Below are 56,157 nucleotides of genomic sequence, written 5' to 3'. Positions count from 1 at the left end.
CGCTTTGGGATGGATGGTTGTTTTGTGAGTCAGGAGCTGACTGACTTCAAGCACCTGCACACCCCTCTCCTGTAGCAGCTGTCGAGCCTTGGCGAGGCTGCGTGCTTATGTGTTCTTTTATCGCAGCCTCGCCAAGGCTCGACAGCTGCTACAGGGGAAAGGTGTTGGTGGTGAATTCTGGACAGCGTAATGGCTACTTAGTAGCATCCGCGGCATACGGATCTCTCTCGTGCACGTCGATCGACGTGGGTCTAAAAAGGAATCGAAATGCATAAGTTCACCCATGCCGATAAAACCGTTGCGTTCACTGTCTTGAGCGGTGAAGTGGTGGGCAGCGAAAAGCTCAGCGAGACCCGTGTGACCACCACGGGCGGCGTTCATGTGAATGGGAAGGACGGGGATCTCACGCCGGTGCGTGTCAGCTCGGTGTCCATCATCAATCATGAGTTCTGGGTCAAGACCCCGGACGGCGTCGAGCACGATGTGAAGCTGCGCGGCGTGGACATTCCGTTGCGTACCGGCCAGGAAATCTCGTTGATCAGTGCCGTGAAAAAGGACGGTTCGCCCCTGCACACCATCCTGCTGAACCACACGGCGTCCAAACGCTGGATCCTGCGTGATGCGAGCGTGCTCAATACCGAGCTGGAGTTGACGCCCTTCAACTGGAAGACCGTGCTGATCGTGTCGGGATTGTGCGTGGCCGGTATTGCCACCGCCGGGCTCGGCCTCCTGGCGGCGGGGGGGTATCTTTGCTTTGCGTTGTACCAGGGCTCCCAGCGCAAGAAACTGCTGGTCAGCGACCTGAACGCCTACCTCTCGAAACTGGACAATCTGGCGGCCAGCCGTACTCCGACGCCAAGCGTTGTTCAAGTCGAAGAACCCGCCCAGGCTGAACTCTCCTTTCAGCTCGAAAGCCCTGCACCGGCGCAAACTTCGGTCGAGCCTGAAAGCCCTGAGCTGAACAGGGACAGCGTGCGCAGGGCGCTATCGCGTAATCTCTGAACGACCTGCCAGGCCTGATGGTTCGGGCACAGCCTCAGCCTCGCATTGGCAGCGGAATACAGAGCGTTCCCGCGGCATTTCGACGACAGAGGACTCGCTCCCACAGGGAGAGGGCGCTCACAAAAAAAAGCCCCGCAAAAAGCGGGGCTCAAAGGGTGCAGCAGTCATCCTTTAGGGCGCTTGTCCATCACATGACAAGCCTTCCCCTCAGACCGCTTGATCGAATGCATCGGCTGCAAGACAATCCGCGAACTGATCCCGATATACGTCTTGATATGCCGACTCAACTCGGCACACACCGCCTTCTGCTGGTCATCCCCCAAATGCTGATGCTCAGCCTTGAGCTCGACATGCACATCCACGCTGTCCAGATTTCCGTTGCGATACAGATGAATCTCATAACACTCCGCAAGCTGTTTGATTTTCAGCACCTGTTCCTCGATCTGCGTCGGAAACACGTTAACCCCACGAATAATCAACATGTCATCACTGCGCCCGGTGATCTTGTCGATCCGCCGCATCGGCCGCGCCGTACCCGGCAACAGGCGCGTCAAGTCACGGGTGCGATAGCGAATCATCGGCAGGGCTTCCTTGCTTAGCGAGGTAAACACCAGCTCACCCATCTGCCCGTCCGGCAGCACTTCACCGGTGACCGGATCGATGATTTCCGGGTAGAAGTGGTCTTCCCAGATCGTCGGCCCGTCCTTGGTCTCGGCGCATTCCATAGCCACGCCAGGCCCCATGATTTCCGAGAGGCCGTAGATGTCGAGGGCGGTAATGCCCAGACGGTTCTCGATGGCGCTGCGCAGCTCGGCTGTCCACGGCTCGGCGCCGAAGATGCCCAGGCGCAGGGCCAGTTTGTGCGGATCAATGCCCTGGCGCTCGATTTCATCGGCAATGTTGAGCATGTATGACGGCGTGACCATGATGATGTCCGGCTGGAAATCCTTGATCAGCTGCACCTGCTTCTCAGTCTGGCCACCAGACATCGGAATCACCGTGCAGCCCAGGCGTTCAGCGCCGTAATGCGCACCGAGGCCACCGGTAAACAGGCCGTAGCCATAGGAAATATGCACTTTGTCGCCACGCCGGCCACCCGCTGCGCGGATCGAGCGCGCGACGACGTTGGCCCAGGTGTCGATGTCGTTCTGCGTGTAACCCACGACCGTCGGTTTGCCGGTGGTGCCGCTGGAGGCGTGCAGGCGCACCACGTCGTGCATTGGTACGGCGAACATGCCGTACGGGTAGTTATCGCGCAGGTCGGTTTTGGTGGTGAACGGAAATTTCGCCAGGTCTTCCAGGGACTTGATGTCGTCCGGGTGCACGCCCAACGCGTCGAAGCGTTGGCGATACAGCGGCACATTGTTGTAGGCGTGATTAAGGCTCCAGCGCAGACGTTCCAGCTGATGCTGGCGCAGTTCGTCGATGCTGGCGGTTTCCATCGGGTCCAGCACGGGATCAAGCACGGCTTTGGCAATTGGCATGTTCATGACTTCACTCGAATTATTTTTGTGTTTCGGCCCTTCTACACAAGGGCTTTGAGTGCATGCCCCAAGGATACCTCTCGGCTCCCCGGGAATCGCGGTTCTTTAGTCGGACAAACGCTCGATGATCAGCGCGATGCCCTGGCCGACGCCGATGCACATGGTGCACAAGGCGTAGCGACCCTCACGTTCTTCCAGTTCATGCAGGGCGGTGGTCACCAATCGTGCGCCGCTCATGCCCAACGGATGACCGAGGGCAATCGCGCCGCCATTGGGGTTGACCCGCGCATCGGTGTCGCTCAGGCCCAATTCGCGCAGTACCGCCAGACCTTGCGCGGCAAAGGCTTCGTTGAGTTCGATCACGTCCATGTCGGCGAGGCTCAGGTTGGCCAGCTCCAGGACCTTGCGCGTTGCCGGCACCGGGCCGATGCCCATGATCCGCGGCTCGACCCCGGCAGTGGCCATCGCCACGACCCGCCCGCGGGCCTTCAGGCCATGGCGTTTTGCGACTTCCGGGCTGGCCAGTAACAGCGCACAAGCCCCGTCATTGACCCCGGATGCGTTGCCGGCGGTGACGCTGCCACCTTCGCGAAACGGCGTGCCGAGTTTCTGCAGCTGTTCAAGCGTGGTGTCGCCGCGTGGGTGCTCGTCATGCTCGACGACTTTGGCCGGGCCTTTGCGCTGGGGAATTTCAACCGCGACGATTTCCTTGGCCAGACGCCCGCTGGCCTGGGCCGCGCTGGCACGTTGCTGGCTGCGTAGGGCAAAGGCGTCCTGGTCGGCGCGGGAGATGTCGAACTGCTCGGCGACGTTCTCGGCGGTCTCCGGCATGGAGTCGATGCCGTAGGCTTTTTTCATCAGCGGATTGACGAAACGCCAGCCGATGGTGGTGTCGTAGACCTGCGCATCGCGAGAAAACGCCTGCTCAGCCTTGCCCATCACCAGCGGCGCGCGGGACATCGACTCGACGCCACCGACCAGCATCAAGCCGGCCTCGCCACAACGAATCGCCCGCGCTGCGGTGCCAATGGCATCCAGCCCGGAACCGCACAAACGGTTGAGCGTGGTGCCGGGCACGCTGACCGGCAACCCGGCCAGCAGCGCCGACATGCGCGCGACGTTGCGGTTGTCCTCGCCGGCCTGGTTGGCACAGCCGTAGATCACGTCATCCACGGTATTCCAGTCGACTTGCGGGTGACGGCGCAGCAATTCGCGCAGCGGCACCGCGCCGAGGTCGTCGGCGCGCATGCTGCTCAAGGCGCCGGCGTAGCGGCCGATCGGGGTCCGCACGGCGTCGATGATCAAGGCATCATTCATTCGGGTTCTCCTGCGCGAGCACAGCGCCGCGCACTTTGTAGGATTTGCCATGGAACAGCGCGATCAGCTGGCCCAGTTGGTTTTCAATGCGTACGTCGTAGTTGCCGGTGCGACCGGAACGGCTTTGCTCGGTGCAGTCGGCATTCAAGGTGTCGCCCAGGCGCGCCGGAGCGATGTAGTCGATGCTGCAACCAATGGCCACGGTGGCTTCGTTGTAGCTGTTGCAGGCCAGGGCAAACGCCGAGTCGGCGAGGGCGAACAGGTAGCCGCCGTGGCACGTGCCGTGGCCCTGGATCATGTCGGCGCGCACGCTCATGCCGACGCGGGCGCAACCTGGCGCGGCGGAGAGCAGGCGCATGCCCATCGCCTGGCTGGCGGTGTCACGCTTGAACAACGCTTGCGCGCAGTCGCTGGCCAGGTTCATGGCTTCATGGTTGGTCATGAAAATTCCTCCCTTCAGCGACCCGGCGGCGCAACAGCAGCGACGGCCGATAACGTTCTTCGCCGTAACTCGCTTGCAGGTTTTCCAGCACCGTAAGGATGCGCGAAAGGCCAATGGCATCGGCCCAGGCCAGCGGGCCTTGCGGGTAATTGACCCCGGCACGCATCGCCAGATCGATGTCGGAGGCCGAGGCCACGCCTTGCAGCACGGCGTCGGCGGCTTCGTTGGCGAGCATGGCGACGGTGCGCAGCACCGCGAGGGCGGGGCTGTCGCTGAGCGCGCTGACCGAGAACCCGGCCCGTTGTAGCAACGCGACGCCGTGTTCGAGGGCGACGAGGTCGATGTCTGCCGCGTAGCTGATGGCAAGACGGCTGGCCTTGCCGTAGTCGAATGCCAGGTCGAGCAGGATCAGGTTGCGCAGGCCATCTTCCCTGGCACGCTGACAGGCCATGCGCCCGTCACTCAACGCCAGCACCGCGTCGCCGACCCGCAGCAGACCCTGACCGTCGCGCTGAACGATCTCGATATTGTGTTCGCGCAGGCGTGGAATCAATGCGTTGGCGATACCCAGATCACCTTCTACCACGCAGGTTTCAACGGCGTGTTCGCTGCTGATGGACATTGGTTGCGGACGTTCGGTGCATTCGGCGTAGCGATAGAAGCCATGACCACTTTTCCGGCCCAGACGCCCGGCATCCACCAGTTCTTTCTGGATCAGCGAAGGCAGGAAGCGGGTGTCGCCGTAATAGGCGTCGAACACCGAGCAGGTGACGGCGTAGTTGACGTCGTGGCCGATCAAATCGGTCAGTTCAAACGCGCCCATCGCAAAACCACCGGCCTCGCGCATCAGTGCATCGAGCGTCGGGCAATCTGCCGCGCCTTCCTGGAGCAAACGCAAGCTCTCGGCGTAGAACGGCCGGGCCACGCGGTTGACGATAAAGCCTGGCGTCGAGCGGGTGTGCACCGGTTTTTTGCCCCAGGCCTTGGCGGTGTCGTACAGGCATTCAGCCAATGCTGGATCGCTGGCCAGGCCAGTAACAATTTCCACCAGCGCCATGATTGGTGCCGGGTTGAAGAAGTGCAGGCCGAGCAAGCGTTGCGGGTGGTTCAACTGCGCCGCGATGCTGGTGATCGACAACGACGAGGTGTTGCTCGCCAGAATGCAGTGCTCACCGCAGATGCCTTCCAACTGGCGGAATAGGGCGCGTTTGACCTCAAGGTTCTCGACGATGGCTTCGATGATCAGCTCGCAATCGGCCAGTGCTTCGATGGCTTCCACGGCCTGAAGGCGGGCGATGGTCGCCATCCGCGCCTCGGCGCAGAGCTTGCCTTTCTCGACCCTTTTGCCTAATTGCCGATCAATCCCATCGATGGCCTGAGCCGCAGCGCCCGGACGATTGTCCAGCAACAGCACCGGATGGCCGGCCTGCGCCGCGACCTGCGCAATGCCGGCACCCATGGCCCCGGCGCCGATCACCGCGATGCGCGCGTTGGAATTCAGTGCTGTCATGGCTCAGCGCCCCTTGAAGCTTGGGCTGCGTTTTTCCATGAAGGCGCTGACGCCTTCACGGTAATCTTCGCTGCGCCCGGCCAGGCGCTGCAGGTCTTTTTCCAGCTCCAGCTGTTCGTCAAATGTGTTGCTCAGGCTGGCGTTCAGGCTGCGCTTGATCAGCGCCAGGCCGTAAGTCGGTTGGGTGGCCAGATGGCGCGCGAGCGTCAGGGCTTCATTGCGCAACTCGGCGTCGTCCACCACGCGGTAAATCAACCCCCATTGTTCGGCTTGCTCGGCGCTCAGGCGATTACCGAGCAAGGCGAGGGCCTTGGCGCGAGCCATGCCGACCAGACGCGGCAAGGTCCAGGTGCCGCCGGAGTCGGGGATCAAGCCGATTTTGCAGAAGGCCTGAATGAAGCTCGCCGAGCGCGCCGCCAGCACCAGATCGCAGGCCAGTGGAATATTGGCGCCAGCCCCGGCCGCCACGCCGTTGACCGCACAGATCACCGGCAGCGGCAGGTCGCGCAACTGGCGAATCAGCGGGTTGTAGAACTTCTCGATCGATTCGCCCAAGTCCGGCACGGCGCTGCCCGGCGCGACATTGCGGTCGCTGAGGTCTTGCCCGGCGCAGAAGCCGCGACCTTCACCGGTCAGCAGCAATACGCGCACGTCCGGGTTCTGCCGGACCTGTTTCAGCGCTTCCTTCACTTCGCCATGCATCTGCGCGTTGAAGCTGTTGAGCTGGTCCGGGCGATTGAGGCTAAGCAGGGCGACGCCGGCCTCGATGGAAAACAGGATGTGTTCGAAGTTCATGGTCATGGCGCTCTCTGAGAAGTCGTTCGAAGGGTTATTGCCCGGTGAAGGTCGGCGTGCGTTTTTCCTGAAAGGCCCGGATGCCTTCGTCGCGATCTTGGGTACCGGCCAGCACAGTGAAGGCGTGGCGCTCGAAACGCAGGCCGCTGGCCAGGTCGGTGTCCATCGCCTTGAGCAGTGCTTCCTTGGCCAGGCGCACCGCCAACGGCGCTTTGCCGGCAATGCTGCGGGCGATGTGCAGGGCGCGTTCAACGGTGAATTCCGGCTGGGTCACTTCGCTGACCAGCCCGGCACGCTGGCCCTGGCGGGCGTCGATCGGCTCGCCGGTCAGAACCATTTGCATGGCCATGGATTTGCCGACGGCGCGCAGCAGACGTTGGGTGCCACCGGCACCGGGCATGATCCCGAGGTTGATTTCCGGCTGACCGAAGCGAGCGTCTTCCCCGGCGATGATGATGTCCGCATGCATCGCCAATTCGCAGCCACCGCCGAGGGCAAAGCCGTTGACGGCGGCGATCAGCGGTTTGTTGAAGCGGGTGATGGTCTGCCACGACGCCTGGCGCGGGTCGTCGAGGATGCCGACCAGATTGCGCTCGGCCATTTCCTTGATGTCCGCTCCTGCGGCGAAGGCTTTGCGGCTACCGGTCAGCACCACGACGCGGGTGGCGGGATCGGCTTGCGCGGCGTTCAGTTCATCCGCCAGTTCGCCGAGCAATTGGGTGGTCAGGGCGTTCAGCGCTTGCGGGCGCTGCAAGGTAATCAGACGGACACCCGGCTCGATGAACTCGACAGCAAGGGTTAGAGGCATGGCGGATGCCCTCACGGTGCACGCTCGGCTGTGATGCCGGCTCATTATTGGATCGGCGCGGTGGGCCGGTTTTGCCTGAGTATACCTACAACGTGATACGCAAATACAACAGTAAAATTGATTTAATGTGTCCTAATTGCAATTGTTTGGTTTTAAGGCTTTGACCGGGACTGTCCTCGTTAGGCGCTTTTTGTGCCGTTTTTATTGGGTTTTGTCGTAGTTTTTAGTCTCGCGGAAAAGGGGCGCTCGACGGGATTCATAAGTGATACGGTTTTTCTGCTTTGTGCTAACAAATACGATGTGATACAAAATGACCCTGTATCGGCATCGCTTTGTGAATGCCCTATAAAGGGAACGCCCCATGACCTGCTACAGCCTTGCTGGCTTGACCCCGGTGGTTGATCCCACTGCCTACGTTCATCCGTCCGCCGTGCTGATCGGCGACGTGATCATCGGCCCCCATTGCTACGTCGGGCCATTGGCGAGTTTGCGTGGGGACTTCGGGCGGATCGTGCTGGAAGAGGGCGCCAACCTGCAGGACACCTGCGTGATGCACGGTTTCCCCGACAGCGACACCGTGGTCGAACGCAACGGCCACATCGGGCATGGCGCGGTATTGCACGGTTGCCGGGTCGGCGCCGATGCATTGGTGGGGATGAATGCGGTGGTGATGGACAACGCGCGCATCGGTGCACGTTCATTCGTCTCGGCGGCCGCGTTCGTCAAAGCCGGATTCGATTGTCCGGAGCAGTCCCTGGTGATGGGTGCACCGGCCAGTGTCAAACGCAGCCTCAGCGATGAAGAAGTGGCGTGGAAGCAGGCGGGTACCCGCGAGTATCAGCAACTGGCCAGACGCTGCCTTGAACAGATGCAAGTCTGCGAACCGCTGAGCCAGCCGGAACCTGATCGACCGCGCATCAGCGACAGCGGCCTTCGACCCAAAGGCAGCAGCCTGTGAACACAATCCCCTTGTGGGAGCGGGCTTGCTCGCGAAAGCGGTGTGTCATTTAGCATCAATTTCGACTGACACGACGCCTTCGCGAGCAAGCCCGCTCCCACAGGGGAATGCGATTAACCGATGGACTTTCGGTATATTCCTTTTCTTTTTTCAACCCGGTACGCCCATGTCGTCCCTGACACCTTTGAACCACCTGATTACCCGATTCCAGGAGCAGACGCCGATCCGCGCCAGCTCCCTGATCATCACGTTGTATGGCGATGCCATCGAACCCCATGGCGGCACGGTGTGGCTGGGCAGCCTGATTCAGTTGCTCGAGCCCATCGGCATCAACGAACGATTGATCCGTACCTCGATTTTCCGTCTGACCAAAGAAGGCTGGCTGACCGCCGAGAAAGTCGGGCGCCGCAGCTACTACAGCCTGACCGGCACCGGTCGTCGACGGTTCGACAAGGCTTTCAAGCGGGTCTACAGCTCCACCGTGCCAGCGTGGGATGGTTCGTGGAGCCTGGTGATGCTGACGCAACTGACCCAGGACAAGCGCAAACAAGTGCGCGAAGAGCTGGAATGGCAAGGTTTTGGTGCAATCTCGCCGGCGGTGCTGGCCTGTCCGCGCAGTGACCGTGCCGACCTCAACGCGACCTTGCTCGACCTCGGTGCCCAGGAAGACACCATCGTCTTCGAAACCACCGCGCAAGACGTACTGGCCTCCAAGGCCCTGCGTCTGCAGGTGCGCGAGAGCTGGAACATTGAAGAGTTGGCGACCCATTACAGCGAGTTCATCCAACTGTTCCGACCGCTCTGGCAAGCGCTTCGCGAGCAGGAGAACCTGCAACCGTCCGACTGTTTCCTGGCACGGGTTCTGCTTATTCATGAGTATCGCAAGCTGCTGTTGCGCGACCCGCAATTGCCGGACGAATTGTTGCCCGGTGACTGGGAAGGCCGTGCCGCCCGCCAGTTGTGCCGCAACATCTATCGATTGATCTACGCCAAGGCCGAGGAATGGCTGAACAGCGCACTGGAAACCGCCGACGGACCGTTGCCAGACGTGGGCGAGAGTTTTTATCGACGCTTTGGCGGGCTGAAATAACCCGTTATCGGTCAAGGAGCGGTGCTGTTCAGGAGAACTGTGGATTGGCGTAGATAATAAAAATAAGCCTGCGTGAGGCCAGACATGATTTCTTCTATTGCACAGCGCCGTGATGGCTTTGATCAGTGGATCCATCAGATCAACCAGATCTGTGGCGCCTTCGATGCGCAAACCCTGGGCGCCGGGTTTTCCGGGCAGATCCGCGAGCACCAGAGCGGCGCCCTTAAACTCAGTTTTGTCGACGCCTGCCAGGCGCGGCTGTACCGCACGCCGGCGCAAGTCGCGGCGGGCGAGGGCGGCAAATACTTTGCCGTGTTCCAGCTCGACGGCACGGCCGGCATGGCCCAGGGCGACAACAAGGTGTTGCTGTCTGCGGGTGACATCACGCTGATCGACGCCGCGCGCCCCAGTGACTTTACCTACAGTGAAAACTCCCGGCAGTTGTCGCTGATTCTGCCGTCGCACCTGGTGGAGCAAACCCTGCGTTTCAATCAGGTCAAGTGCGGACACCGGATCGCCGCGACGTCGCCGTTGGCGATGCTGTCGCACCGTCTGATCCTCGACGCCACACGCCAGGACAACCTCAGCCTGCAAGAAAGCGAGGCAACGCTGGGGGCGATTGTCAGTCTGCTGCGCCCGGCCATCAGCCAGGCTGAAGAGTGCAGTGATGTGCATGAGCGAGTGTTTCGCAAGACCCTGGATTGTATCGACGAGCACATTCGCTCGGAAGAGCTCTGCCCTGAATGGCTGGCACGGGAGGTCGGGATGTCGGTCCGCGGCCTCTATCGGATGTTCGCGAAGAAGGGCCTGGTGGTCGCACGCTACATCAAGAATCGTCGCCTGGATTTGTGTGCTGAATCCCTGCGCCAATCGGGCACCGAGCAGAAGCTGTCAGTGCTGGGTTATTCATGGGGTTTTTCAGATTCGAGCCACTTCTCCACAGCATTCAAAACCCGCTTCGGCATAGCACCCGGCGAGTACCGCAAAAAACATGCTTGAAGATCAAAAGATCGCAGCCTCGTTTCACTCGACAGCTCCTACAGGATTACGCGATCCCCTGTAGGAGCTGTCGAGTGAAACGAGGCTGCGATCTTTTGATGTTTACCCTTACTTCGGACTGTTGAGATTCAGCGTCGGCGTCTCGTCAAAGAAATTCCACGGCTTCAACAGCACATGCACCCACTCGGTTGGCATGATCGGCCACTCTTCAGCCCGTGCGATATGCGTAGTGCCGGTGGTCAACCACACCACATCGTCGGTGTTTTCAATCGACTGATTGTCCTGGCTGAACTGCCCCAGCCCCGAGTCTTTGTCCGAGCGGTTCGGGTATTTGCCCTCAGGGTATTTCTCCTGCGGGTTGTAGCGCGTCACCCACAGTTGCTTGTCCATGAAACTCAAACGGTGATAGAGCCATTCGTCTTTGGCGAAATTGGCGCCCTTGGCCACCGGGTGCGTGCCGCCGGCATATGGAATCAGTTGATAGGAAACCGGGTTGCCGACTTTGTTTTCCTTGCTGAAGTTGGTCAGCAGGCGCACGGTCGACGGGTCGAATTTTTGCGCGGCTTGCTGTTCAGTGCCGACCACGTGTTGCTCGGTTTGCATCGTACTGGTGCGCGGCCCGCCACGGTCGTTCGGGGCAACCACCGGGTTCACTTCCACCAGTGAGTTGTTTTCACCGTCCACGTCCATGTCGAGGCGGAAGTTGTAGATGTGCTGGTGCGTGGTGCCGACGATGTTGTGGTCCAGCAACGTGCCGTAACGGGTGTCTTCCTTGGCCGTGGCCTCGTGCATGGTTTTCGATTTCACGCCCTTGACCGCTTCGATGCCGGTGGCGCCGGCGTCGATGCCGATGGTGCCGTTCTGCTGGAAGACCCAGTCGAAGATGTAGTCGTAGTTGCCGACGGTGCTGATCCAGCGCACCACCAGTTCACGGCGTTCGGTGCTGAGGTTGGGCTGACCCATTTCCTGGTGCTTGTATTCCGGGCCGGCGTAGCGTTCGAACACCGCCATGGCGCGGGGGATCGAGGTTGGCGCGCCGGTGTAGTCGGCAATCGTGGCATCCAGCAGCACGGCATTTTCCGGGGCGTCCTTGCCGCGGGCGATCGGCGAGGTCAAGGTGCCCATGCCGTAGTCGCCCGAGTCGAGGTAAGCCTTGAAGTACCAGCCGCCGTCGGGGTCGCCGTAGGGCACGATCATTCCGCCCAGCGAGCCTTCGTACATGATTTTGCGTTTCTTGCCCTTGTCGTCGTAGGTCACCGTGGACAGGATCGGCCCGACCCGCGAATCGAGGCGGACATGGAAGTCCCAGTTCTGCCAATGAATGCTGTTGCCGGTGATGGTGTAGTTTTTGCCTTCCGGCTCAATGATCTCCAGCGGTTTGACCGATGTTCCGTTGCGCCCGCGCCCGTCATACGGCGTGGGTTTCATCGGCACCGGGATCAACGCGTCGTCCTCGATCTTGATCAGCTTTTTCTGCTCAAGGTCGACAATCGCCACCAGGCCCTCGATGGGATGCGCCCAGTAATTGCCGTCTCCGGTGTTGAGGTAACTGACGATTTTCAGCAGCCGTTTGTCCTGTGCCAGACCGTCCTTGCCGTCGAAGTAACCGACTGTCAACGGCGTGGCCACGACCTTTTTCACATCGCTGATACCGCGCTTGGCCAGTGCCTGTGCGTATTCGGGGCTCGCTTCAACGGCCGATTGCACGGTGACGAAGTCGTCCAGCAACACCATGCCGTGGGCACCTTCGACGGGGTTCCACGACTTGAGTGTCTTGCTGTCGAGATCGACCAGCGCCTCGATCACATGCTTGCCGTCGAGTACCACGATGCTGGCCTGGCGCGGCTGGGTGACGTTCTGGCCGGTGTAGACGAAATTCCACACCTGATCCTTCGGCGGCTCGTTGACCGAGACTTCGGTGAAGCGAAAACCGGGTTTGTAGTGCTCCGATTGCTTGACGATGTCCACCGCGGTCTTGATTTCATCGGCGCTCAACGGATTGAGCGGGTTGGGGCGGGTCTCGACGACGAAGGTCTTGTCCAGGCCGGACTGGAACACCTGATTGATGAAGTCCTTGGCCATGAACGCGGTCTTGTCCTTGAACACCACCGGCACCGACAGCTCCATGCGTTTGCCGTTGAGCACGGCGACTTTGCTACCGGGTTTGACCTTGAGGTAGACACCGTCCTTGGCAATCACGAACAGGTCGGCGTAGTCGTCCCATTTGACCGTGGCACCGAACGCCTCGAGGGTCGATTGCAGCGGCACCATTTCCGCGGCCCCGCCATGGGCCTGGGCGTTGGGCATCCAGCATGGCAAGCCAAGGGTACCCAAAGTGATGGCCAGCGCGAGGCGGGCCAGCGGTTTTCTTTTAAACAGCAGCATGGGCTTGAACATTTCCGGGATCCTGGGGAAAGCAGGTGGGTGGCACACCTGCACTTTGCTACAACCAGCGGATGCCTGCTTTTTGATTTCTGCCAGAATGCTTTGGCTCTGTGCCTGAATCCGCTTTCGTCACCAGAGGCAGTAAAAGAGTGTCACGGCAGCGGCGACACTGAACGCTCCCAACGCTTTTACCTGCAAGGATTCGCTCGATCGCTGCATCGGCGAGGGCGAAAGCACTGCGCTGTCATCCTGGTAAGGCATGATTGCCCGGTAGGTGTATCGAAAGCCAATCAACAAAAACAGGACGATCAGGCCCAGGGTCAGCCCGCGATTAATAGCCGGCTTGACTAACGACGCAGGGTGTTCTTCTTCGCATGCGGGGCTATCGACTTCCACGACGGTGATTCGGCCGTAGTCCGAGTGAGGCTGCTTTTCGCCTCGAAGGATCGCTGCCTGTTGCTCCAGATCCAGCGCCTGATATTTCCAGAGCGTCGACGATCCTTCTCGGCAATAGGTGAACGTGATGGGGTTTGAGGCGGCAATAATGCACGCGTCGTTGATGCCGAGTTTTTTCAGGGTCTCGGCAGCCGGTCTTGTGAAGTCCAGATCAATGACGGGAATAATCCCGTTGGCACAGGCCGCAGTCGAAACCAACAGGCTCCCGGTAGCGCAGATATTTGAGATTTTCAAGGTTGGATGCCCCTTGTATTGCGTTGGTTTTTGTTTTTTTTTGGAGTGCAGCGGTATCCGGCCTGCTGATGTCTGGAATTCTAGTTGAACCTTGATGACCAGCTACGAATCAACCGACAAATTTGGCCTAAAAAATCTGCTTCCCGGTAATGCGGACGCGTGCGACTCCTTTCAGAGTGCATGGATGACCCGTAGCGGTTCGAAGAATCGGCTAGTCGCTCATGCCGTCTTCAATCGCAATGCCTTGTACGCGCATGGCCTTGATCAGCTCCGCCCGGGTGCCCGGCAGGTTGAGCATGGCTTTCTGGCGCAGCTGCGCCACTTCTTCCGCGCTGTACGGCTGATAGTTGGCCGGTGTGCTTTTACCCGCCAGCCCGTCTTCACGCATCAACCAGTTGAGCAGGTCCGCCAACTGCGCGTTGTTCAGCGCCGACTGCGACATGCCGGGCACCCGCACCAGAAACTCACGACCGCCGGGTACTTTCAGGAAGTTGCCGACAAACCCGGTCATGCGCGGCGTATCGGTGGCGGCAGAGCCCATGCCATTGCCCAAGTGGCAACCGGCGCATTGCAGTTGGTAGTTCACGCCGACGCTGTAGCCGGCCTGGGCAATGGGTGTTTGCAGCGCTTCGTTACCCGGTGCATGGCGCTGCGCCGGATCGGGAATGGCTCGGGCATGGGCGAGCGGGGCGCTCAGGGAGCAGACAAGACCGAGGAGCAGCAACTTACGCATGACAAAAGCACCTCTACGGTAAAATACTTTTATGTAGCAGCTGGCGAAGCCGGCGTCCGGCTGCGCAGCAGTCGTAAATCCAGAGCACGCGGTTTTTCAGGAAGACCGAGTACGCAGGGTTTACGACTGCTGCGCAGCCGGACGCAGGCTTCGCCAGCTGCTACAGGACCGCGTTTTGGCAAAAAAAGCCGCCGATTGCCTGGGCAACCGACGGCCAACGCGCGTTAGACGGCGACGCCGCGGATGATCGAAACGGTGCAGTGATAGATGTGCGACTTGGCGGCCAGGCACCAGTTCACATCGTTGTTGTTGAACGGGCGGTAGGCCGGTTCTTCACTGTCGTTACGGGTGCAAGCGCACTGGGCACAGCTTTGCTTACCGCAGCAGTCGTTATACGAAATGATGTAGTCCTTGCCGTCGGCCGGGTTGCGGCAGGTGCCGATCCAGGTCACTTGCGAGGCTTCGGTGCCCGGCGGGCAGGACGTCACCGAACCGCCGCAGCAGCTGCACAAGAAGCCGTCGATGGAACAGTAGCGCCAGTAATCGCAGGTGTTCGGATCACCGGGATCGCCAGCCTTCGGATTGTCGGCGGCCAGGGCCTTGCTGGTGCGGTCCAGCGGCAACAGCAGCGGCAGTGCGGCGCCGGCCACCATCAAAGAACCCATGCGTGCCAGCAATTTGCGGCGTGAGGTGGTGTCGGCCACTCGACGTGTCGAGCGCTCGAACAACAGATCCAGCAGTTTCATAAAAGTCTCCCTGCCTTAATCAGTGGCTATGGCCGTGGCTGTGGTCATGTTCGTGCGGCTGGCTGTTGAGGTATTCCTGCAACGTGGCCTTTTTCAGGTGCTCGACTTCGAACAGGCTGTCCAGGTGCTCACGGGAGTTGACCAGGCCTTTGGCGCGCAGGGTGCCGGTTTTGTCGATCAGGGCGGCGTACGGCAGCTTGCCGATCTGGTAGGTCATGCCCACTTCCGGGCCAACCACATAAGTGGCGTCGTCCAGTTTGTGTTCGCGGATCAGCTTTTGCTGGGCGTCCATGTCGCCGTCGCTGATGAACACCACGTCGAGGCGGTCGGCCTGTTCCTTGGCGATGGATTTGATCGCCGGCAACAGCGATTTGCAGATCGGGCAGGTCGGCGAGAGGAAGAACAGCAGTTGCGATTTTTCCCCGGCATAGCCGAAGTTAACCGGGCGACCATGGCGGTCGGAGGCAGTGACTTGCGGCGCGGCTTCATTGACCGCCACGCCTTTGTCCATCATCAACGCACCGGCTGGAGCGAGACGACCGTGCAACACACCAATCTGCCGGACCAGGCCCATGACGGCAAACGCCACGGCCACCAGCAGTACCCAGAGCAGAACGTTGGAAACGATTAAGCCTTCCATTGATCACCTACCAATCAGTTTGAGCAGAAGAGGGGAGTTCGCCAGCAAGCCATCGGCCGCGGCGTAGATCAGCAGCGCAACGGCGCTGGCGGCAACAGTGACGAAACCGTCGAAAAAACCAAGGTCACGAACAACCGGCGAGACGCTGGCCAGCAACGCCAGACCCACCAGTGCGCTGTTGCGCAACAGCAGTACCGGGCGCAGTGGTTGTGCCTGGTCGGGACCGGCACAGCCGCAGTCAATGTCGCGACGACCGCGCCACAGGTTGATGCCGATGGCGGCGGCGTACAGCGCAATCAAACCGGCCGCCGCCAACGCTGCCCAATACCGGCTGACCGGCACCAGCAGCGTAAAGGCGATCACCAGCTCTACCGCTGGAATCACACGGGCGACCGGGCGCACAAACGCCTGGGGCAACAGTTGGTAGTCCGCCAACTGTTTGGCAAAACGTGCCGGCGCGCGCACCTTGTGCGTCGCGGCACTGGCCAGCAACACCGCAGTGGCGAGGGCGCTGGCAATGATGAAGATCGGATCTAAGTGCATGGCCGAACCTCGCTTAGTAGCTCATGACCTGAGTCGCGGTTTTCGCGACTTTCGGCATGCTGCCGGTGAACGTGTTGGTCGTGAGGTCGAAGATCTGCAAACCGCCCGCGACGTCGGCACCCAGCAACAGCGGCTTGTCATCGCCGGTGGCCTGCATACTCCACACCGGCACCGGTGCTTCAAGGGTCGCTACTTTCTTGTGGGTTTTCAGATCAAACGCCCAGATCAGAGGGCTTGGGTCTTCCCACTTCATCGGTTCGTGAGCGTCGTGCATCAGCACGTACAAACGGTTCAGCTTCGGCGCGACGGCCATCAGCTGCCAACCACCCGGTGCCCAGCCGGCTTTCTTTTCCTCGTCGGTGGTCAACGACCACGACGGCAGGATTTTCGGTGCGTCGCCAGCAAAATCCACCGGGCGGACGGTGCCCGTGGTGGTGGTGAAGTAATAGGTGTCGCCGACGTTCACTGCGCGTTCGTTGAGCTTCTCGGCATTCGGGTCGAAGAACGGCGTGCGGCTGCGCGCGGTTTCCTGGCCCTGATCGTTGAGCGTGATCACCTGCAAGCTGCCGTCGCCGCATAGCGAGGCGAAGCGGCGGTTGCCGACCGGGTAGTTGAGCACACAGCCTGGGATCGCCAGTTCAGCGGCGACGGACTTGGCCTGAGTGTCGACCACGGTCACTGAGGTCGATGGCGTGAAGTTGTAGACGTAGACGAAACGGTCATCGCCGCTGGTCTTCAGGCCGTAGCGCTGGGTCAGGGATTCGGCGCGCTTGTTCGGAATCAACAGTTCCCAGGCCGGGGACAGGGTCGAACTGTCCCACGCGGTCAACACATCGGTGCGGGTGCCACGCGTGCCACGCGAGTAAAAGATGTCGGCGCTGTAGAGGGTTTTCTGATCATGGCTGAGGGTCGACGGCGCGGCAAAACCGGTCGGCACCATGCCGAGCACGCGTTTTTTATCGGGGTCGACCACGGTGACGCGGCCGGTCACGAAGCTTTCGAATTCGACGTCGACGATGAACGCGCGGTGAACTTCCGGCGGAAAGGCCAGGACGGTCTGGCCGATGGTGTCGGCTGGCAGGTCCGCACGGGCGCTGTTCAAGCCGAGTACAAGCAGGCTCAGACCTAGCGCTGACTGTACGTTGATCCTGTTGGTTCGCATTAGGGGAACTCCCTGAATTGTTATTCACGCAGATCGCGGGTGCTTGGGCAGATTTTTACAATTCGATTCTGCCTCGCCGTGAAAACGGGAGAATTGCTGTGGCTGCCAAGTGTTTGTGTGTCTGTGCCAGTCTTGGGGAACAGGCCGCACACACTGCAAAAAGCGATTCAAACGCAGACTAATCAACGTCGGCGATCGCGCACCTGTAGCAGCTGCCGAAGGCTGCGTTCGGCTGCGCAGCAGTCGTAAACCCGGCTTGCACGGTTCTTCTGACACACCGCGTGTTCTGGTTTTACGACTGCTGCGCAGCCGAACGCAGCCTTCGGCAGCTGCTACAGGTCAGCAGCGACTTTTAGATGGGATCTGCGAGGGGAAGGGAGAAGGTGAACACAGCGCCGCAAGGCTCCAGGTTTTGCGCCCAGATATCCCCGCGATGGCGGCCGATGATGTTTTTGCACAACGCCAGGCCAATGCCGTTACCGCTAACCTTGGAAGAGAAGAAACCATCGAACAGCTTGTCTTGCGCCAGCGCCCCAATGCCGCGACCGCAATCCTCAACCCGCACCAAGGCAACCTGCTCGCCAAGACAGGCCTGAATGCACAGCACGCGCCGTTCGGGAGGCAAGTCGCTCATTTCTTCGATTGCGTTAAAAGCCAGGTTGAGGATGACCTGGCCGATCAGCACTTTCTCGCAACTGATCAGCAGCGGCTCGGGGGTGGTGACGATCTCGACCTTGACCAGGCTCGGGTCGGCGCGCAGGCGGATGAAGTATTGGGTTTCGCGCAGCAGCTCGTTGAGGTCGATCAGTTCTGCGGATTGCTCGAGCTTGACCACGTATTCGCGCACGCTTTTGATGATCACCGACGCATGCTCGATTTGCCGCACCGCGTTCTGCAAACCCCAGGCGACGCCCTGATCCTGGGTTTGATCTTTGCCCAGGCGAATCACCGCGCCTTCGATGAAATTGCGCGTGGCCGCCAGCGGCTGACTCAGCTCATGGGCAATCGCCACAGCCATTTCGCCCATGGCGTTATAGCGCGCCAGGTATTCCAGCTTTTGCTCGCTAACACGCCGGGCTTCTTCGGCGCGCACCTGTTCGGTGACGTCGCGAAACAGCAGCAAGTGGCCGACCAGGTCGTCTTCGATTTCGATATAGCGGCACGTCGCATGGTGCCAGCGCCATTCGCCGTCACGCCGTTGCAGGTGATAGTGAACGCTGAACGGCGCGTGTTCCGGTTGCTCGCAGGACAACTGTTGCAACAGGCGCTGGCGTGAGGCCTCGTCGCACCAGTCGAGGAAGTTTTCGCCGATCAGCGGGTGATCCTCGCTGTTGAGCAGTTGCGCGGCGGACTCACTGATAAAGCGGATATCACCCTGCGGCCCCAGCACCGCAACGCCTTCGGCCAGGTCCTGCATAAAGGCCTTGAGGCGGCTTTCGAAACGCTTGAGGTCGCGCTTGACCTTGTCTTCCTTGGAGATGTCGCGGAACTGCACCATCAGCACATCGCGACCCTCCAGATGCACCAGCGTCGCCACCGCTTCCGAGAGAATTTCCACCCCTTGCTTGGAGCGATAACACCACTCGATGGCGCGCTGGCCGGTGCGCGCTGCGCCTTCCAGCCAACGCAAACCCACCGAGCGCCGGTATTGCGGCGCATCGCGGGTCATGTCCGGGGCTTTGAGCGGCGTCAGTTCTTCCAGGGTAAAACCCAGCGCCGCCAGGGCTGCGGCATTGGCCCACAGGATCTCCTTGCTGTGGGCGTCATGAAGAATGATGCACAACGGCATGGCTTCGATGAGGGCATAGAAATCGTTCGGTTTTGGCAGATACATCACGCAGCCCTTGGCGGCAGAGAGGTCGACTCCGGGTGAAGTCGAAGTATGGCGTTTTATACCGACATGCGCGCAGGGATGCGCTCAGAGGTAACCGGGGGCGGGCTAGGGGTTTTCTTTAGCCGGCGGGCTACACGCCCCAATAGTGGCGAGCGGATACGGTTTTTACACTGGACCTCAATGCACGGATAACCACGGCACGCCTCTGTAGGAGCCGGCTTGCTGGCGAATCAGGCGCCGCGGTGATTCAGACACACCGCGTAACGGCTATCGCCAGCAAGCCGGCTCCTACAGGGCTCGGCTTCTGATCAAGGTGTGTGGTTACCCATACCGGCTAATAACAAATAAACGGAGAGAAGCCCATGCTGCGTTCAGCTGTCGCGCAACAAGACCCGCTGCCAGGCGTCGATGACACCACCGTCCACAGCCAGAACTTTGAGCTAGTGCTGGAGGAAGTGCGCCAGCGTCGCGATGAATTCGACGCCGGCTCCCACGTGCCACGGGACATGATCGAGCGCTTCAAGCAGGTGGGCATCTACCGCGCCGCCACGCCCAAATGCTTCGGTGGTGACGCTCTGGCGCCGGCGCTTTTTCTGGAGATGATCGAACGCATCTCCGAAGCCGACGGTTCCGCCGGCTGGGTTGCCAGTTTCGGCAGTGCCGGCGTTTATCTCGCCGCGTTGCCGCCAGAAACCCTCGCTGAAATCTACGCCGACAGCCCGGACCTGGTGTTCGCCGGGGGCCTGTTCCCGTTGCAACCCGCCGAAGCCGTCGACGGTGGCTGGCAGGTCAGCGGCACCTGGAAATTCGCCAGCGGTTGCAAAGGTGCCGACCTGCTCGGCGTCGGTATCGGCGCGGCCGGTGGCAAGCCGCGCACAGCCGTCTTCCGCGCGGATCAGGTCGACATCATCGAGAACTGGGACGTGGTCGGCCTCAAAGGCACCGGCAGCCATGACCTGCGCGTCACTGACAAACACGTCGACGAGCGCTGGACCTTTATTCGCGGCGGGGCTTCAACCATCGACGAGCCGCTGTTCCGCTACCCGTCGATTGCCTACGCCGCGCAGGTGCTGGCGGTGGTCAACCTCGGCCTGGCCCGCGCGGCTCTCGATGAAGTCAGCCGCATGGCCGCCGGTAGCGGCATCACCGGCGCACCGAAAATGGCCGACCGCGCTTACGTGCGTATTGAAATCGCCAAGGCCGAAGCGCAACTGGCCGCCGCACGCGGTTTCTTCTACAGCGCGACCGAGCAAGTGTGGAACTCGATCCTCGCCGGCAACCCGGTCACCGTCGAACAGACCAGCCTGTTGCGCCTCTCTGCCATCCACGTGTCCCAGGCCGGAGCCGCGGTGGTGCAAAGCGCTTACAGCCTAGCCGGCACCACCGCGATTTACCTGCGCCATCCGCTGCAGCGTTACCTGCGCGACTCGATGGTGGTGACCCAGCACGCATTCCTCAGCGAAGGCCTGTACGACGGCGCCGGCTCGGTGTTCCTCGGCGTGCCGCCATTCCCTGGCTACATCTGAACCCTCTCTTCAAGGATCAACACCCATGTCCCAGACCACCCAAGAACCCCTGCGCGTCGTCTTTTGCATTGGCATCACACAAAACTTTTTCGACCTGCCCACCGGCGAAGGCTTGAGCGTGTGGAAAGGCTTCAGCCAGATGATGGGCTCGCTCGGCGCCATGCCCGGCATCACCGTGCTCGGGGCGATGGACGATGACCGGCTGATGGTCGGCCCGTCCACCACGTCGCCGTGGACCGTCTACATCATGGCCGACGTCGACTGCCATCAATCGGTGATCGACGCCTGCAACCTGTTCCGCACCACACCGGTGAACGAATACAGCCTGTGGCGCTACGCCAAGGTCGAAGCGCGCATCGGTCGTCCGTTGACCATCCCCGATGCGGCCAAGGTGTAAGCCATGAACGAGGCCTTGCTGCAACGTCTCGCGACGCTCGAAGGGGAGAGCCAGGTGCGGCGCTTGATGGCGCGCTACATGGACCTGTGCGATGTGCCGAGAGCACCGACCTATGTCCGTGAATTGGCTGAGTTGTTCAGTGAAGACGCGATCTGGGAAGGCGTCGACAGCCAGACTGCGCAGACCTTCGGCCAGCACCGCGGGCGTGATGCAGTGGCGGCGTTCGTCGGTGGGTACTTGCCGCCGTCGGATCACTTTCAGCTGAACCTGCATTACCTCACCAGCGAATCGATTGTGGTCGACGGCGGCACGGCCCGGGGGCAGTGGATCATGCAGCAGATTTCTACTTACGCCGATGGGCGCAGCGAGCTGTTCGGCACGCGCCTGAATATCGATTTTCGCTGCGTCGAAGATGCCTGGCTGATCGCGCATTTTCGCACGCAACGTTTGTTCAACACGGAGCTGAGCGCATGAGCACGTTTATCAGCGAATTTTTACTCGGTGGCAACGGCAAGCGAGTTGCGATCAAAGACTCGATCGACATCGCCGGCCATCCGACCCGCTCGGGCAGCCGCGCGTTTGCCGAGGCGGAACCAGCGAGCCGTAACGCCGATGTGGTGGACGCGATCCTCGACGCCGGCTGGCAAATCGTCGGCAAAACCAACCTGCATGAACTGGCCTTCGGCGTCACCGGCATCAACGACTGGACCGGCACGCCGATCAACCCGCAAGCCCCGGATCGCGTGCCGGGCGGTTCTTCCAGTGGTTCGGCCGCTGCAGTTGCGGCCGGGCTGGCGGACATCGCCATCGGCACCGACACCGGCGGTTCGGTGCGCGTGCCGGCGGCGTGCTGCGGCATTGCCGGGTTGAAGCCGACTTACGGGCGAGTCAGCCGGGTCGGCGCGCATCCGGCGGTGTCCAGCCTCGATTGCGTCGGACCGTTTGCGGCTGACATGGACGATTTGATCGCGGCGATGCAGGTGATTTGCCCTGGTTTCCAGGTGCAGGGTTTGCCTCCGAGCAACGCGTCAGTCGGTTTCCTCAACGTCGCCTGCGACCCGCACTTGCAAGCGAGCCTCGGCACCGCCGCCGATCGCGCAGGCTGGCGCCGCAGCAACCTGCACCTGAGTGAATTCGAAGCGGCCTTCGCCGCCGGCCTGACCGTGATTAATTGTGAAAACTGGGCCGCGTTTGGCCACCTCACCGGTCAAGGCCTGATCGGTGCGGACGTCGAGCAACGCCTGCTGGCTGCCAGCCGCACCAGCTTCGCCGAACTGGCGCAAGCGGAGAAAGTCCGCGCACGGTTCAGTCAGCAGGTGGACGCCGCGTTGGAAGAATTTGCGGTGCTGCTGTTGCCGACGATGCCGAGCCTGCCACCGACGCTGATCGAAGCGCGCAGCGCGAGCAAAGCCGTGGCCGGCATGACCCCGCTGGTTCGACCTTTCAACCTCAGCGGCCATCCGGCGCTGACGGTGCCGGTGGAACTGGATGGCGGCGGGCTGAAAGTCGGCCTGCAGATTGTTGGCCGTAAAGGTCAGGACGAAGTGGTCTGCGCCTTCGGTGCGCAACTGCAACACAGCATGCACCCCTAACAACAAGTCATAAAAAGCCATGAGGAGAACCGCATGAGCACTCATGAATACCGGCTGATCGCATCATCGAAAAGCCCCGACGAACTGGTCAGTCACGACCGCGTCGACGTCTCGCTGTACAACGACCCGGCGCTGTTCGAAGCCGAGCTGGACAAGATTTTCTACCGCACCTGGGTGTGGGTCGCCCACGAAAGCGAAGTGCGCAACAGCGGTGATTTCAAGACCGCGACCATCGGCCGTCGTCCGGTGATTGTGGTGCGCGACAAGAAGGGCAACATCAATGTCCTCGAAAACCGTTGCCGGCACCGTGGCGCCACCGTGTGCGAGAAGCCCAAGGGCAACGCCACCGGTTTCACCTGCCCGTACCACAGCTGGTCGTATGGCCTGGAGGGCAAGTTGCGCGCGCTGCCGTACCCGGACGGCTACGAAGGCATTCTCGAAAAGTCCGAACTGCCGCTCACCAGCCTGCGTGTCGAGAGCTACGCCGGCATGGTCTTCGCCAGCTACAACGACGAGATCGAACCGCTTGAAGATTTCCTCGGCGGTGCGAAACACTGGATGGACCTGTTCATGAAGCAGGGCGCCGGTTATCCGATCAAGACCCAGGGCGAACACAAGTTCAGCTTCAAGGGCAACTGGAAGATCCAGCTGGAAAACACCACCGACGGTTACCACTTCCCGATCGTGCACAAGTCGTTCATGTCGTCGGTGGATGAAGAAACCTCGGAAATGCTCTCGTTCATGACCGACGAACAGGCAGTCACCCATTCATTGGGCAACGGCCACAGCGTGATGGTGATGGTGCCCGAGCACGTCGACCTCGATCACGACGACGGCACTGAACAGTTACAGGAGCGCTTCGCCCATGTGACCGCCGAGCTGTCGAAAACCATGGAACCCGCGCAGGTACGCCGCATCGTGCGTTCGCTGCATGGCGCCGGTTTCAACCTGAACCTGTTCCCGAACGTCGCGATGTCGATGTCGTTCTTCCGCGTGCTGCGCCCGGTCTCGGTCACCGAAACCGAAATCCGCCACGTCGCCCTCGGCATGGACGGCGGCCCGGAGATCGCCAACCGCGAACGCATGCGCATTCACGAACACTTCCAGGGCCCGTTCGGTTTCGGCAGCCCGGACGACGCCGAGGCCTGGGACCGTGTGCAACGCGGCTCATACGCCGGCGTCGACGCGCCGATCCTGGTCAACCGCGGCCTCAATCGCGAAATCACCGCTGAAAACGGCGACAAGGTGTCCCACGCCACCGACGAGGGCGGCATGCGCGGTGCCTATGACATGTGGAAAAGGATGATGAGCCAATGAGCAATCACGACACCCTGAACGGTTTTTCCGGCCCGTTGGCCCAGGCCATCGAATTCATCTGGCGCGAAGCCGAACTGCTCGACCACAAGAACTACACCGAATGGGCGACCTTGTGGAGCGACAGCGGTTTGTACATCGTGCCGATCGACCCGGACACCGAAGACTTCGAGGCCACGCTGAACTACGCCTATGACGATGCGCGCATGCGGGATTTGCGCATCGAACGCCTGACCGCCGGCTATTCGCCGTCGGCGGTGGATGCGGCAAAAACCATCCGCAGCGTTTCGCGTTTTCGTTTGGTGGAAGCGGCGGGCGACCTGGTTGAAGTCAATTCTGCGCAGCTGCTGTACGCCTACAAACGCGGCGTGCACACGCCGTTCGTGGCCGACTTGAACCACCGCATTCGCTTCACCGACGGTGTGGCGAAGCTCGAACGCAAGGTCGTGCGCCTGATCAATTCCACCGACAGCCTGAGCGCGCTCGGCTTCCTGCTGTGAGGGATAACATCATGAATCGAGTAGCCCTGGTGACCGGCGCTTCGCGCGGTCTTGGCGAATGCATCGCCCGTCGCTTGCACGCGGCGGGGTATCGCGTGGGCCTGGCGGATGTGCGCCTCGACGGTGTGCAACGTCTGGCGGCTGAGCTGGATGGCAGCGGCGGAAGTGCCGTCGCCATCGAGCTGGATGTGCGTAACAAAGCGGATTTTGTCCGGGCCCGTGACCTGCTCGCCGAGCGTTGGGGCGGCACTGACATCCTGGTGAACAACGCCGGCCAGTCGAAAGTCGCGGCGCTGATGGACATCACCCCGGAAGAATTCGACGAGTCGATGGCGATCAATCTGCGCGGCACGTTTGTCGCGTGTCAGGTGTTCGGCGCGCATTTTGCCGAGCGCGGTTTTGGCCGCATCGTCAACATCGCATCGCTCGCCGGGCAGAACGGCGGCACCGCCACGGGCGCGCACTATGCGGCGGCCAAGGGTGGCGTGGCGACGCTGACCAAAGTCTTCGCTCGTGAACTGGCCCCCCAAGGGGTGACGGTCAACAGCATCTCGCCGGGGCCACTGGACTTGCCGATCGTGCGCGAAAGCGTAGCGCCGGAGCGTCTGGAACAGATATTGAAAATGATTCCGGCCGGTGAACTTGGGGATCCGGAGTACATCGCCGACAGCGTGTTGCTGTTGATCGCTGACAACGCGGCTTCGGTTACGGGCGCGTGCTGGGACATCAACGGCGGCCTGTTCATGCGCTGATATTCGCCGCGCCGCTACCTGTAGCAGCTGCCGAGCCTGCGAGGCTGCGTTCGGCTGCGCAGCAGTCGTGAAATCAGGCGATGCGGTCTTTAAGGAAGACCGCGCACTCAGGTTTTACGACTGCTGCGCAGCCGAACGCAGCCTCGCAAGCTCGACAGCTGCTACAGGCGAACGCAGCCTCGCAGGCTCGGCAGCTGCTACAGGGAGCGCTGGACGGCTCAACACACAAAATCAACCGAATTTCAGGTGATGCAATGATGAAAGTGAGGATCGAAAGGATCGTCGACGAAGCGCTGGATATCCGTTCCTTTCGCCTCGTGCGCAGTGACGGTCAACCACTCGACAGTTATGAACCGGGGGCGCATGTCGACCTGACCGGGCCGACCGGGGTGACCCGCCAGTATTCGCTGTGCAGCCCGCCGCAGGATCGCCGCGCGTATCTGGTGGCGGTGAAGAAAGAAGCGCAGTCGCGCGGAGGCTCGCTGGCGCTGCATGAACAAGTGGAAGAGGGCATGGAGCTGGAAATGGGTGCGCCGCGCAACCTGTTCCGCCTCGACCCGACGGCCGCCGAGCATGTGCTGTTCGCCGCCGGAATCGGTGTCACGCCGCTGTTGAGCATGGCCTATCGGCTGGCGGAAAGTGGCCAGCCGTATCGCTTGCACTACTTTGCCCGTTCGCCGGAGTACGCCGCATTTTCCGCTCTGTTGGCCAGCACCTTTGCCGATCATGTGCAGTTCCACTACGGCGTTGAGCCGGGTGATATGGACGCGGCATTGACGGACAGCCTGAGTCAGGCGGGCAGCGCTGCCCACGTCTACACCTGCGGCCCGGCGCCGTTCATGAACAAAGTGGTCGAAGTAGCGGCGCGCAGCCGTTCTGACGACGCCATTCACCTGGAACATTTTCAGGCCGATCCGGCCGCCAATGCCGGCCCGAGCGGCGGTTTTGAAGTCGAACTGGCCAGCTCTGGCGTGGTGCTGCAAGTGCCGGCGGATGCCAGTCTGGTCGACGTGTTGCAGGCCTACGGCTGCGACATAGACACCGAGTGCCGTGAAGGCATTTGCGGCACCTGTATCGTCGAGGTGCTGGACGGCGTGCCGGAGCATCGTGACAACTGTTTGTCGAACAAGGAGAAGGCAGGCAACAAGCAGATTTGCGCCTGCGTTTCGCGAGCGCTTTCCGCTCGTCTGGTATTGGACCTTTAACCCGCTAAACCCCTGGAAACATTGCGTGGGAGTCGATTAAATCGGCGCCCTACGACCGTCTAAGGAGGCGACGGTCACTGCACCTGTATTCATCGAACCGTTCGGCGAAACGGTCGAAAAATAACAATAAAACTGACGTGAGGCCTTGCGGTCATGATTACTTCTTCGGCAGTGCGCAACGATGCATTTGAAAGTTGGTTAAGCCAGGTCAATCAGGCCTGTGGGCGCTTCGATGCCCGCGCACTGGACGCGAATTTTTACGGCGAGCTGTCGGAGTTCCGCAGCGGCGCGATCAATCTGAGCGTGGTCGACATGGCGCACGTGCACCTGTATCGCACCAGCAAGGATGTGAGCACCAGCAGCGACGGCCATTACTACGCGGTGTTTCAACTGAACGGCAGTTCGCAACTTGAACAGGGTGACCACCGTGCCCAGCTGGGGTGCGGCGACATCGCCCTGATCGACGCCTGCCGCCCCAGTGACATGACCTACAACGACGACTCCCGGCAACTGTCGCTGATTTTGCCGCGTCAGGTGGTGGAGCGAGGTTCGCACTTTAACGCGGTCAACTGCGCCACACGCATCCCGGCCAACACGCCGTTGGCCGCGTTGGCCAACCGCATGGTCCTGGAAACCCGGCAGCAGCACAGTCTGGACATGCAGGAAAGCGAAGCGGTGCTCGACGCGCTGGTCAGTCTGCTCTTGCCGGGCATCAGCGCCCGGGACGTCAGCGTAGATGCCCACGAGCGGCAATTTCGCAAAACCATCGCCTACATCGACGAGCACATCGGTGCCGAGGAACTGTGCCCCGAGTTGATTGCTCGTGAGGTGGGGATTTCGGTGCGCGGGCTGTACCGGATGTTCTCCAAGCGCGGCCTGGTGGTGGCGCAATACATCAAGCACCGGCGCCTGGATTTTTGCGCCGAAAACCTGCGCCGCTCGGATGTCGAGCAGAAACTTTCTGCCCTGTGCTACGCCTGGGGCTTCTCGGATTCCAGCTACTTTTCGTCGGCGTTCAAGTCACGTTTCGGCGTGTCGCCGGGGGAGTATCGCAAGCGTTATAGCCACTGACCCACCGTCAATCTCAAACCCACCGCTCCCTGTAGGAGCTATCGAGTGAAACGAGGCTGCGATCTTTTGATCTTGATCTTTGGCGGATCTGAAATCGCTGAAGATCAAAAGATCGCAGCCTCGTTTCACTCGATAGCTCCTACAAGGAGCGGGGCATGGCGGGGATCAGTGCCTGGCAGGCTCTTCCACCGGCAAATGCAGCACTTCCCGCACCAGCATCGCAATGCTGCTCACGCCCATCTTTTCCTTGATCTTGGTCCGGTGCACGTCAACGGTTTTCACGCTGATGTTCAGCTCCCGGGCGATCACTTTGCTGGCCTTGCCATCGATCACCAGCATCAACACTTCCCGTTCCCGACTGGTCAGCAGCGCGAGCTTGCCTTGCAGGTTCTTGCGCTGCTGCTGATCGGCCTGGGCCTGCACGGAGGTCTTCAGCGCCGCCTGTATGCGGTCGATCATCTGCTGCGGGTTGTAGGGCTTCTCGACGAAGTCCAGCGCACCCTTTTTCATCGCCATGACCGACATCGGAATGTCGCCATGGGCCGAGACGAAAATGGTCGGCAAGGTGCTGCCACGCTGGTTGAGGATTTCCTGCAACTGAAAGCCGCTGGTCTCCGGCATGCGCACGTCCAGCACCAGGCAGGCCGGTTGCTTGGGATCGTACTGGCTCAGGAACTCTTCAGCGCCGGCAAAGCATTGCGCTTGCACGCTGACCGACTCCAGCAACCAGGCGAGCGAGGTGCGCAGGTCTTTGTCGTCATCGACGATGTAAACAATCGGTTTGCGGGTTTCCATCAGGGACTGCCACGGGATTTTCTCATTATTGTTTTCGCACGCGGGCACGCTGCGGCGGACGTTGGCGCCTATGTTGGCGCCTCAAAGCAGAATACCCATTGCAACGGGCCCTGACGATAAAGAAACCACCTAGTCGACTAGCGGAAAGCCCACCTCGCCATGGGGATCGTCAGAATGGTTGCGGGCCGCGCCGGGTCTTAGTCTTGTTCCATAACTTAGGGGCCGCGCAACGACGGTCCTCCTGAAGGAAGGGGCACCGACATGGCCGACCTGAGCCAGCAGCAAATCGACTTTCGCAACGCCATGGCGCAGCTGCCGGCGGCGGTGAACATCATCACCACCAACGGCCCCGGCGGACGCTGCGGTATCACCGCCAGCGCTGTCTGTTCGGTGACCGACTCGCCGCCGACCGTGCTGGTCTGCGTCAACCGCAACAGCGCCACCCACGACGTGTTCCGCACCAATGGCCACCTGTGCGTGAACGTGCTGTGCAGCGAACAGGAAGAGTTGGCCCGGCACTTTGCCGGCATGACTCAGGTGCCAATGGCCGAACGTTTTGCCTGGGACCTGTGGGACGACGGCGCGGCCGATGTGCCGGTGCTGCGCGATGCCCTGGTCCAGCTGGAAGGGCGGATTACCGAGTGCAAGGAAGTGGGATCGCACTCGGTGATGTTTGTCGAATTGTCGAAGGTGGGCGTGCGTGGGGCGGGGGATAGTCTGGTGTATTTCAATCGGTTATTTCATCGGGTTGAGCATGCTGGGGCGCATTGCTGAGTCTGGCAGGTAGACCGCGTTATCGTTCTTCGCGGGCAAGCCCGCTCCCACATTTAGACCGCGTTTTCCTGAACAACTCGGCCAACTGTGGGAGCGGCGGTGCGACGATTCGACTTGCTCGCGAAGGCGGTGCCCGCTCGGAGTAATGTTTAAAGGCGTTTAAGGTTACTTCCTGAAAGCTACAACGCCTTGCGCCATTGCCTACGACTACGCCAGAATCCGCCGGCTTGTGCGCTTTGGACGCCCTCGGTAACTTGATCCCGTCACTGATTCCCAGTGATCGGGTTTAGTAGCCCGAGGTTCATAGAGTGCATAGGCGTCTGTCAGAAAGGTATTTCCATACCTGTACCTGATGGTGGCTGTGCGTAGGGCGCCCTCGGGCGCGCCGGCTTTCTCTACGTTCCCCGGTCTACTAACCTGCGTACAGCCGCCACCCCTCGTATTAGTAGCGAGGCGTGGCTGCCCGAACAGGTAACGTATGAATATGTGCAAAGTGACTCCAAACCCGCCAGACACAGATCCGGCATCCCCCTACGAATCACTCGATTCCAAAAAGCTCCACGAAGCCGCCGAGCGCGCCCTCGATCACTACCTCAACCCCGACGCCCTCAAAACCCCGGTCGGCCGCAAACCGAGCACCATGTTCATGATCGCTCCGGACATCAAAGACGAAGACCTGCTGGCACACACCTGCGAATCACTGGCCTCGGCCAGCGTCATGACCAGCGATTTCGCCGCGCACCTGGAAGGGCCGCATCGGAACACGGCGATGGGTATTCAGCAGATCATCATGCAGGCGGAGTTGGCGGTGAACCGGATGATGGATAACGTCGAAGTGGCGAAGTAGTAACCGTAATACCGCGTCATCGTTCATCGCGAGTAAGCTCGCTCCCACATTAAACCGCGTCCGGCTGGACAACTCGGTCAACTGTGGGAGTGAGTCTGCTCGCGAAGACGATGTATGAGGCGACGCATCTTAGACACTTGTTAAAATAGGAGATCTAGATCGAGACTTTTAATTAAGCGTGTTACTAAAATCACTAGTGCTCTGGATGCACGCTTACAGCTGGACTAAGGAAGTCGATGTGATAGCCGGACGACCCATCACCAATAGCTAAATGAACTCCGTTGATGCCTTCATTCATTTGTGAATTGATTTTGTAATCAATATTTAAAGCAATAGCCTCGTTGACCCCGATTGCAAACTCCGTCAGCTTAAGCCCGCGGGAACCGGCCGCAAGATCCAGAAGCTTTACGTGGTCCTCGTTTTTTATTTGAAGTGAGGTGATAGTGTTGTCTTTGACTGATAAGAGTGCTCCTTCTTCCGATATTCGATCGCTCAGCCATTTAAGTGAGATTTTCAAACCCTCGGGGAGTGTCGAGTTGGTCTTTCTAAGTACGGTCAGAATTCCCGCGATTTTTAATGTTCCGGTAAAAGAAAACGGACAGGGCTCTTGTGGGTTCATGTGTGCGTAATGAACTTCAAAGAACTCTGCTACGGACTGAACAAAATCGTGGGATACGTCTTCAGCAAGTAGTGCGTAAGGCTGGGCGTGTGAAAAAATTGAGACTTGGGCGTCGGCGTCGTTACCAGACAGGAAAAATTTGTCATTTGAATTGAGCATATGTAACACAGAACGCTGCGTGCTCAAGGCATGTTCAAAATTGCTGCTCAGCAAAAGCTTCAAGCTATAGAGAGCATTAGCTACGGTGGGCTCGAACACTTGAGCCGCGCAGAATACACTTTTCTTGCTTTCTGTGTTTTTTGCTAGCTCGAACGTTTTTTTTGCAGCGTCGTTGCTAAAAGAAAACACAATACTGTTTTTTGGTAATTTCTGTAGCCCAGAAATATTGGCCGTGTTGAATCCTAGTAGCGCACATTCTCTGAGGAAGTCCTCAGAGTCCGCGATGATGGATGGCTTCTCATGGCCGAAGAGTGTCGATATCTTATTCGGTGGTGACATATAACCCTCCTGGTTTTTTAATGCACGGCAAGAAAGCTTGCCGTGCATTAGAGCTATTTACTCCTCAGTGTGAGCCCAAGCCAAAGGCACCCACCCGAAATTCTCCGGGCCAGAAGTGATCCGGTTAAGCTTCTCTTTGATGTTTTTTTTATTTTTCATTTGATCATCCTTTTTCATTATTTTGGTTTTTTTCTCCCTGAACTGCTCGGGAGAGGACTAATTAATACAGATTTTTTTGACGTGATAAACAGTTTGTTTGGAGTTTTTTAGAATCATTTTGGCTATGAATATTCTTGGGGTGTTCAAAGCGGTTATTTGTGTAAGTCCGGTCTGTAGTCTTGTTCTGAAAATTTTAAATATTGCTTTCTTTGGTTGTGATTAGTGATCTTGTGTCATTAGGTTTATTTATGGGCTTGGTTTTTAGCTCGACACTCAATTGTAGAGAGGGTTATATAGTGAATGCATCAAAGAAATATCTGACGGATACGTCTGTTCATCAAGCCCTATTAATGGTTGATCTAACCGAATCAAACAATCCCGACCACTCCGTCCGGCTCCTCCTAACTGAGATCCTCCAAGGACTCGTTGAAAAAGGCTGGCCCCTACCGCAACTACAGACGGGGCCGCGGATTGTGTCCGCCGAAGAAAATTACGGATTACTCGGCTATGACTCGGCCGAGGTCACGCTTGGGAGTGAACACACCCGTTGGGTCGATGAGTACTCGCTGTTGAGAACACAAACCACCAGCCAGATTCCGGCAGCGCTTCAGCGAGCGGCTCAAGTGCGGCAAACGGGGCAAACGATCTTGCTGGCCGCGCCGGGTATCACTTTCCGTCGCGATAGTCGGGATCGTTGGCATTGCGCGGAACCGCATCAGATGGATATCTGGGTGCTGGGTGACCCGGAGCTGTCGACGCATGAACATCTGTTGTGTCTGGTCGGCGACATCCTCAAGTCCGCTATTCCAGAAAAATCCTGGGTCTACAGCGACAGTCCGCATCACTACACAGAGGGCGGAATCGAAGTGAATGTATTGAATGACGGTGTTCCGGTTGAAGTGCTGGAGTGCGGTCGTATTGCCAGGTCTTTGCTGGAGCGCTTGAAAATTGATCCGTTGCGTCATGGAGGGCTGGCATTAGGGATGGGGCTGGATCGCCTGACGATGTTGCGCAAAGGTATTCCGGATATTCGCTTGCTGCGTGATCAGAACGTGCGAGTGCAGGCGCAGATGCATGATCTGAATCCATGGTCCCCGGTATCACGTTTGCCGTCGATTGCTCGTGATATTTCGCTGGCAGTAACATCGGGGCAGAGTGAAGAGGTGTTGACCGAGAAAATGCTGCAGGCCGCTGGTGACTGTTCTGACTGGATCGAGGAGATGCAGGTCAAAGGACGTTGGGAGTTCTCGGATTTACCCGCGCAGGCAATTGACCGGTTAGGGCTGCTGCCGGGCCAGGAGAATGTGCTTTTGCGCGTGGTATTGCGTGATTGTTCCCGATCAATCACTACCGCTGAGGCGAACGCTTTGTATGCCGATATTCAGGCTGCGATGCATGAAGGGGCGCCGGGGGCGGGTTATCGAATGGATTTGCCAAAAGCCTGAAACTGACCTGCTCGTGCATTCATTGATGCACCGCGTCATCGTTCATCACGAGCAAGCTCGCTCCCACAGGGGAATGCGGTTAACTGTGGGAGCGAGCTTGCTCGCGATGGCGATGTGTCAGGCAACATATCTCTCAAATCCGGAAACTACCGACAAGCTGATTCAACCGATCCGCCTGGCGCTCCAGCTCCGTACACGCCTGCAACGTCGACTGCAAATTCTCCACCCCTTGCTGATTCAGGGTGTTGATCTCGGTAATGTCGACATTCAACGCTTCAACCACCGACGTCTGTTCCTCAGTCGCCGCCGCCACGGATTGGTTGACGTTGTCGATCTCGCCAATGCGCTGCGTCACGCTGCTTAGCCGTTTGCCGGCCAGGTTGGCGATGCTGACGCTTTCCTCGCTGTGCTGCTGGCTTTCGGTCATGGTGGTCACCGATTCGCGCGCGCCGATTTGCAGTTCTTCGATCATCTGCTGGATCTCGGCTGCCGATGTTTGTGTGCGTCCGGCGAGGCTGCGCACTTCATCGGCGACCACCGCAAACCCACGGCCTGCTTCACCTGCGCGAGCGGCTTCGATGGCGGCGTTGAGTGCCAGCAGGTTGGTCTGTTGCGAGATGCCTTTGATGACTTCGAGGATCTGCCCGATGTTCACGGTTTTGTCGTTGAGCACTTCGATGTTGACGCACGAGGTGCTGATTTTGCCGGACAGTTCGTTCATCACCTGAATCGTGCGTTCCACCACCTGACGCCCGTCTTCGGCTTGTTGCCGTGCGGCAGACGCCTGTTGTGAAGCGTCGGAAGCATTGTTGGCGATCTCTTGTGCGGCGGCGCCCAGTTGGTTGATCGCGGCGGCGACGCTGTTGGTGCGGGTCGATTGTTCGTCGAAGTTGCTCAGCGACGCGTTGGAGGCGAGCAGCACGCGCTTGGCCCCTTCATTAACGCCGAGCGCCGCCGACGACACTTCGCGGATCGAGTGATGGATGCGCTCGACGAAGCGGTTGAACGCGGTCGCCAGTTGGCCGATTTCATCCCGCGATTGCACCGCCAGGCGCCGGGTCAAATCGCCTTCGCCCAAGGAAATATCTTCCATGACCCGCGTCAGCACTTGCAGCGGCCGGGTGATGCGAAACGCGGTGTACCAGATCAACAGCAAGCCGAGCAGGGCCGAGCCACCGTCCAACAACAACTCCAGCGCGGTGCTTTGCACACCTTGTGCATCGAGCTCCTTTTGCAGCGTGGTGACGGGTGCGAGCAGCACGTCTTGCGGCACGCCGACCAACACGCCCCACGGTGCCGCGCCGGCAATCGGTGCCAACGGTTCGAGGACCTTGATCTGCTGCTGATCGACGAACACCTTCGGTTGACCCTGATGCAACGTGTCCATGACCTCGGCATTCTCCAGCGGTTGACCGAGGCGGCTGACGTCCTGGCTATTGGCGGAAATCACCCCGCGCGGGCTGACGATGCTGATCTGTCCATGACCATCGAACAGTTGATGGGCGCTGGCTTCGCTGTTTTGTTGCAGGGCGGCGAGGTTGATGTCGAGCCCGACCACAGCGATGACTTTGCCGTTATCCAGCAGCGGGAAGGCGATGCTGGTCACCAGTTTGCGGCTACCGGAGGCTTCGTCGAAATAAGGCTCCAGCACGCAAGCCTGGCGGGTATCGCGGGCGCAGGTGTAGAAGGCGTTGTACGGCGCGCCGCTGGGGCCGGGCGAGGTGTTGGCCAGCAGCGCTTCGTCGCCGATCACTGCTTGCAGTTCGCCGGGTTTGCTCTGCACCCAGTACAGGGAAAAGCGCCCGGTTTCGTTGCTGCCCACAACGGCTTGGTCGACAAAACTGGCGTCGGCACCGTCGAGGGCGTCGGGTTCGAAAATGGTATAAAGCCCGAGCAGGTCGGGCTTGTCGATCAAGGCTTGATGAAGCTGGGTGCTCAGCTCCTGGCGCAATTGTGGGCGGGTCAATTTGCCCTGCTGTTGCAACTGCCTCAGGTACAGCAAATAACGCGACAACCCTTGGCCATATTCGTGAGTCTGCATGAAGGTGCGTTGCACCTGCATCGCCTGTACTTTGCCCAGCGCCTGCATGTGTTCCTTGGCCGCGTTGGCGAGCATTTCGCTGCTGGCTTGGGCCACTTGCTGGCTGCTTTGATGGGTCTGGTAAAGCGACAAGCCCATCAGCAAACCCACTACCAGCAACAGGCAGAGGCCGGCGAGCAGGGCGATCTTGCTCTGGATCGTCAGGAATCTTGAGTGCATTGGAAACTCCGTTTCCGTTGAAGCAACATCCGTCATAACGCGGTCCTTGTAGCAGCTGGCGAAGCCTGCGTTCGGCTGCGCAGCAGTCGTGAAGTCAGCACACGCGGTGTGTCAGGTAGACCGCGTGCTCAGGTTTTACGACTGCTTCGCAGCCGAACGCAGGCTTCGCCAGCTGCTACAAGGACTGCGTCATGGCGGGTGTTGCGTTTCAACCGTTAAAAAGTGGTGGCAAACACCACTTGGCTGTAGAGGTTTTTGTCGTTATTGCCCAACTGGGTGCCACCCTGATCGGCGCTCTTGTCCGGCTGGTACAGGCCGATCAGCGGCATCACCGTCAGGTGCTCGTTGACGTGCCATTCGGCGTAAAGGTCGACCTCATGGCCATCGGTGTTGCCGAGGTTGCGGTCGATGGTGTCGAAGTTGAAATACATTGCGCCGACGCTGAGGTTCTCCAGCGGCGAGACTTTCAGCGTGACGTTCTGGATGCGCGAGTTGTTGTTGAACGGGCCGGCATAGTTGCCCGCGACTTCACCCTGGAACCAGGTGCCAAAGCCGCGACTGAAACCGTAGAACAGCGTGTCATAACCTTCCGAGAAGCGGCTGTAGCGGTAGCTGACATACGGCGTCCAGGGCACGTCGGCGAAGGTCCAGCCGGCTTCCAGGTACCAGGCGTCTTCGGTGGCGGTGTGCGGTTTGTCTTGCGTGGCGTATTCACCCGAGAGGAACAGGTTTTTCACCCCGGCATTGCCCGTCGCGCGCAGGCTGTAGGTCTTCATGCCGTCGCGTTCGAGCTGAATCGGTGAGGCGTACTGTTCATCGACATCTTTAGTGTCGATGTAGGTCAGGCCGATTGTGCCGGCTTCGGCAACGTGTTCGAGAGTGCCGACGTACATTTCGGTTTTCGCTTGCGCGCGGTTGTTCGACTTCAGCCACATCAGGTCGCTGCGCCAGCCTTCCTTGCCACCGAGGCGCAACACCGCGGTCTCGTCGAAAGCTTTGCGCGCGGCCAGCCAGTAGGCGCCGCCACGGTTGAATTCGCCGTCGGCCAGGCCTTTGCCCAGGTTGAGCGCGTCGCCATTAATCAGGAAACCGTCGCCGACCACGATGTTCTGGCGGCCGAAGGACAGGTCGACGCCGTCCTCACCCAGCAAGTCAAACAATTTGCCCGAGCGCCAGCCGAGGTAGGCGTCTTCGAACTTGGTGGTGCGTTCCGAACCATCGCTGAAACCGGCCGCATCGCCGTCGCCCCAGGTGCCGGAGCTGAGCAGGTTCGCCGCGCCGTAAGCGGTGCCGACACCGGCCAGGCCTTTGTCGAAACTCAGGCCGTATTTGATGTAGCCCTCGCGCCACGACGAAGAGCCCTCGTCGAGGCGGCCGGACAACGCGTAGTTTTCCTGGCTGTGGAAAATGCCGAATACCGCTTCCAGCGTGGCGTTCAGGTGAGTGTCGTCATCGGCATACAGTTCGTAGGCATTGGCCTGGGCGGCACTGATCAGCAGCGCGAGCGTCGAGAGACGAAGCAAGGGGGACTTGAGCATGGTGTGGCATCCATTCTTGTTCATGACCACAGGGTTGAGGTCTTTTTCGATACTACGGCCCGGAACTTTTTCGGCCTTTTGTGTGGTTGCCAAAGAGTTGCCTGTGCTTGCCAATTTCAACATTCCCCCTGTAGGCGCTGTCGAGTGAAACGAGGCTGCGATCTTTTGATCTTGCTCTTTAAAAACAAGATCAAAAGATCGCAGCCTCGTTTCACTCGACAGCTCCTACAAGATTTTGTGTGGTTTGGCAGCCTTGCCAATACGACTGGCACGCAGGGCAAAACCTGCAGGGCACTGAGCCCTGACAATCCGTATCAACGCTGGTCCATACGGATTTTCAAGGTCGTCTTCTATGTTCACTTCGCAGAAATTCTCCCTCATCGGTTTGCTGTCACTGGCGCTGGCGCAAACCGTAGTCGCCGCCGACTGCGCGCCGGACCAGGGCCACGGCGCCCAGGTGTTCGCCAATGAATGCGGGGTTTGCCACTCGGTGAGCAAAGGCATGGCCGGCCTGATGGGGCCCAACCTGTCGGGCGTGGTCGGGCGCAAATCCGGCTCGCTGGAAGGCTTCAGCTACTCCCAGGCGATGCGCAGCAAAGACGTGACCTGGCAGGCCGAAACCATCACCCGGCTGATCACCCAACCCCAGGCCTATGTGCCCGGGACCTACATGCCCTACATGGGCTTGGCCTCCGCAGATGATCGCCAGGCGGTCGTGTGCTTCCTCAAAGAACAACGCTAATCAGCCGGATTTTTCAGGCTGAACCACTCGTTCGAACGACAGGTGAATTATGAGCAACGTTGAAATTCTGCCGCAGGTCGCTGCCTTCCTCGACCGCCGCCATGGCTGCTTCATTGACGGTCAATGGGTGCTGGCCGACGGCCCGACCATTGCCGTGGTCAACCCGGCCACCGGGCAAACCCTGTGCGAAACCCTGGACGCGCCGCTGGACGTGGTCGAGCACGCCGTGCAGTCGTCCCATAAAGCCTTCAAATCCGGCGTGTGGTCCGGTTTGCGTCCGGCGGACCGCGAACGCATCCTCCTGAATTTCACCGCGCTGGTTGAGGCGCATGCCGAAGAACTGGCGCAGCTGGAAACCCTGAGCCAGGGCAAGTCGATCAACATGGCCCGCGCGCTGGATCTGAACGCCACCGTGGAGTTCATGCGCTACATGTCCGGCTGGGCGACCAAGATCGAAGGCCAGACCTTCGACGTGTCGATTCCGCTGCCACCGGGCGCCAAGTTCACCGCGTTCACCAAGCGTGAACCGGTGGGCGTAGTGGTCGGCATTGTGCCGTGGAACTTCCCGCTGCTGATCGCCGCCTGGAAACTGATGCCGGCGCTGGCCACCGGTTGCACGGTGATCATAAAACCGGCGATGGAAACCCCGCTGACTGCCTTGCGTCTGGCTGAACTGGCCCTCGAAGCCGGCATTCCGGCCGGCGTATTCAACGTCGTCACCGGTGGCGGCGCCTCGGTCGGCGGCGTGCTGACCGCGCATCCGCTGGTGAGCAAAGTGTCGTTCACCGGCTCCACCGCTGTGGGTAAAAGCGTCGGCGTGGCGTGCATGGAAAACATGACGCGCTTCTCGCTGGAGCTGGGCGGCAAAAACCCGATGATCGTGCTGGCCGATGCCAACATCGAAAAAGCGGTACAGGGCGCGATCCTCGGCGGCCTGCTGAACAACGGCCAGGTCTGCGCAGCGGCGTCGCGCTTCTATGTGCATCGCTCGATCCACGATCAGTTTGTCGAAGCGCTGGCGGCAGCCGTCTCGGCGATGCCGATTGGCGCGGGCATGAACTGCAATGCGGCGATCAATCCGTTGGTGTCGCGTAAGCAGCAACAAAGCGTGCTCAAGCACATCGAACTGGCTCGCCGCGAAGGCGCGCGGGTGGTGTCGGGCGGTGAGTTGCTGGAAGGCGAGGGCTTCTATGTGCAGCCGACGATTCTGGCCGACATCGACCACAGCATGGCAGTGGCCCGCGAAGAAGTGTTCGGCCCGGTGCTGGGCGTGATGCCATTCGACGACGAAGACGCAGTGATCGCCCTGGCCAACGACAATCGCTACGGCCTGGCCGCCAGCCTGTGGACCAACGACCTCGGCAAAGCCATGAACCTGGTGCCGCGCATCGAAGCCGGCACCGTGTGGGTCAACGCCCACGTCCTGCTCGACCCGGCCATGCCGTTTGGTGGCGTCAAGCAATCGGGCATGGGCCGCGAGTTTGGTCGCGCCGTGATCGAGGCGTATACCGAGCTGAAGTCGGTGTGCATCGCCCACTGATTCATGTGTACACGACGGCCCCTGCAACGGGGGCTGTTGGCTTGACTGACTAACGGCGACGCGGGCGACGTGGAATGCATTGCTTCCGGTTAATAGGAAGCATTACTATTCACGCCCCGTCTCCACAGCACACCGCAATGACCCCCAAGTTGCCCCGCAGACACGGCTTTTTCGAGCATTACGAAGAGTTGGTTGGCACCTGGACCCGTCGCCTGAGAAATCGTCAGCAGGCCGAGGACCTGGCCCACGACACCTTCGTGCGGGTGCTTGAGTCCGATTCGTCGGCAGTGGAGCAACCTCGGGCGTATCTGCACCAGACGGCGCGCAATATCGCGGTGGATGGTTATCGGCGTGAGGACCGGCGGGGCGCCATGGAGTCGGAGGCGGTTGATCACAGTGTGTCGTCGTCCGGCGACCCGGAGCATTTCATGCATGCGATCCAGTTGGCTGATTCCATCGAACGGGCGCTCACCGAGCTGCCGGTCAACTGCCGCAAGGTGTTCGTCTGGCAGAAGATCGAAGGCCTGACCCAGGCGGAAATCGCCGAACGCCTGGGACTGTCCAAGAACATGGTGGAAAAGTATATGATCCGCACCTTGCGGCATCTGCGCGACCGCCTCGACGGACTGCACCCATGATCGGCCGCGCCTTCTCACCCCCAGCCAAACAGGAACTTCCATGATGGATACTCGTGATTGTGCGTGCGGGCAAACAACGGTTCGCGACGACGCGGCGCGGTGGTTTGTGCGTTTGCAGGAGCCGGCCGTGGACGTCGAAGAGTACCGGCGTTTCGAAGCCTGGCTGGCTGAACATCCTCAGCATCGCGACGAATTTCAACTGCTCCAGGGACTGTGGTCGGCGGCCGATCTGCTGCCCGCCAAGCGTCTGCAAGCCTTGTGCGAAACCCCGCCGGCCCGTCGCAAACGTCAGCCGCTGGTGCGTTACGCGGTGGCGGCCAGTGTGTTGGCCGTGGCACTCGGGTTGGGGCTGTTCAGCGGTTTGAATCACCCGGCGATCTACAGCGCTGAATATTCCACGGCCTTGGGTGAGCGCCGTCATGTGGCGTTGCCCGACGGCTCGGTCATCGACCTGAACAGCCGCAGCCGGGTTCAGGTGCGCTATGAAAAGGACCGTCGCGGCATCGAGCTGACGGAAGGCGAAGCGATGTTCAGCGTCGAGCACGACAGCAGCCGGCCGTTTGTAGTCGAAGCGGGCAGCGGCAAAGTGACGGTCACCGGCACGCGCTTCGATGTGCGTCGTGACCTGACCGAAACCCGGGTTGCGGTGGAGCAGGGCACGGTCAAGGTTCAGGGCCAGGGGCCTGATGTCGTCAGCCTCACTGCGGGCCTCGGCACTCGCGTCGATGCCAAAGGTGTGGTTGCAGCCGCTTACGCAGTCAATCCGGCAGAACTGACCGCATGGCGCAGCGGCAAACTGGTGTTCAACAACGCCAGCCTCAGCGAGGTCGCCGCCGAAGTCTCGCGCTACCGCGAGAAGCCACTGACGGTCGGTAACGACAAAGTGGGCAATCTGCGCCTGACCAGCGTGTTCAAATCCGACAACACCGACGCGCTGCTCAAGGCCTTGCCGAGCATCCTTCCGGTGGCCGTGCGGACCCTCGATGACGGCAGCCAGCAAATAATTTCAAAATAGATTCAGGTTTTTTTTGAGTTCTTCGTCTTCTTGTCCAACTGCAACTGGTTTGCATTAACAGCCGCACACTCTTGCGATCTACAGGACAATGTTCGACGTGAAGAAAACCACCGCTAAAAACAACAATTCCCCTTGGTTGCGGCTCGCGCTCGCCCTGGCCGTCAGTGCCGCGTTACCCCAGGCGTTCGCCGCCGATGGTATCCATATTCCAGCGCAGCCGTTGGGCCAGGCGTTGAGTGAGCTGGGTCAGCAAACGTCGCTGCAGGTTTTCTTCAGTCCTGAACTGGTGGCCGGCAAACAGGCGCCCGCCGTCGACGGCGACCTCTCGCCGGAGCAGGCCTTGCGCCAATTGCTGCAAGGCAGCGGCCTGCAATATCAGATCGATGAAGGCTCGGTGACCCTGACGCCCACGCCGACTTCCGCTGCGGCTGGCCCGCTGGAACTGGGCGTGACCGACATCAAGGTGGTCGGCGACTGGCTCGGCGATGCCGACGCGGCGGTGGTGCAGAACCATCCCGGCGCACGGACGGTGATCCGCCGCGAAGCGATGGTCGAGCAGGGCGCCATGAACGTCGGCGACGTGTTGAAGCGCGTACCCGGCGTGCAAGTGCAGGACGCCAACGGCACCGGCGGCAGCGACATTTCCCTGAACGTCGGTGTGCGCGGCCTGACGTCGCGCCTGTCGCCTCGGTCCACGGTGTTGATCGACGGCGTGCCGGCAGCCTTCGCGCCGTACGGCCAGCCGCAGCTGTCGATGGCGCCGATTTCCTCCGGCAACCTCGACAGCATCGACGTGGTGCGCGGCGCCGGTTCGGTGCGTTATGGACCGCAAAACGTCGGTGGTGTGATCAACTTCGTGACGCGGGCGATCCCGGAGAAAGCCACCGGTGAAATCGGCACCACCCTGGAAACCTCCCAGCACGGCGGCTGGAAACACATCGATACGGCATTCCTCGGCGGCACCGCCGACAACGGCATCGGCGTGGCGCTGTTGTACTCGGGCGTGAACGGCAACGGTTACCGCGAGCGCAACAACGGCAATGACATCGACGACGTGATTCTCAAGACGCACTGGGCGCCGACCGACGTCGACGATTTCAGCCTCAACTTTCACTACTACGATGCCAGCGCCGACATGCCCGGCGGCCTGACACAGGCGCAGTACGACGCCAATCCGTTTCAGTCCGACCGCAACAACGACAACTTCAGCGGGCGCCGCAAGGATGTCTCGTTCAAGTGGACGCGCCAGCTCGACGATCGCACCCAGGCCGAAGTGCTGACGTACTACACCGACAGCTTCCGTGGCAGCAACATCGCCGCTCGCGATCAGAAAACCCTGGGCTCGTTCCCGCGCACTTACTACACCGTCGGCATTGAGCCGCGGGTGTCCCGTGTGTTCGACGTCGGCCCGACCACCCAGGAAGTCAGTGTCGGTTATCGCTACCTCAAGGAAGCCATGCACGAGCAGGCAAGCCGCCTGGCGCTGGTCAACAACGAGCCGGTGATTCGTCCCGGCTCGGACGGGCATGTGTACCAGGACCGTACCGGCGGCACTGAAGCCAACTCGGTCTACATCGACAACAAAATCGACGTCGGTAACTGGACCATCACCCCCGGCATCCGCTTCGAGCACATCAGCACCGACTGGCACGACCGCGCCGTGCTCGATACCGCTGGCAGACGCGTACCGGAGAAGAACCGCAGCATCGAAAGCAACGAGCCGCTGCCGGCCCTGAGCGTGATGTATCACCTGTCGGAGGAGTGGAAGCTGTTCGCCAACTACGAAACATCGTTTGGCAGCCTGCAGTATTTCCAGCTGGGACAGGGCGGCGCGGGGGACGAACCGGCCAATGGCCTGGAACCGGAAAAGGCCAAGACCTATGAGGTCGGCACGCGCTACAACAATGAGGTGTGGGGCGGCGAGTTGACGGCGTTCTACATCGACTTCGATAAAGAGTTGCAGTACATCAGCAACGACGCGGGCTGGACCAACCTCGGCGCGACCACGCACCAGGGTATCGAGGCGTCGGTGCACTACAACATGGCGGCACTCGACCCGCGCCTCGACGGCCTGACCGCCAACGCCGGGTTCACTTACACGCGCGCCGTGTATGAAGGTGAAATTCCAGGCTTCAAGGGCCGTGACCTGCCGTTCTACTCGCGCCAGGTGGCGACCGTCGGGCTGCGTTATGACATCAACCGCTGGACCTACAACCTCGATGGCTTTGCCCAGTCCAGGCAGCGCTCACCGGGCGTCGCGGTCAACGCCGACGGCAGCTTCACCAACAACTACATCACCGAAGGCACCGCCGATGGTCAGTACGGCGACATTCCGGGTTACGTGACCTGGAACGTACGTGGCGGCTATGACTTCGGTGCGCAGCTGTCGAACCTGAAGGTTGGCGCCGGGGTGAAAAACATCTTCGACAAGCAGTACTTCACCCGCTCCAGCGACAACAACTCGGGGATGTACGTGGGTGCGCCGCGCACGTTCTTTGTGCAGGCCAGCGTCGGGTTCTGATAGACCGGGGTGACTTCATTCGCGAGCAAGCTCGCTCCCACATTGGATCTGTGTCGTTCACAAATCCTTGTGGGAGCGAGTCGGCTTCAGGCAGCGATCCAATGATGATTTTTCAGAGGTCCAATCATCGTTTGCGTTCGGGCAATTGAAAGTCCACGACCGGCGAGGGATTCCCCGCCATGTCTTTTCCCTTTAGGCATACTTGTTTCGGGGAGTCAGCAACCGAAACGGTGAAGTCCAGCAGCGGAGGTCTGACGGTTTGATAGCCATCGGGTTCAAGGCAATCGACCGTATTCAGTGCTCCGCTCTTGTACTCATATTGACTGACGTCCAAGTCTGGGTTCACCCCAAAAGGCTGTACGGTGATTACGTTTTTGTCGTACTCGAACAGGAGGTAGAAGGGGGCAGTGTTCGTCGGCTCCACCAAAGCCCAACGCCAGTAAATTCTGGCGTTGCGAGCGTCCCATCGGCCCGCAGGTCCTGCCTTGTGGGGTTGTCCCACGATACACATGAAGTAAAGTCCGGGACCATCGCGCAATTCATGGCGTGAGGTGTCCTGTCCGCTTTCATGGCTGGGCTGGACCGCACCATAGCCGTCATTGAGCGCGCACTCGGCCAGTGTTCGCGTGTACTTGACCCGGTAAAACGGTTGATCCACGGCAAAGGATTGCTCCCACCAAGGCGAAATGATTTCGCCCTGTTCATTGCGCACCATCTTCAAGTAGCTCTCATCGAATTGAGTTTCAAAGTTCGTCGCCGGGCCGAGCATGCACTCATCGGGGCGAGGGTTGAAACGGCTGGCACTGAAGCACCGGTTTAGATCATTGGTGGCTGTTGCGTAGTTGGTGTCTTGCATTTTTATTGACATGCCGTTGCTGACTTCGCATGGAGCATTTCGAGAGCATCGGGATCGTCCACTGTCCCGGCTGGTGGTACCGATCACACCGACGATTTCGTTGCGGTAGCGAGACAAAACCGGTGAGCCGGAAATTCCGGCTTTAACGTCCAGGCAGCGGTTGCTGAGTTGGTTGGTCCAGGTCCAACCCGCTTCGAAAACGTCGGCACGATGTTCCTGCGGGCAGGCGGCGCGTTGCAGATAACGGTCGACAGGAGCGCCGACGATCAGCAAATCAGATCCGAGGGCCGGGTTTTGACTCGCCAGTTTGAGGGGCATGATTCCATCGTTCATCAATTGGCCGAGGGATCGGTCAAGTTCGAGGAGTGCGATGTCATGGCCACGCATCGTGCTCCAGGCGATGCGAATGATCGGGTAGGGCCGTTGTAGTGCCTGGGTGTCCTGGAAAAAGTTGAACGTGACGAGGCCGGAAGCGGGTGCATTCTCGATATATCGGTTTGAATTGCCTTCGGCGCAATGCCCTGACGTGAGGACATAGGCTGGGCCGCTGCGGTCATCACTCGCGTCACGGGTGTCGATCAGGCTGCCGGTACAGGTGGTGCTCCCCTCAACCTGAACTTGGCCGATTGACTGCCAGTAAGGGTATTGCCCGCTCGCATTGTTCAAAGGCTGTGCCGGTGCGAAATTGGCGGTCCCTTCCCCCCAATCGCGATCTACCCGCGAGGGGTTGTCAGCGCAGGCGCTCATGCTGATCAGGAGCAGGAAAGTAAGTGACGCTTTTCTATCGAGAGTTTTCATCATTCATCCATGAGTTGAAAGAACTCAACTCATGCTGCGACTCTATACCACCTCCGTCTACTGACAGAAATGACAGTTGAGGCCGCAGAAAATGACCGTTTGTCGTAAGTTTGGCGGATTAGACCTTCAACACCTTCCCGCCAATGGCCACCGCCACCAGCAACAGCGCCATCAACCCAAACGCAAAACTCAAACTGCTGCCATGGGCGATAAACCCGATCACCGCCGGGCCGGCGAGAATCCCCGCATAGCCCAAGGTGGTAATGGCCGGCACCGCAATGTGCTCAGGCATGACTGTCTGTTTTCCGACCGCGGTGTACAGCACCGGCACGATGTTCGAGCAACCCGCTCCCAATAATGCATAACCGACCAGCGCCACCTCCCAGGCCGGCGCGAACGTCGCCAACGCCAGTCCCGTCGCCGCCGTCAGACCACCAAACACCATCACCCGCGTCGCGCCCAGACGCCGGACAATCCGGTCGCCGGTCAGCCGCCCGGCGGTCATGGTCAGCGCAAACGCTGCGTAACCCAGCCCCGCATACGCCGTGTCGATCCCGCGTTCCTGCACCAGGAACACCGCGCTCCAGTCGAGCGCCGCGCCTTCGGCCAGGAACACGATGAAACACATGCCACCAATAAACAGCACGATGCCATGGGGCACGGCAAACGCAGGTCCCGAGCTTTCGCTGCCGTAAGGCAACAGGTGCGGCGCCGCTTTGAGCAAGGCCAGCACCAGCACGACAATCACCACCGCCATCGCCCCCAGCGGCGACAGACCCAGGCCGAGCAGGGCGCTGACACCCGCCGCGCCGACAATCCCGCCGAGGCTGAACATCCCGTGAAACCCCGACATCATGTTCTTGCCGCTGGCGCGCTCGACGATCACCGCTTGCAAGTTCACCGTTGAATCCACCGTGCCCAGGCCCGCACCGAACATGAACAGCGTGGCGATCAATGCCGGCACCGACGTCACCGTCGCCAACAGCGGCAACGCCGCGCAGATCAACAACGTTCCCCCGGTCGCCACTCGACGACAGCCGAAACGCGTGGACAAGAGGCCAGCCATCGGCATCGCCAGAATCGAGCCCACCCCCAGGCACAGCAGCAACAACCCGAGCGTTCCTTCATCCAGTCCGGCCCGTGCCTTGGCATACGGCACCAGCGGCGCCCAGGCGGCGATGCCAAGACCGGCGATGAAAAAGGCGATGCGGGTGGACATCTGCTCCAGACGTCCGGGAACAAAAGTGGCTTGGGTATTGAGGTTGGTCATATCGATCCTTGGCAAAAAACGTCGCGTTCCCAAGGGACAGTGATCGACCCATAGGGTTCGGTCAGCGTCCGCGCAGGTTTGCGGTCAGGCAGGGTGACATCGTTGCACAGGCGGACCCTCGGTCGCGAGCGCAAGTGCCGCCATTGAGCGGTCGATTTACCGGGGTACCTGTAAGTTCCGACAGTTTACAGCGCGTATTTTTGCGCCTAGAACGAAGCCAGCTGTTCGCGATACATCGATGACCTGGTGATCAGGACAGACTGGAGGCGATATGGATCATCCCACTCAGGTTTTGCTCTTGAAGTCGCTGCTGAGCATGATTGAGCAGCGACAGACCAGCATGGCCAATAACGTTTACTTGAACCCTGTCGAGTCATATACCAGCCTCGATCAGCAGCAACGGGAACAACAGCATCTGTTTGGCGTGCGCCCGTTGATGATCGGGCTTGGCTCGCGACTGGCTTGTCCGGGCGACTACCTGACCGACGATTTAAGCGGTGTGCCGATTCTGGTCGTGCGCGACAACGAGGGATCATTGAACGCTTTCATCAATGTTTGCCGGCATCGTGGCGCGAGGCTGCTCAACGGGTCGGGAAACATCACGGGTGCGATGACCTGTCCGTATCACGGCTGGGCCTATGGCCTGGATGGGCGGTTGCAACGGCTGAATCCACCTGGCAGCTTCGAAGGGTTGAGTTGCGCCGAGCGCAATCTGACTCGCCTGAGTGTTCTGGAACAGCATGGGTTGATCTGGGTGCACCCGATTCCGGGCGGGCAGATCAATGAAGCTGAAGTACTCGGACCGTTGGCCAATGAGGTTAGGGATTTCGGCTTCCAGCATTACTCGCACTACGAAACGAGGCGTTTACGCAGGCGCTTTAACTGGAAAGTAGTGATCGATACGTTTCTGGAAAACTGGCATTTTTCCACCCTGCATCGGCAAACAGTGCTGCCGATCTTTTTACCCAATACCAGTCATTTCGAAGGGCTCGGAGCAAATTTACGGCTGATCATGCCGCGTCGCTCAATTGTCGAGTTATTCGATCAATCCGAAGATCAATGGGACCTGCTCCGGCATTCGGCGATTATCTACCTGCTGTTTCCCAATACGCTTCTGGTCTGGCAGGGCGATCATCTGGAGGTGTGGCGGGTATTTGCCGCTGGTCCGAACTGCGTCGATCAATGCTTGATCGACGTGTCGCTGCATGTGCCCACAGCACCGACGTCGGCAAAAGAGAAAGCACATTGGGACAAAAACATGACCCTTCTCTTGGACACCGTCGATTGCGAAGACTTTCGAATGGCCAGACATCTACAGAAAGGTTATGCCTCCAGTGCTCAGGATTTCCTGACATTCGGCAGAAACGAGCCGGCCCTGCAGCATTTTCATCGTGCGGTTCAGACTGCGCTTGACGGGCCATGAACCGCGTCACCGTGACGACCTGCGTCCTTTCCACCTGTATGAGCAAAAGCGCCGCCGGACGGGCATGCTCGCCGTCAAAACATTCAACAATGACGGTATTGGCCGCTGTCGCCTGAACCGAAAGGCGTTGTGCATGGCGCAACAGGCGTTTGATCGCGGCACTCAGGGGTTCGGGAGGTTTGCTCTTGTTCGCACAATGCCCGAAGTAACGGGTCTCGCACCTGCATCAGTTCGAAGAGGCCCAAGGCTCGCAGCGCGGGCAGCGCCCGGAGAATGTCCTGGGTTGCGGCCGTACGTTGATGCTCGGGAGTTTGCGGATCGATCAGCGTCCGGGCATTCATCAGAAAGGCCCCGACCGTGCCTTTACGCACGGCAGTACCGTTGAACAAGCCTTGGTTTTGATCGTCGTGAAGCAGGTCTTCGGCGCGCATGATTGAGACTCCAGTGAATGAGTGTTCAGACTAATCCGTCGTGCGTGGCTAAACTGCGCTATCCGGGTCATTCGATAACGTGAAACTGCCTTGGCGAACCCCCTTATATCTGCGGAACGCGCGCAATCCTCCACGGGACCGAGGGTTATTGCCTCAGCCCTGAACAGCCCGATCAAGCGCACCAGCGCTCCTCACCGGCATGCGCGCGGGCAATTGTTGGGGGCGCGGCGCGGGTTGTTGTCAGTGGAGGCGGCTGACCATCATTGGGTGGTGCCGGCGACCCATGCGGTCTGGATTCCACCCGACTGTGTGCACGGCTTGCGTTCCCACGGCCCGTTCCACGGCTGGAGTGTCTACGTGGCCGCGTCGGCCTGTGTCGAATTGCCCGGGCAACCCTGCATCATCGCGACCTCGGGTTTGTTGCGCGAGGCTGTCGACCGGGCGGCGACCTGGGGCGAGGGAGCGTTGGATCAGCGACAGGAACGGATCGCCCAATTGATTGTTGATGAGATCGCCGCACTGCCCGCCGAGCCCTTCGGTCTGCCGCTGCCGCTTGATCCGCGTCTGCGACGGATCAGTCAGGCGCTGGCCGACGACTTGGCCGACAACCGTTCGCTTGCTGAGTGGGCGCAATGGGCCGGCTTGTCAGCCCGGACCCTGGCCCGACGCTTCGACAGTGAAACCGGCTTCAGCTTCAGTCAGTGGCGACAGCGTGCACGCTTGTTGCGAGCGCTGGAGTTGCTTGCCGCAGACGTACCGGTGACGACCATCGCGCTGGAACTGGGCTACGACAATGTCAGCGCATTTATTGCCATGTTCCGGCGTGCGTTTGGCGTGACGCCGGGACGGTATTTCATCGCAGGAAATTGACGCCTAAAGTACAGGCACTTTCAGGCTGACTTCGGGACCGATCCATGACGCCGTTCTACGATGCTCGAGGCAATATCTACGCGGTGGTGGCGCCCGACGCCGTGCGCGATAGCGGAATCGATTTTCCGGACCAGGCCAGCGACGCTGCGCACATTCGCGAGCGCTGGGCGTTGGCGGCCATCGAGGCGTTCTGCAGTTGGGCGCCCGGCACGCAACTGGCGGGCAGCAAAGACCATCGTTGCGACGGGTTGCTGGTGGGGCCGTTTCAATCGTCGCCGCCGTTTGATCTGTTGATCGTCAATACCGACGGCACCCTGGCCGAGCGCAGTGGCAATGGGCTGACGATTTTTTCCCAGGCACTCAGCGCGCAAGGATTGATACCCAAGGAGCAGGCGTGCCTGCTGCGGGTTCATCACGACAAACGCGATGCGGATTCACCGGTAGAAACCTCGGTGAAACCCGCTGAGGTCGACGGTGTGCAAGGGTTCTGGCTGGATCTGGGAAAACCTTTGTTCGGGCCGCAAGCGGTGGGCGCGCACGAGGTTGAGCGCGTGACGCTGAATGATCGCGGAGTCAGCCATGTGCAGCCGTTGTCGGCGCTTGATCCTGCCTGGAACCGCAGCCAGTTTGTGCGCATCGGCAATCCGCATTGTGTGACGCTGCTAACAGATACCGAGGCGCTGCCGAGCAATGAGCAGATGCGGGAACCGCCCTTGGCGCAAGGTTTGATGCGTATCGCCTACGCCGCGCCAGCCGGGGCAGGGCGGCCGTGCCCGGCGGGGGTGAATTTGCAGTGGGCGATGCTTGAGTCTGACGGGCAAGTCGTGGCGCGGGTGTTTGAGCGCGGGGAAGGACCGACGGCGTCCTCGGGCACCAGCGCCAGTGCGGTGGCCTGTGCGGCTTGGCGAGTGGGTTGGGTGACGGCGGGGGAAGTGAAAGTCGTCATGCCGGGCGGCACGGCGCCGATTTTGTTGGAGGAAATGGAGGGGGAGTTGAGTCGGGTCAGGTTATTCGGCACGGCGCGGTTGATGGGTTGAATTGGAGATTGCCTTCGCGAGCAAGTCGAATCGTCGCACCGCCGCTCCCACAGGGGTTTTGTGATCGGCCCGGTCCCATGTGGGAGCGGGCTTGCGCGCGAAGAGGCTCGCCCTGTCAGCGAAAATTCAGAGCTGATCCGCCCATTCCACCACCGGCATCGTCCGCTTCATCAACACCTTGCCATCGCGCACCGAATACAACGGCAACCCCTGACTGCGTATCACCTCGTAGTCGCTGTCCGCCGACAGGATCAGCAAATTCGCCGGCCGCCCGGCCTCCAGACCATAACGGTCCCCAAGGTTCATGGCCTTGGCGCTGTTGTCGGTGACCAGGTCCAGCGCACTTTGCAGGTTGCGATAACCCAGCATGTGGCAGATGTGCAGACCGGCTTCCAGCACCCGCAGGATGTTGCCGTTACCCAGCGGGTACCACGGATCAACGATCGAGTCCTGGCCGAAGCACACGTTCATCCCCGCTTCCAGCAACTCATTCACCCGGGTCACGCCGCGGCGTTTCGGGAAGTTGTCGAAGCGCCCTTGTAGGTGAATGCTCTCGGTGGGGCAGGAGACAAAACTGATCCCCGAATGCCCGAGCAGACGGAAGAGTTTGGCGCAGTAGGCGTTGTCATAAGAACCCATGGCGGTGGTGTGGCTGGCGGTCACTCGCGAACCCATGTCACGGCTGCGGGCTTCTTCGGCCAGCACTTCAAGAAAACGTGAATGCGGGTCGTCGGTCTCGTCGCAATGCACGTCCACCAGGCAACCGGTGCGCTCGGCCAGGTCCATCAGGAATTTGACCGAGCTGACGCCCTGATCCCGGGTGTACTCGAAATGCGGAATACCGCCGACCACATCGGCGCCCATGCTGATGGCTTCTTCCATCAGCTCGCGTCCGTTGCGGTAGGACTCGATGCCTTCCTGGGGAAACGCGACGATTTGCATGTCGATCAGGTGGCGGCTTTCCTCACGCACTTCGAGCATCGCCTTGAGCGCGGTCAGTTGCGGGTCGGTGACGTCGACGTGGGTGCGCACGTGCTGGATGCCGTGGGAGGCGAGGGTCTGGATGGTTTTCCTGGCACGGGTCTTGGTGTCTTCTTCGGTGATGGTCACCTTGCGTTCCCCCCAGCACTCGATGCCTTCGAACAGCGTGCCGCTCATGTTCCAGCGCGGCTCGCCGGCGGTGAGGGTGGCGTCGAGGTGAATGTGCGGCTCGACGAAGGGGGGCACCACCAGGTTGCCGCCGGCGTCGAGGTCGTCGGGGCCCAGGGTCGGGGCTTCGGTCTGACGGGAGATGGAGCGGATCAGGCCGTTTTCCAGGTGCAACTCATGCAGGCCTTCTTGGTTGCGCAGGCGGGCGTTGATGATGTGCATCAGGCGAATCCTTTTATAGATCTTGTAATGGAGCTTCAGCGGCACGGGCACCCAGTACGCTGGTCAGTAGCACATACGTTAGCGCGGCAGCGGCAATCCCTACCAGTGGCGCGATCCAGGGTGAACTGAATGCGGCGACGGTGCCGACGGCATAGGCGGTCAAACCGGGCCAGTTGAACGCCGGCAATCGAGCGTCGGCCAGACGAGGATATTGACCACGATAACGGAAGAAGAAATCCGCCATGATCACACCGCCTATCGGCGGAATCACTGTGCCCAGCAGAATCAGGTAAGGCACCAGCAGGTCGTACATGCCCAGCAGTGCGAGCAACGTGCCAATCACCGCGCCGGCCAGGGTCACGGTTTTGCGACGGCCGGTGCGCAACAGGTTGCAGCCGGCGACGGCGAAGTTGTAGATGGTGTTGTCCTGGGTGCTCCAGATGTTGAGCAGCAACATGGCCATCGCGGCCATGGCGAACCCTTGCAACAGCAGCACTTCGACCACGTCCGGTTGCTGGTAGACGATGGCCCCGTAGGCACCGATCAACACCATCAGGCCGTTGCCGATAAAGAAGCCGATCAGGCTCGCCAGCACCGCGACCCGGGCGGAGCGGGAGAAGCGCGTCCAGTTGGTTGCTTGCGTTGCGCCGCTGACGAAGGTGCCGAACACCAGGGTAATCGCCGTCGACCAGTCCAGGGTTCCCGTCGGGACCACCGCGAGCAACCCATCGATTCCGCCGACCTTCGCCGTGGCGACCCACATCGACAGCATCAGCAGCAACATCATCGCCGGCACTGCGATGTACGAGAGGATTTCCAGCCCGCGATAGCCGACATACGCGGTGGCGCAAAACGCCAGGCCGAACAGCACCATCAGGCCCAGTACCGTGCCCTCGCTCAATTCGAAATACTTGCCCAGCACCACGGCGGCCGTGGCCGTGCCCCAGGCGTACCAGCCGATCTGGGTGAAGCCGAGGATCAAGTCGCTGAGCTTGCTGCCGACCTCACCGAAGCAGAATCGCCCCATCAGCACCGAGTTCAAGCCGCTCTTGAAGGCGATGTACCCCAAGCCTGCAGCGTAGATGCCCAGCAGCAGATTGCCGACGATGATCACCGCCATCATCTCGCCAAAACTGAACGCCACGCCGAGCTTTCCGCCAGCGAACATGGTGGCGGTGAAGAAGGTGAAGCCCAGCAGCACCATGGCGGTGGAGGCGAGGCCCTTGCGGGCATGCATCGGTACTTCGCTGAGGGGGTAATCGTTGCCTGGATCTTTTTGCGTCATGTGGCGTTCCTTGCTGAATGGGGGACGCGGGAGGGGTTGCAGTGGTCGTGCCAAGCGGGGATGGCTTAGTTATGTATAGCCGAGCTGGCGGGATTGGTGCGGGGGAGGGCACAAAAGCGGTGCACCTGACAGAACACAGAACCCATGTGGGAGCGAGCCTGCTCGCGATTGCGGTGTGTCACGCAATGTAGATGTCGACTGATACACCGTAATCGCGAGCAGGCTCACTCCCACAGGGGATTCGGTTTCTTCAGTAGGATTGGATTAACGGCAGGAACCGCAGTAAAGCCGCAACGATGGCTTCCGGCGCATCTTCCTGAACCAGGTGCCCGGCATTGGGGATTGGGTGGAACTGCGACCCGGCAATCATCTGATGCAACGCCCGTCCACGCTCGATGGGGATCCACTGATCATCTTCGCCCCACAGAATCTGCACCGGGCAACGCACCGTCGGGTACAACCCTTCGGCCTCACGGGTATAACGCTCGTCCATCTGCGCAATCTGCCGATAGAACGCCGCTTGCCCGGGATCGCCCAGCCATGGCTGAACGTACGGGTCGAGTTCTTCATCGGGGATGTCGCGCTTGATCGCGCCGCGAATATAAGCCGGCACGATTGCCCGCTGAATGTAGTCGGGCAGTCCGCTGAACGCCGCTTCATGCTGGCGCACGTGCTGCACGAAAGGCGAACCCCACGGTGTCAGCGCCACCGGATCGATGAGGGTCAGGCTGCGGTAATCCTTGCCGTTGAGCAGGTGCGCGCGCAGCGCGGTAGCGCCGCCGAAGTCGTGTGCCACCACGTCCGGTCGCTCCAGGCCCCAATGGTCGAGCAAGTTCGCCAACAGGTCGTTCTGCACACCCAGCGACACGTCACCGGCGATTTTCTCGGATTGCCCATAGCCCAGCAGGTCGAAGTAATGCACCCGATGGGTGGTGATGAAGTGCGGCGCGATGCGGTGCCACACGTAAGACGAAAAGGGCGTGCCGTGCACAAACACCAGCGGTGGACCGTCACCGCGCACGGCGTAGCGAACGGAATGCCCGTTGAAACGATAGGTCTGAGCCAGCGGCCAGTCAGTCCTCATGGGGATGTCCTCTTGGCGTGTTCAAGCCAAAAAGCATAGGCATAAAAAAACAGCCGATGAAGGCTGTTTTTTGTATCACTGACGAAACGCAGTTCCCTTGTGGGAGCGGCGGTGCGACGATTCGACTTGCTCGCGAAGGCGGCGTGTCAGTCAATATAGATGGAGACTGACCCACCGCTTTCGCGAGCAAGCCCGCTCCCACAGGGAGTTTTGGTGTTTGTTAGAACGGGTTATTCGCCGTGATAGATGCAACCGCTGGTGCACGTCTCGTGGATACGGATCGCGCTCAGCTCCGGCAGCAGCGGCTTCAATTCCTTCCAGATAAACTTGGCCAGCACTTCGCTGGTCGGGTTTTCCAGGCCGGGAATGTCGTTCAGGTAGTTGTGGTCCAGGCGCTCGTACAGCGGCTTGAAGATCGCCTTGATTTCCGAGAAGTCGCGGATCCAGCCGGTGTGCGGATCGAGGTCGCCGCTCAAGTGAATCGCCACTTTGAACGAGTGACCGTGCAGGCGGCCGCACTTGTGGCCTTCCGGTACGTGAGGCAGGCGGTGGGCGGATTCGAACGTAAACTCTTTGAAGATTTCCACAGTGATTTCAGCTCTGTCAGGTGGCGATCGCCGCGGCGATGTGGGCAGGCGGCGAGTTTACCAGAGCGCCGGGCAAAACACTGACTAAAGGGTCAGCAAGCGCTCGCCGAGGCGACCATTGGCGACCAGTTCGAGGAACTCGTCACCCAGGCGACGGCTTTCGTCCATCGTCTTACGCCAGTATTTCTGCCGGCTCGGGGCATCGCCCATGAAGCGTTTGAAGTCATTGCGGTCCGGCAGCTTGCCGTAGGGCAGACGCGCCAGGTAGTCCTTCGACGGCGCCAGCAGCAGAACATCCTGCAACCGTTCAGGGCAGGCTCGGCGCCACGGCAGGGTCTTGTCGAACCAGCCGGGAATGACCCGGTCGGTGAAGTGCGGATACAGCACAATGTCGTTGCCGCTGTAGGGCAGGTCGAGGTGATAGTCCAGCAGACCGCCATCGCGGAACGTCCCCACGCCTGCGCCGGGTAGATCACGCACGCCTTCCATCACCATAGGGATCGAGCCCGAGGCGAGCAGGGCCTGGCGAAGGTTGCCGGCATTCAGGGCAACGAAGCGCGATGGGAAATCGTTGAGTGCATTGACCGGTGGGGCCTGGCGCGGGTCGTGGATGATCAGCCGCTCGAAGTGCCGCGACAGTCGCGCCCGACCGCGCAGGTTGTCAGCGATCACCGACGACAAACCCAAGCCGAGGCGGCCGCGATGATCGTCTGCGAGCAGGCCGTGGCTTTTGACCACCATGATGTTCAGGCGGTAATGGGCGTTGGTCAGAATCGACACATCGCGGCCGTCCAGCAGTTCATCGAGCATGCGCCGGGAGCTCTGGCTGATCTGCGCCATGGTCACGCCCTTGTCGAAGTTCTGCTCGGTGTAGAGGTGGCCGAGGCGCCGGATGCCTTCGGCGGCGTCCGGCAGACAGGCGCTGGCGAAGCGCCAGGAACCGACCGACGCGCCAATCAACGAACGCTCCCGCGGGGCCGTCGGCAGCCATTCACCGAACAACGCCAGGTCCAGACCTTGAATCCCCAACGCCTTCGGCCCACCGGCCGCTCCCGGCAGCGTACCGACATCGGCGGCGCTCAAGCCGTTTTCACGGATGCGCGCCAAGGCCCGCGGGCCGGCCTTGAGGGTCAGGGAAGGGAACTTGATGTGGATGGCGGTCATACCGGTCTCGATGTCTGGCAAGCAGGGGATTATAAACAGCTCAAGCAACACCACCAGCCTACTGTGGGAGCGGGCTTGCTCGCGAAAGCGGTGTGTCAGTCGACATCTTTATCGCCTGATTCACCGCCTTCGCGAGCAAGCCCGCTCCCACAGGGGATTGTGTATTGCCGCCCAATGATGGCAATTCAGTTTCAGTTAAGTTCAGCTCGCTAAGGTGCCCCCCGTAGGCAACACATAAAAAATACGGAGACACCCATGAAAACCCTGACTGCCCTGTTCACCGCGTCCATCATCGGCATGACCGTCAGCCTCGCCCACGCTCGCGACCTCGGTCCCGACGAAGCCCTGAGACTGCGCGACGCTGGTACCATTGTGTCTTTCGAGAAGCTCAACGCCACCGCTCTGGCCAAACACCCCGGTTCCGATATCACTGAAACCGAGCTGGAAGAAGAGTACGGCAAATACATCTACCAGGTTGAGCTGCGCGACCCACAAGGCATTGAGTGGGATCTGGAATTAGACGCTGTCAGCGGACAGGTTCTCAAGGATCATCAGGATACGTAATGAAGGTGTGTTCATTTTCACGCATGGCGCTGGTGCTGCTGGCGTTTTGCTCGGTCGTCATGGCCCGCGACCTCGACCAGGACGAAGCCCTGCGCTTGCGCCAGCAGGGCGTGATCCTGCCGCTGGAGCAACTGTTGAAGCAGGCGCTCGACCGCTACCCCGGCTCGAAACTGCTGGAAGCCGAGCTCGAAGAAAAACACGACGTCTACATTTATGAAGTCGAGCTGCTGACCGCCGAAGGGGTGGTCCGTGAACTCGACCTCGACGCCACCACTGGCCAGTTACTGAAAGACAAGGAAGATTGATCGATGCGTTTGCTTCTGGTGGAAGACCACGTGCCGCTGGCCGACGAATTGATGGCCGGCCTCAACCGGCAGGGTTACGCCGTGGACTGGCTGGCCGATGGCCGCGACGCGGTGTATCAGGGCAGCAGCGAGCCCTATGACCTGATCATCCTCGACCTCGGCCTGCCGGGTTTGCCGGGGCTGGAAGTGCTGGCGCAATGGCGCGCCGGTGGCCTGATGACGCCGG

General features: G+C 60.3%; 51 protein-coding genes and 3 pseudogenes (1 of these 54 cut by a window edge). 27 read left to right on the top strand and 27 right to left on the bottom strand.

Going from position 1 to position 56,157, the window contains the following annotated elements; all coding sequences use genetic code 11:
* Positions 1-267: 267 nt before the first annotated feature.
* Entirely contained in the window at positions 268-1,002 is a 735-nt protein-coding gene (locus ACA072_RS19430; RefSeq protein WP_497619908.1) for a hypothetical protein, read from the top strand.
* Positions 1,003-1,166: 164 nt separating this feature from the next.
* Here ACA072_RS19430 and paaK read toward each other — a convergent pair whose 3' ends face one another.
* From paaK to paaF, 6 genes are all read right to left on the bottom strand, one after another.
* Entirely contained in the window at positions 1,167-2,492 is a 1,326-nt protein-coding gene (gene paaK, locus ACA072_RS19425) for a phenylacetate--CoA ligase PaaK (protein WP_497619906.1), read from the bottom strand.
* A 99-nt stretch (positions 2,493-2,591) separates the two neighbouring features.
* Complete coding sequence (pcaF, locus tag ACA072_RS19420) at positions 2,592-3,803, bottom strand: 3-oxoadipyl-CoA thiolase (RefSeq protein WP_497619904.1); 1,212 nt, start codon at positions 3,801-3,803, stop codon at positions 2,592-2,594.
* A complete protein-coding gene (paaI, locus tag ACA072_RS19415; protein ID WP_497619902.1) occupies positions 3,796-4,245 on the bottom strand; it encodes a hydroxyphenylacetyl-CoA thioesterase PaaI in 450 nt (149 codons plus the stop codon). Before paaI ends, pcaF begins: the two co-directional genes overlap by 8 nt.
* Positions 4,232-5,755: a 3-hydroxyacyl-CoA dehydrogenase PaaH gene (gene paaH / locus ACA072_RS19410; protein ID WP_497619901.1), complete on the bottom strand. Its 1,524-nt coding sequence runs from the start codon at positions 5,753-5,755 to the stop codon at positions 4,232-4,234. Before paaH ends, paaI begins: the two co-directional genes overlap by 14 nt.
* Before the next feature lie 3 nt (positions 5,756-5,758).
* On the bottom strand, positions 5,759-6,550 hold the full coding sequence (gene paaG / locus ACA072_RS19405; protein WP_438659442.1) for a 2-(1,2-epoxy-1,2-dihydrophenyl)acetyl-CoA isomerase PaaG: 792 nt from the start codon (positions 6,548-6,550) through the stop codon (positions 5,759-5,761).
* A gap of 34 nt (positions 6,551-6,584) precedes the next feature.
* Positions 6,585-7,358, bottom strand: coding sequence for a 2,3-dehydroadipyl-CoA hydratase PaaF (gene paaF, locus ACA072_RS19400; RefSeq protein WP_497619899.1), 774 nt, complete (start codon positions 7,356-7,358; stop codon positions 6,585-6,587).
* 361 nt (positions 7,359-7,719) lie between these two features.
* On the opposite strand from paaF, the gene paaY reads away from it, so the two are divergent.
* The 3 genes from paaY (at position 7,720) to feaR (ACA072_RS19385) (ending at position 10,405) form a co-directional block, all read left to right on the top strand.
* Positions 7,720-8,316 (top strand): phenylacetic acid degradation protein PaaY, encoded by a 597-nt coding sequence (paaY, locus tag ACA072_RS19395; protein WP_497619897.1) that lies wholly within the window; start codon positions 7,720-7,722, stop codon positions 8,314-8,316.
* 166 nt (positions 8,317-8,482) lie between these two features.
* Positions 8,483-9,406 (top strand): phenylacetic acid degradation operon negative regulatory protein PaaX, encoded by a 924-nt coding sequence (paaX, locus tag ACA072_RS19390; RefSeq protein WP_285436084.1) that lies wholly within the window; start codon positions 8,483-8,485, stop codon positions 9,404-9,406.
* Between the two features lie 84 nt (positions 9,407-9,490).
* Positions 9,491-10,405 (top strand): transcriptional regulator FeaR, encoded by a 915-nt coding sequence (gene feaR, locus ACA072_RS19385; RefSeq protein ID WP_497619896.1) that lies wholly within the window; start codon positions 9,491-9,493, stop codon positions 10,403-10,405.
* Positions 10,406-10,513: 108 nt separating this feature from the next.
* On the opposite strand, the gene tynA is transcribed toward feaR (ACA072_RS19385), so the two are convergent.
* The 8 genes from tynA to ACA072_RS19345 all read right to left on the bottom strand — a co-directional run bounded on the left by tynA (position 10,514) and on the right by ACA072_RS19345 (position 19,138).
* Positions 10,514-12,802, bottom strand: coding sequence for a primary-amine oxidase (gene tynA, locus ACA072_RS19380; protein WP_497619894.1), 2,289 nt, complete (start codon positions 12,800-12,802; stop codon positions 10,514-10,516).
* A gap of 117 nt (positions 12,803-12,919) precedes the next feature.
* Positions 12,920-13,480, bottom strand: coding sequence for a hypothetical protein (locus ACA072_RS19375; protein WP_497619892.1), 561 nt, complete (start codon positions 13,478-13,480; stop codon positions 12,920-12,922).
* A 211-nt stretch (positions 13,481-13,691) separates the two neighbouring features.
* Complete coding sequence (locus ACA072_RS19370; protein ID WP_497619891.1) at positions 13,692-14,213, bottom strand: cytochrome C; 522 nt, start codon at positions 14,211-14,213, stop codon at positions 13,692-13,694.
* 224 nt (positions 14,214-14,437) lie between these two features.
* A complete protein-coding gene (locus tag ACA072_RS19365; protein ID WP_109633321.1) occupies positions 14,438-14,959 on the bottom strand; it encodes a methylamine dehydrogenase light chain in 522 nt (173 codons plus the stop codon).
* Between the two features lie 19 nt (positions 14,960-14,978).
* Entirely contained in the window at positions 14,979-15,599 is a 621-nt protein-coding gene (mauD, locus tag ACA072_RS19360) for a methylamine dehydrogenase accessory protein MauD (RefSeq protein ID WP_438659408.1), read from the bottom strand.
* 3 nt (positions 15,600-15,602) lie between these two features.
* Entirely contained in the window at positions 15,603-16,142 is a 540-nt protein-coding gene (locus ACA072_RS19355) for a MauE/DoxX family redox-associated membrane protein (RefSeq protein WP_497619890.1), read from the bottom strand.
* A gap of 13 nt (positions 16,143-16,155) precedes the next feature.
* Positions 16,156-17,304 carry an amine dehydrogenase large subunit gene (locus tag ACA072_RS19350; protein ID WP_497619889.1) on the bottom strand — a complete coding sequence of 383 codons (1,149 nt, stop codon included), beginning with the start codon at positions 17,302-17,304 and terminating at the stop codon, positions 16,156-16,158.
* A 352-nt stretch (positions 17,305-17,656) separates the two neighbouring features.
* Entirely contained in the window at positions 17,657-19,138 is a 1,482-nt protein-coding gene (locus tag ACA072_RS19345) for a sensor histidine kinase (protein WP_497619888.1), read from the bottom strand.
* Positions 19,139-19,500: 362 nt separating this feature from the next.
* Here ACA072_RS19345 and ACA072_RS19340 point away from each other — a divergent pair, with 362 nt between their 5' ends.
* The 9 genes from ACA072_RS19340 (at position 19,501) to feaR (ACA072_RS19300) (ending at position 27,495) form a co-directional block, all read left to right on the top strand.
* Positions 19,501-20,664 (top strand): acyl-CoA dehydrogenase family protein, encoded by a 1,164-nt coding sequence (locus ACA072_RS19340; RefSeq protein WP_497619887.1) that lies wholly within the window; start codon positions 19,501-19,503, stop codon positions 20,662-20,664.
* 25 nt (positions 20,665-20,689) lie between these two features.
* Positions 20,690-21,061, top strand: coding sequence for a hypothetical protein (locus tag ACA072_RS19335; protein WP_262167117.1), 372 nt, complete (start codon positions 20,690-20,692; stop codon positions 21,059-21,061).
* Positions 21,062-21,064: 3 nt separating this feature from the next.
* Positions 21,065-21,535 carry a nuclear transport factor 2 family protein gene (locus tag ACA072_RS19330; RefSeq protein WP_497619885.1) on the top strand — a complete coding sequence of 157 codons (471 nt, stop codon included), beginning with the start codon at positions 21,065-21,067 and terminating at the stop codon, positions 21,533-21,535.
* Complete coding sequence (locus ACA072_RS19325) at positions 21,532-22,653, top strand: amidase (RefSeq protein WP_497619883.1); 1,122 nt, start codon at positions 21,532-21,534, stop codon at positions 22,651-22,653. Before ACA072_RS19330 ends, ACA072_RS19325 begins: the two co-directional genes overlap by 4 nt.
* A gap of 33 nt (positions 22,654-22,686) precedes the next feature.
* Positions 22,687-23,970 (top strand): aromatic ring-hydroxylating oxygenase subunit alpha, encoded by a 1,284-nt coding sequence (locus tag ACA072_RS19320; RefSeq protein WP_497619881.1) that lies wholly within the window; start codon positions 22,687-22,689, stop codon positions 23,968-23,970.
* Positions 23,967-24,467: an aromatic-ring-hydroxylating dioxygenase subunit beta gene (locus tag ACA072_RS19315; protein WP_497619880.1), complete on the top strand. Its 501-nt coding sequence runs from the start codon at positions 23,967-23,969 to the stop codon at positions 24,465-24,467. Before ACA072_RS19320 ends, ACA072_RS19315 begins: the two co-directional genes overlap by 4 nt.
* 11 nt (positions 24,468-24,478) lie before the next feature.
* Positions 24,479-25,219 (top strand): SDR family NAD(P)-dependent oxidoreductase, encoded by a 741-nt coding sequence (locus ACA072_RS19310; protein ID WP_497619879.1) that lies wholly within the window; start codon positions 24,479-24,481, stop codon positions 25,217-25,219.
* 254 nt (positions 25,220-25,473) lie between these two features.
* Positions 25,474-26,424 (top strand): PDR/VanB family oxidoreductase, encoded by a 951-nt coding sequence (locus ACA072_RS19305; RefSeq protein ID WP_497619878.1) that lies wholly within the window; start codon positions 25,474-25,476, stop codon positions 26,422-26,424.
* Between the two features lie 153 nt (positions 26,425-26,577).
* Positions 26,578-27,495 (top strand): transcriptional regulator FeaR, encoded by a 918-nt coding sequence (feaR, locus tag ACA072_RS19300; protein ID WP_497619877.1) that lies wholly within the window; start codon positions 26,578-26,580, stop codon positions 27,493-27,495.
* Between the two features lie 165 nt (positions 27,496-27,660).
* Here feaR (ACA072_RS19300) and ACA072_RS19295 read toward each other — a convergent pair whose 3' ends face one another.
* Complete coding sequence (locus tag ACA072_RS19295; RefSeq protein ID WP_497619876.1) at positions 27,661-28,290, bottom strand: response regulator transcription factor; 630 nt, start codon at positions 28,288-28,290, stop codon at positions 27,661-27,663.
* A gap of 261 nt (positions 28,291-28,551) precedes the next feature.
* Here ACA072_RS19295 and hpaC point away from each other — a divergent pair, with 261 nt between their 5' ends.
* Both hpaC and ACA072_RS19285 read left to right on the top strand, forming a co-directional pair.
* Positions 28,552-29,064: a 4-hydroxyphenylacetate 3-monooxygenase, reductase component gene (gene hpaC / locus ACA072_RS19290; RefSeq protein ID WP_438659395.1), complete on the top strand. Its 513-nt coding sequence runs from the start codon at positions 28,552-28,554 to the stop codon at positions 29,062-29,064.
* Between the two features lie 484 nt (positions 29,065-29,548).
* Entirely contained in the window at positions 29,549-29,911 is a 363-nt protein-coding gene (locus ACA072_RS19285) for a DUF6124 family protein (RefSeq protein WP_497625015.1), read from the top strand.
* Positions 29,912-30,104: 193 nt separating this feature from the next.
* Here ACA072_RS19285 and ACA072_RS19280 read toward each other — a convergent pair whose 3' ends face one another.
* Positions 30,105-31,076 (bottom strand): CgnE/CgnB domain-containing protein, encoded by a 972-nt coding sequence (locus ACA072_RS19280; protein ID WP_497619875.1) that lies wholly within the window; start codon positions 31,074-31,076, stop codon positions 30,105-30,107.
* Between the two features lie 407 nt (positions 31,077-31,483).
* Here ACA072_RS19280 and srmL point away from each other — a divergent pair, with 407 nt between their 5' ends.
* The gene (gene srmL / locus ACA072_RS19275; RefSeq protein ID WP_497619874.1) at positions 31,484-32,632 is read left to right on the top strand and encodes a PheS-related mystery ligase SrmL; all 1,149 of its coding nucleotides are present in this window, start codon (positions 31,484-31,486) and stop codon (positions 32,630-32,632) included.
* Positions 32,633-32,765: 133 nt separating this feature from the next.
* Here the strand turns inward: srmL and ACA072_RS19270 are convergent.
* From ACA072_RS19270 to ACA072_RS19260, 3 genes and pseudogenes are all read right to left on the bottom strand, one after another.
* Positions 32,766-33,362 (bottom strand): annotated as a pseudogene (locus ACA072_RS19270) (methyl-accepting chemotaxis protein); the annotation flags it as partial.
* Positions 33,363-33,623: 261 nt separating this feature from the next.
* Positions 33,624-34,673: pseudogene (locus ACA072_RS19265) on the bottom strand (methyl-accepting chemotaxis protein); the annotation flags it as partial.
* Positions 34,674-35,107: 434 nt separating this feature from the next.
* Positions 35,108-36,430 (bottom strand): alginate export family protein, encoded by a 1,323-nt coding sequence (locus tag ACA072_RS19260; protein ID WP_497619872.1) that lies wholly within the window; start codon positions 36,428-36,430, stop codon positions 35,108-35,110.
* Between the two features lie 352 nt (positions 36,431-36,782).
* Here ACA072_RS19260 and ACA072_RS19255 point away from each other — a divergent pair, with 352 nt between their 5' ends.
* The 5 genes from ACA072_RS19255 to ACA072_RS19235 all read left to right on the top strand — a co-directional run bounded on the left by ACA072_RS19255 (position 36,783) and on the right by ACA072_RS19235 (position 42,886).
* Positions 36,783-37,172, top strand: a complete 390-nt coding sequence (locus tag ACA072_RS19255) for a c-type cytochrome (protein WP_497619870.1) — start codon at positions 36,783-36,785, stop codon at positions 37,170-37,172.
* A gap of 49 nt (positions 37,173-37,221) precedes the next feature.
* Positions 37,222-38,712, top strand: coding sequence for an aldehyde dehydrogenase family protein (locus ACA072_RS19250; protein ID WP_497619869.1), 1,491 nt, complete (start codon positions 37,222-37,224; stop codon positions 38,710-38,712).
* Between the two features lie 137 nt (positions 38,713-38,849).
* Positions 38,850-39,350: a sigma-70 family RNA polymerase sigma factor gene (locus ACA072_RS19245; RefSeq protein ID WP_131059869.1), complete on the top strand. Its 501-nt coding sequence runs from the start codon at positions 38,850-38,852 to the stop codon at positions 39,348-39,350.
* A 40-nt stretch (positions 39,351-39,390) separates the two neighbouring features.
* Positions 39,391-40,365 carry a FecR family protein gene (locus ACA072_RS19240; protein WP_497619866.1) on the top strand — a complete coding sequence of 325 codons (975 nt, stop codon included), beginning with the start codon at positions 39,391-39,393 and terminating at the stop codon, positions 40,363-40,365.
* 97 nt (positions 40,366-40,462) lie between these two features.
* Positions 40,463-42,886 carry a TonB-dependent siderophore receptor gene (locus ACA072_RS19235; protein WP_497619864.1) on the top strand — a complete coding sequence of 808 codons (2,424 nt, stop codon included), beginning with the start codon at positions 40,463-40,465 and terminating at the stop codon, positions 42,884-42,886.
* 124 nt (positions 42,887-43,010) lie between these two features.
* On the opposite strand, the gene ACA072_RS19230 is transcribed toward ACA072_RS19235, so the two are convergent.
* Together ACA072_RS19230 and ACA072_RS19225 are read right to left on the bottom strand one after the other, a co-directional pair.
* The gene (locus ACA072_RS19230; RefSeq protein WP_497619862.1) at positions 43,011-44,540 is read right to left on the bottom strand and encodes a trypsin-like serine peptidase; all 1,530 of its coding nucleotides are present in this window, start codon (positions 44,538-44,540) and stop codon (positions 43,011-43,013) included.
* A gap of 118 nt (positions 44,541-44,658) precedes the next feature.
* Entirely contained in the window at positions 44,659-45,810 is a 1,152-nt protein-coding gene (locus tag ACA072_RS19225) for an MFS transporter (protein WP_497619860.1), read from the bottom strand.
* Positions 45,811-46,108: 298 nt separating this feature from the next.
* Between ACA072_RS19225 and ACA072_RS19220 the strand changes: the two genes are divergently transcribed.
* Positions 46,109-47,233 carry an aromatic ring-hydroxylating oxygenase subunit alpha gene (locus ACA072_RS19220; RefSeq protein ID WP_497619858.1) on the top strand — a complete coding sequence of 375 codons (1,125 nt, stop codon included), beginning with the start codon at positions 46,109-46,111 and terminating at the stop codon, positions 47,231-47,233.
* Positions 47,234-47,415: 182 nt separating this feature from the next.
* On the opposite strand, the pseudogene ACA072_RS19215 reads toward ACA072_RS19220, so the two are convergent.
* A pseudogene (locus ACA072_RS19215) lies at positions 47,416-47,664 on the bottom strand (hypothetical protein); the annotation flags it as partial.
* A 90-nt stretch (positions 47,665-47,754) separates the two neighbouring features.
* Between ACA072_RS19215 and ACA072_RS19210 the strand changes: the two are divergent.
* Both ACA072_RS19210 and ACA072_RS19205 read left to right on the top strand, forming a co-directional pair.
* Positions 47,755-48,534 (top strand): AraC family transcriptional regulator, encoded by a 780-nt coding sequence (locus ACA072_RS19210; protein WP_497619856.1) that lies wholly within the window; start codon positions 47,755-47,757, stop codon positions 48,532-48,534.
* Between the two features lie 44 nt (positions 48,535-48,578).
* Positions 48,579-49,571: a diaminopimelate epimerase gene (locus ACA072_RS19205; protein ID WP_497619854.1), complete on the top strand. Its 993-nt coding sequence runs from the start codon at positions 48,579-48,581 to the stop codon at positions 49,569-49,571.
* Between the two features lie 126 nt (positions 49,572-49,697).
* Here the strand turns inward: ACA072_RS19205 and codA are convergent, their stop codons facing one another.
* The 5 genes from codA to ACA072_RS19180 form a co-directional block, all read right to left on the bottom strand.
* Complete coding sequence (gene codA / locus ACA072_RS19200; RefSeq protein ID WP_497619852.1) at positions 49,698-50,942, bottom strand: cytosine deaminase; 1,245 nt, start codon at positions 50,940-50,942, stop codon at positions 49,698-49,700.
* A gap of 13 nt (positions 50,943-50,955) precedes the next feature.
* On the bottom strand, positions 50,956-52,227 hold the full coding sequence (gene codB, locus ACA072_RS19195; RefSeq protein WP_497619850.1) for a cytosine permease: 1,272 nt from the start codon (positions 52,225-52,227) through the stop codon (positions 50,956-50,958).
* A gap of 250 nt (positions 52,228-52,477) precedes the next feature.
* Entirely contained in the window at positions 52,478-53,311 is an 834-nt protein-coding gene (locus ACA072_RS19190; RefSeq protein ID WP_497619848.1) for an alpha/beta fold hydrolase, read from the bottom strand.
* 230 nt (positions 53,312-53,541) lie between these two features.
* Positions 53,542-53,898 carry a 6-carboxytetrahydropterin synthase QueD gene (queD, locus tag ACA072_RS19185; RefSeq protein ID WP_008152165.1) on the bottom strand — a complete coding sequence of 119 codons (357 nt, stop codon included), beginning with the start codon at positions 53,896-53,898 and terminating at the stop codon, positions 53,542-53,544.
* An 84-nt stretch (positions 53,899-53,982) separates the two neighbouring features.
* The gene (locus tag ACA072_RS19180; protein WP_497619846.1) at positions 53,983-55,062 is read right to left on the bottom strand and encodes a patatin-like phospholipase domain-containing protein; all 1,080 of its coding nucleotides are present in this window, start codon (positions 55,060-55,062) and stop codon (positions 53,983-53,985) included.
* 255 nt (positions 55,063-55,317) lie between these two features.
* On the opposite strand from ACA072_RS19180, the gene ACA072_RS19175 reads away from it, so the two are divergent.
* The 3 genes in view from ACA072_RS19175 to ACA072_RS19165 are tightly spaced (at most 3 nt apart) and all read left to right on the top strand, a layout consistent with a single transcriptional unit that may run on beyond the window.
* Positions 55,318-55,626: a PepSY domain-containing protein gene (locus ACA072_RS19175; RefSeq protein WP_497619844.1), complete on the top strand. Its 309-nt coding sequence runs from the start codon at positions 55,318-55,320 to the stop codon at positions 55,624-55,626.
* Complete coding sequence (locus tag ACA072_RS19170) at positions 55,626-55,931, top strand: PepSY domain-containing protein (protein ID WP_109633285.1); 306 nt, start codon at positions 55,626-55,628, stop codon at positions 55,929-55,931. The genes ACA072_RS19175 and ACA072_RS19170 overlap by 1 nt, the downstream gene beginning before the upstream one ends.
* Before the next feature lie 3 nt (positions 55,932-55,934).
* Positions 55,935-56,157, top strand: partial view of a response regulator transcription factor gene (locus tag ACA072_RS19165; RefSeq protein WP_497619843.1) — the 5' end (the start) only. The gene runs 446 nt beyond the window's last position; the window shows 223 of its 669 coding nt (coding positions 1-223); it begins with the start codon at positions 55,935-55,937; its stop codon lies off the right edge, out of view.

This window comes from Pseudomonas sp. LBUM1656 (genome assembly GCF_059716065.1).
Note: the sequence above shows the minus strand (reverse complement) of the source record. Positions and strands in the feature narration are given on the sequence as shown.

What these genes read in the sequence shown, in the direction of transcription:
- ACA072_RS19190 (WP_497619848.1), bottom strand. Translation starts at nt 53,311, where the DNA reads ATGAGGACTGACTGGCCGCTGGCTCAGACCTATCGTTTCAACGGGCAT.
- paaI (WP_497619902.1), bottom strand. Translation starts at nt 4,245, where the DNA reads ATGACCAACCATGAAGCCATGAACCTGGCCAGCGACTGCGCGCAAGCG.
- ACA072_RS19355 (WP_497619890.1), bottom strand. Translation starts at nt 16,142, where the DNA reads ATGCACTTAGATCCGATCTTCATCATTGCCAGCGCCCTCGCCACTGCG.
- ACA072_RS19225 (WP_497619860.1), bottom strand. Translation starts at nt 45,810, where the DNA reads ATGACCAACCTCAATACCCAAGCCACTTTTGTTCCCGGACGTCTGGAG.
- ACA072_RS19245 (WP_131059869.1), top strand. Translation starts at nt 38,850, where the DNA reads ATGACCCCCAAGTTGCCCCGCAGACACGGCTTTTTCGAGCATTACGAA.
- ACA072_RS19240 (WP_497619866.1), top strand. Translation starts at nt 39,391, where the DNA reads ATGATGGATACTCGTGATTGTGCGTGCGGGCAAACAACGGTTCGCGAC.
- ACA072_RS19260 (WP_497619872.1), bottom strand. Translation starts at nt 36,430, where the DNA reads ATGCTCAAGTCCCCCTTGCTTCGTCTCTCGACGCTCGCGCTGCTGATC.
- ACA072_RS19285 (WP_497625015.1), top strand. Translation starts at nt 29,549, where the DNA reads ATGTGCAAAGTGACTCCAAACCCGCCAGACACAGATCCGGCATCCCCC.
- paaF (WP_497619899.1), bottom strand. Translation starts at nt 7,358, where the DNA reads ATGCCTCTAACCCTTGCTGTCGAGTTCATCGAGCCGGGTGTCCGTCTG.
- ACA072_RS19250 (WP_497619869.1), top strand. Translation starts at nt 37,222, where the DNA reads ATGAGCAACGTTGAAATTCTGCCGCAGGTCGCTGCCTTCCTCGACCGC.
- ACA072_RS19315 (WP_497619880.1), top strand. Translation starts at nt 23,967, where the DNA reads ATGAGCAATCACGACACCCTGAACGGTTTTTCCGGCCCGTTGGCCCAG.
- paaG (WP_438659442.1), bottom strand. Translation starts at nt 6,550, where the DNA reads ATGAACTTCGAACACATCCTGTTTTCCATCGAGGCCGGCGTCGCCCTG.
- ACA072_RS19430 (WP_497619908.1), top strand. Translation starts at nt 268, where the DNA reads ATGCATAAGTTCACCCATGCCGATAAAACCGTTGCGTTCACTGTCTTG.
- ACA072_RS19310 (WP_497619879.1), top strand. Translation starts at nt 24,479, where the DNA reads ATGAATCGAGTAGCCCTGGTGACCGGCGCTTCGCGCGGTCTTGGCGAA.
- ACA072_RS19335 (WP_262167117.1), top strand. Translation starts at nt 20,690, where the DNA reads ATGTCCCAGACCACCCAAGAACCCCTGCGCGTCGTCTTTTGCATTGGC.
- ACA072_RS19330 (WP_497619885.1), top strand. Translation starts at nt 21,065, where the DNA reads ATGAACGAGGCCTTGCTGCAACGTCTCGCGACGCTCGAAGGGGAGAGC.
- feaR (WP_497619877.1), top strand. Translation starts at nt 26,578, where the DNA reads ATGATTACTTCTTCGGCAGTGCGCAACGATGCATTTGAAAGTTGGTTA.
- codB (WP_497619850.1), bottom strand. Translation starts at nt 52,227, where the DNA reads ATGACGCAAAAAGATCCAGGCAACGATTACCCCCTCAGCGAAGTACCG.
- ACA072_RS19175 (WP_497619844.1), top strand. Translation starts at nt 55,318, where the DNA reads ATGAAAACCCTGACTGCCCTGTTCACCGCGTCCATCATCGGCATGACC.
- paaH (WP_497619901.1), bottom strand. Translation starts at nt 5,755, where the DNA reads ATGACAGCACTGAATTCCAACGCGCGCATCGCGGTGATCGGCGCCGGG.
- ACA072_RS19280 (WP_497619875.1), bottom strand. Translation starts at nt 31,076, where the DNA reads ATGCACGGCAAGCTTTCTTGCCGTGCATTAAAAAACCAGGAGGGTTAT.
- ACA072_RS19230 (WP_497619862.1), bottom strand. Translation starts at nt 44,540, where the DNA reads ATGAAAACTCTCGATAGAAAAGCGTCACTTACTTTCCTGCTCCTGATC.
- ACA072_RS19365 (WP_109633321.1), bottom strand. Translation starts at nt 14,959, where the DNA reads ATGAAACTGCTGGATCTGTTGTTCGAGCGCTCGACACGTCGAGTGGCC.
- feaR (WP_497619896.1), top strand. Translation starts at nt 9,491, where the DNA reads ATGATTTCTTCTATTGCACAGCGCCGTGATGGCTTTGATCAGTGGATC.
- ACA072_RS19345 (WP_497619888.1), bottom strand. Translation starts at nt 19,138, where the DNA reads ATGTATCTGCCAAAACCGAACGATTTCTATGCCCTCATCGAAGCCATG.
- mauD (WP_438659408.1), bottom strand. Translation starts at nt 15,599, where the DNA reads ATGGAAGGCTTAATCGTTTCCAACGTTCTGCTCTGGGTACTGCTGGTG.
- paaK (WP_497619906.1), bottom strand. Translation starts at nt 2,492, where the DNA reads ATGAACATGCCAATTGCCAAAGCCGTGCTTGATCCCGTGCTGGACCCG.
- ACA072_RS19320 (WP_497619881.1), top strand. Translation starts at nt 22,687, where the DNA reads ATGAGCACTCATGAATACCGGCTGATCGCATCATCGAAAAGCCCCGAC.
- ACA072_RS19170 (WP_109633285.1), top strand. Translation starts at nt 55,626, where the DNA reads ATGAAGGTGTGTTCATTTTCACGCATGGCGCTGGTGCTGCTGGCGTTT.
- ACA072_RS19370 (WP_497619891.1), bottom strand. Translation starts at nt 14,213, where the DNA reads ATGCGTAAGTTGCTGCTCCTCGGTCTTGTCTGCTCCCTGAGCGCCCCG.
- ACA072_RS19180 (WP_497619846.1), bottom strand. Translation starts at nt 55,062, where the DNA reads ATGACCGCCATCCACATCAAGTTCCCTTCCCTGACCCTCAAGGCCGGC.
- ACA072_RS19295 (WP_497619876.1), bottom strand. Translation starts at nt 28,290, where the DNA reads ATGGAAACCCGCAAACCGATTGTTTACATCGTCGATGACGACAAAGAC.
- ACA072_RS19350 (WP_497619889.1), bottom strand. Translation starts at nt 17,304, where the DNA reads ATGCGAACCAACAGGATCAACGTACAGTCAGCGCTAGGTCTGAGCCTG.
- codA (WP_497619852.1), bottom strand. Translation starts at nt 50,942, where the DNA reads ATGCACATCATCAACGCCCGCCTGCGCAACCAAGAAGGCCTGCATGAG.
- hpaC (WP_438659395.1), top strand. Translation starts at nt 28,552, where the DNA reads ATGGCCGACCTGAGCCAGCAGCAAATCGACTTTCGCAACGCCATGGCG.
- paaX (WP_285436084.1), top strand. Translation starts at nt 8,483, where the DNA reads ATGTCGTCCCTGACACCTTTGAACCACCTGATTACCCGATTCCAGGAG.
- ACA072_RS19255 (WP_497619870.1), top strand. Translation starts at nt 36,783, where the DNA reads ATGTTCACTTCGCAGAAATTCTCCCTCATCGGTTTGCTGTCACTGGCG.
- ACA072_RS19325 (WP_497619883.1), top strand. Translation starts at nt 21,532, where the DNA reads ATGAGCACGTTTATCAGCGAATTTTTACTCGGTGGCAACGGCAAGCGA.
- paaY (WP_497619897.1), top strand. Translation starts at nt 7,720, where the DNA reads ATGACCTGCTACAGCCTTGCTGGCTTGACCCCGGTGGTTGATCCCACT.
- pcaF (WP_497619904.1), bottom strand. Translation starts at nt 3,803, where the DNA reads ATGAATGATGCCTTGATCATCGACGCCGTGCGGACCCCGATCGGCCGC.
- ACA072_RS19340 (WP_497619887.1), top strand. Translation starts at nt 19,501, where the DNA reads ATGCTGCGTTCAGCTGTCGCGCAACAAGACCCGCTGCCAGGCGTCGAT.
- ACA072_RS19205 (WP_497619854.1), top strand. Translation starts at nt 48,579, where the DNA reads ATGACGCCGTTCTACGATGCTCGAGGCAATATCTACGCGGTGGTGGCG.
- ACA072_RS19305 (WP_497619878.1), top strand. Translation starts at nt 25,474, where the DNA reads ATGATGAAAGTGAGGATCGAAAGGATCGTCGACGAAGCGCTGGATATC.
- tynA (WP_497619894.1), bottom strand. Translation starts at nt 12,802, where the DNA reads ATGTTCAAGCCCATGCTGCTGTTTAAAAGAAAACCGCTGGCCCGCCTC.